This is a genomic window from Streptomyces sp. NPDC046985, assembly GCF_040644415.1.
Taxonomy (GTDB): Bacteria; Actinomycetota; Actinomycetes; order Streptomycetales; family Streptomycetaceae; genus Streptomyces.
In genome coordinates, this window is record NZ_JBEYWK010000003.1 from 286,663 (window position 1) to 344,333 (window position 57,671).

General features: G+C 74.2%; 44 protein-coding genes and 1 tRNA gene (1 of these 45 running past the window's edge). 24 read left to right on the top strand and 21 right to left on the bottom strand.

Features of this window, described 5'->3' with window-relative positions; all coding sequences use genetic code 11:
- The 5 genes from ABZ861_RS05800 to ABZ861_RS05820 form a co-directional block, all read left to right on the top strand.
- Positions 1-126: the end of an ABC transporter permease gene (locus ABZ861_RS05800; protein ID WP_361624226.1), read on the top strand. The gene continues 741 nt to the left of window position 1, outside the view; 126 of the gene's 867 nt are visible here — the last part of the coding sequence; its start codon lies beyond the left edge, outside the window; it ends in the stop codon at positions 124-126.
- 811 nt (positions 127-937) lie between these two features.
- On the top strand, positions 938-1,165 hold the full coding sequence (locus ABZ861_RS05805) for a chaplin (protein ID WP_361624229.1): 228 nt from the start codon (positions 938-940) through the stop codon (positions 1,163-1,165).
- A 136-nt stretch (positions 1,166-1,301) separates the two neighbouring features.
- Positions 1,302-2,156, top strand: coding sequence for a chaplin (locus ABZ861_RS05810; protein ID WP_361624232.1), 855 nt, complete (start codon positions 1,302-1,304; stop codon positions 2,154-2,156).
- 377 nt (positions 2,157-2,533) lie between these two features.
- Entirely contained in the window at positions 2,534-2,773 is a 240-nt protein-coding gene (locus tag ABZ861_RS05815; RefSeq protein ID WP_361624234.1) for a chaplin, read from the top strand.
- Positions 2,774-2,980: 207 nt separating this feature from the next.
- On the top strand, positions 2,981-3,262 hold the full coding sequence (locus tag ABZ861_RS05820) for a hypothetical protein (protein ID WP_361624237.1): 282 nt from the start codon (positions 2,981-2,983) through the stop codon (positions 3,260-3,262).
- A 380-nt stretch (positions 3,263-3,642) separates the two neighbouring features.
- Here the strand turns inward: ABZ861_RS05820 and ABZ861_RS05825 are convergent, their stop codons facing one another.
- Both ABZ861_RS05825 and ABZ861_RS05830 read right to left on the bottom strand, forming a co-directional pair.
- Positions 3,643-3,882, bottom strand: coding sequence for a chaplin (locus ABZ861_RS05825; protein WP_361624240.1), 240 nt, complete (start codon positions 3,880-3,882; stop codon positions 3,643-3,645).
- Between the two features lie 246 nt (positions 3,883-4,128).
- Complete coding sequence (locus ABZ861_RS05830) at positions 4,129-5,193, bottom strand: aldo/keto reductase (RefSeq protein ID WP_361624487.1); 1,065 nt, start codon at positions 5,191-5,193, stop codon at positions 4,129-4,131.
- Positions 5,194-5,312: 119 nt separating this feature from the next.
- On the opposite strand from ABZ861_RS05830, the gene ABZ861_RS05835 reads away from it, so the two are divergent.
- Complete coding sequence (locus ABZ861_RS05835; protein WP_361624243.1) at positions 5,313-6,155, top strand: helix-turn-helix transcriptional regulator; 843 nt, start codon at positions 5,313-5,315, stop codon at positions 6,153-6,155.
- A gap of 190 nt (positions 6,156-6,345) precedes the next feature.
- Here the strand turns inward: ABZ861_RS05835 and ABZ861_RS05840 are convergent.
- Positions 6,346-6,421, bottom strand: a tRNA-Arg gene (locus tag ABZ861_RS05840).
- A gap of 321 nt (positions 6,422-6,742) precedes the next feature.
- On the opposite strand from ABZ861_RS05840, the gene ABZ861_RS05845 reads away from it, so the two are divergent.
- From ABZ861_RS05845 to ABZ861_RS05875, 7 genes are all read left to right on the top strand, one after another.
- On the top strand, positions 6,743-8,377 hold the full coding sequence (locus ABZ861_RS05845; RefSeq protein ID WP_361624246.1) for a dynamin family protein: 1,635 nt from the start codon (positions 6,743-6,745) through the stop codon (positions 8,375-8,377).
- A gap of 705 nt (positions 8,378-9,082) precedes the next feature.
- Positions 9,083-11,026 carry a YfjP family GTPase gene (locus tag ABZ861_RS05850; RefSeq protein WP_361624490.1) on the top strand — a complete coding sequence of 648 codons (1,944 nt, stop codon included), beginning with the start codon at positions 9,083-9,085 and terminating at the stop codon, positions 11,024-11,026.
- A gap of 219 nt (positions 11,027-11,245) precedes the next feature.
- Positions 11,246-11,803, top strand: a complete 558-nt coding sequence (locus ABZ861_RS05855; RefSeq protein WP_361624249.1) for a single-stranded DNA-binding protein — start codon at positions 11,246-11,248, stop codon at positions 11,801-11,803.
- A 387-nt stretch (positions 11,804-12,190) separates the two neighbouring features.
- Entirely contained in the window at positions 12,191-13,612 is a 1,422-nt protein-coding gene (locus ABZ861_RS05860) for a thioester domain-containing protein (RefSeq protein WP_361624252.1), read from the top strand.
- A 334-nt stretch (positions 13,613-13,946) separates the two neighbouring features.
- Positions 13,947-15,611 carry an energy-dependent translational throttle protein EttA gene (gene ettA, locus ABZ861_RS05865; protein ID WP_361624255.1) on the top strand — a complete coding sequence of 555 codons (1,665 nt, stop codon included), beginning with the start codon at positions 13,947-13,949 and terminating at the stop codon, positions 15,609-15,611.
- 6 nt (positions 15,612-15,617) lie between these two features.
- Entirely contained in the window at positions 15,618-16,082 is a 465-nt protein-coding gene (locus ABZ861_RS05870; RefSeq protein ID WP_361624258.1) for a thioesterase family protein, read from the top strand.
- Entirely contained in the window at positions 16,079-16,765 is a 687-nt protein-coding gene (locus ABZ861_RS05875) for a hypothetical protein (protein WP_361624261.1), read from the top strand. Before ABZ861_RS05870 ends, ABZ861_RS05875 begins: the two co-directional genes overlap by 4 nt.
- 61 nt (positions 16,766-16,826) lie before the next feature.
- On the opposite strand, the gene ABZ861_RS05880 is transcribed toward ABZ861_RS05875, so the two are convergent.
- The 12 genes from ABZ861_RS05880 to ABZ861_RS05935 form a co-directional block, all read right to left on the bottom strand.
- Positions 16,827-17,231 (bottom strand): globin, encoded by a 405-nt coding sequence (locus tag ABZ861_RS05880; protein WP_361624264.1) that lies wholly within the window; start codon positions 17,229-17,231, stop codon positions 16,827-16,829.
- Positions 17,232-17,363: 132 nt separating this feature from the next.
- Positions 17,364-18,572, bottom strand: a complete 1,209-nt coding sequence (locus ABZ861_RS05885; protein WP_361624267.1) for an FHA domain-containing protein — start codon at positions 18,570-18,572, stop codon at positions 17,364-17,366.
- 137 nt (positions 18,573-18,709) lie between these two features.
- Complete coding sequence (locus ABZ861_RS05890; RefSeq protein ID WP_361624270.1) at positions 18,710-20,068, bottom strand: VWA domain-containing protein; 1,359 nt, start codon at positions 20,066-20,068, stop codon at positions 18,710-18,712.
- A gap of 196 nt (positions 20,069-20,264) precedes the next feature.
- The gene (locus tag ABZ861_RS05895; protein WP_361624273.1) at positions 20,265-21,668 is read right to left on the bottom strand and encodes a PP2C family serine/threonine-protein phosphatase; all 1,404 of its coding nucleotides are present in this window, start codon (positions 21,666-21,668) and stop codon (positions 20,265-20,267) included.
- A gap of 3 nt (positions 21,669-21,671) precedes the next feature.
- Positions 21,672-24,281 (bottom strand): tetratricopeptide repeat protein, encoded by a 2,610-nt coding sequence (locus tag ABZ861_RS05900; protein ID WP_361624276.1) that lies wholly within the window; start codon positions 24,279-24,281, stop codon positions 21,672-21,674.
- A complete protein-coding gene (locus ABZ861_RS05905; protein WP_361624279.1) occupies positions 24,278-25,633 on the bottom strand; it encodes a hypothetical protein in 1,356 nt (451 codons plus the stop codon). Before ABZ861_RS05905 ends, ABZ861_RS05900 begins: the two co-directional genes overlap by 4 nt.
- Positions 25,634-25,715: 82 nt before the next feature.
- Complete coding sequence (locus ABZ861_RS05910) at positions 25,716-26,732, bottom strand: glutamate ABC transporter substrate-binding protein (protein WP_361624282.1); 1,017 nt, start codon at positions 26,730-26,732, stop codon at positions 25,716-25,718.
- Positions 26,733-26,839: 107 nt separating this feature from the next.
- On the bottom strand, positions 26,840-28,243 hold the full coding sequence (locus ABZ861_RS05915) for a hypothetical protein (RefSeq protein WP_361624493.1): 1,404 nt from the start codon (positions 28,241-28,243) through the stop codon (positions 26,840-26,842).
- Positions 28,244-28,973: 730 nt separating this feature from the next.
- Complete coding sequence (locus ABZ861_RS05920) at positions 28,974-29,945, bottom strand: BadF/BadG/BcrA/BcrD ATPase family protein (protein ID WP_361624285.1); 972 nt, start codon at positions 29,943-29,945, stop codon at positions 28,974-28,976.
- Positions 29,936-31,201, bottom strand: a complete 1,266-nt coding sequence (locus ABZ861_RS05925; RefSeq protein ID WP_361624288.1) for a 6-phospho-beta-glucosidase — start codon at positions 31,199-31,201, stop codon at positions 29,936-29,938. Before ABZ861_RS05925 ends, ABZ861_RS05920 begins: the two co-directional genes overlap by 10 nt.
- Before the next feature lie 159 nt (positions 31,202-31,360).
- Positions 31,361-32,629 (bottom strand): ROK family transcriptional regulator, encoded by a 1,269-nt coding sequence (locus tag ABZ861_RS05930; protein WP_361624291.1) that lies wholly within the window; start codon positions 32,627-32,629, stop codon positions 31,361-31,363.
- A 465-nt stretch (positions 32,630-33,094) separates the two neighbouring features.
- Positions 33,095-34,216, bottom strand: a complete 1,122-nt coding sequence (locus ABZ861_RS05935) for a mechanosensitive ion channel family protein (protein WP_361624294.1) — start codon at positions 34,214-34,216, stop codon at positions 33,095-33,097.
- A 345-nt stretch (positions 34,217-34,561) separates the two neighbouring features.
- On the opposite strand from ABZ861_RS05935, the gene ABZ861_RS05940 reads away from it, so the two are divergent.
- From ABZ861_RS05940 to ABZ861_RS05955, 4 genes are all read left to right on the top strand, one after another.
- On the top strand, positions 34,562-35,098 hold the full coding sequence (locus ABZ861_RS05940; protein ID WP_361624297.1) for an HNH endonuclease: 537 nt from the start codon (positions 34,562-34,564) through the stop codon (positions 35,096-35,098).
- A gap of 277 nt (positions 35,099-35,375) precedes the next feature.
- The gene (locus ABZ861_RS05945; protein WP_361624496.1) at positions 35,376-35,675 is read left to right on the top strand and encodes a hypothetical protein; all 300 of its coding nucleotides are present in this window, start codon (positions 35,376-35,378) and stop codon (positions 35,673-35,675) included.
- Positions 35,676-35,684: 9 nt separating this feature from the next.
- A complete protein-coding gene (gene malQ / locus ABZ861_RS05950; protein WP_361624300.1) occupies positions 35,685-38,252 on the top strand; it encodes a 4-alpha-glucanotransferase in 2,568 nt (855 codons plus the stop codon).
- Positions 38,253-38,590: 338 nt separating this feature from the next.
- The gene (locus tag ABZ861_RS05955; protein ID WP_361624303.1) at positions 38,591-38,863 is read left to right on the top strand and encodes a hypothetical protein; all 273 of its coding nucleotides are present in this window, start codon (positions 38,591-38,593) and stop codon (positions 38,861-38,863) included.
- A gap of 212 nt (positions 38,864-39,075) precedes the next feature.
- Here the strand turns inward: ABZ861_RS05955 and ABZ861_RS05960 are convergent, their stop codons facing one another.
- On the bottom strand, positions 39,076-39,672 hold the full coding sequence (locus ABZ861_RS05960) for a TetR family transcriptional regulator (protein WP_361624306.1): 597 nt from the start codon (positions 39,670-39,672) through the stop codon (positions 39,076-39,078).
- A 396-nt stretch (positions 39,673-40,068) separates the two neighbouring features.
- Between ABZ861_RS05960 and ABZ861_RS05965 the strand changes: the two genes are divergently transcribed.
- Positions 40,069-41,580 carry an FAD-dependent monooxygenase gene (locus tag ABZ861_RS05965; protein WP_361624309.1) on the top strand — a complete coding sequence of 504 codons (1,512 nt, stop codon included), beginning with the start codon at positions 40,069-40,071 and terminating at the stop codon, positions 41,578-41,580.
- A gap of 485 nt (positions 41,581-42,065) precedes the next feature.
- On the opposite strand, the gene pepN (ABZ861_RS05970) is transcribed toward ABZ861_RS05965, so the two are convergent.
- The 4 genes from pepN (ABZ861_RS05970) to pepN (ABZ861_RS05985) all read right to left on the bottom strand — a co-directional run bounded on the left by pepN (ABZ861_RS05970) (position 42,066) and on the right by pepN (ABZ861_RS05985) (position 50,564).
- Positions 42,066-44,654, bottom strand: a complete 2,589-nt coding sequence (gene pepN / locus ABZ861_RS05970) for an aminopeptidase N (RefSeq protein ID WP_361624312.1) — start codon at positions 44,652-44,654, stop codon at positions 42,066-42,068.
- 272 nt (positions 44,655-44,926) lie between these two features.
- On the bottom strand, positions 44,927-45,952 hold the full coding sequence (locus ABZ861_RS05975) for an aspartate-semialdehyde dehydrogenase (protein ID WP_361624315.1): 1,026 nt from the start codon (positions 45,950-45,952) through the stop codon (positions 44,927-44,929).
- 513 nt (positions 45,953-46,465) lie between these two features.
- Entirely contained in the window at positions 46,466-47,533 is a 1,068-nt protein-coding gene (locus ABZ861_RS05980; RefSeq protein WP_361624318.1) for a hypothetical protein, read from the bottom strand.
- A 445-nt stretch (positions 47,534-47,978) separates the two neighbouring features.
- Entirely contained in the window at positions 47,979-50,564 is a 2,586-nt protein-coding gene (gene pepN, locus ABZ861_RS05985) for an aminopeptidase N (protein WP_361624321.1), read from the bottom strand.
- A gap of 236 nt (positions 50,565-50,800) precedes the next feature.
- Between pepN (ABZ861_RS05985) and ABZ861_RS05990 the strand changes: the two genes are divergently transcribed.
- The 4 genes from ABZ861_RS05990 to ABZ861_RS06005 all read left to right on the top strand — a co-directional run bounded on the left by ABZ861_RS05990 (position 50,801) and on the right by ABZ861_RS06005 (position 54,105).
- Positions 50,801-51,472 (top strand): DsbA family protein, encoded by a 672-nt coding sequence (locus tag ABZ861_RS05990; RefSeq protein ID WP_361624324.1) that lies wholly within the window; start codon positions 50,801-50,803, stop codon positions 51,470-51,472.
- A gap of 328 nt (positions 51,473-51,800) precedes the next feature.
- Complete coding sequence (locus tag ABZ861_RS05995) at positions 51,801-52,382, top strand: biotin transporter BioY (RefSeq protein ID WP_361624327.1); 582 nt, start codon at positions 51,801-51,803, stop codon at positions 52,380-52,382.
- A gap of 244 nt (positions 52,383-52,626) precedes the next feature.
- Positions 52,627-53,115, top strand: coding sequence for a ribose-5-phosphate isomerase (locus ABZ861_RS06000; protein WP_361624330.1), 489 nt, complete (start codon positions 52,627-52,629; stop codon positions 53,113-53,115).
- A 180-nt stretch (positions 53,116-53,295) separates the two neighbouring features.
- The gene (locus ABZ861_RS06005; RefSeq protein WP_361624333.1) at positions 53,296-54,105 is read left to right on the top strand and encodes a DNA-formamidopyrimidine glycosylase family protein; all 810 of its coding nucleotides are present in this window, start codon (positions 53,296-53,298) and stop codon (positions 54,103-54,105) included.
- 123 nt (positions 54,106-54,228) lie between these two features.
- On the opposite strand, the gene ABZ861_RS06010 is transcribed toward ABZ861_RS06005, so the two are convergent.
- Positions 54,229-55,470, bottom strand: coding sequence for a GNAT family N-acetyltransferase (locus ABZ861_RS06010; RefSeq protein WP_361624336.1), 1,242 nt, complete (start codon positions 55,468-55,470; stop codon positions 54,229-54,231).
- A gap of 162 nt (positions 55,471-55,632) precedes the next feature.
- On the opposite strand from ABZ861_RS06010, the gene ABZ861_RS06015 reads away from it, so the two are divergent.
- Together ABZ861_RS06015 and ABZ861_RS06020 are read left to right on the top strand one after the other, a co-directional pair.
- A complete protein-coding gene (locus tag ABZ861_RS06015; protein WP_361624339.1) occupies positions 55,633-56,808 on the top strand; it encodes a PP2C family protein-serine/threonine phosphatase in 1,176 nt (391 codons plus the stop codon).
- 79 nt (positions 56,809-56,887) lie between these two features.
- Complete coding sequence (locus ABZ861_RS06020; RefSeq protein ID WP_361624342.1) at positions 56,888-57,403, top strand: HD domain-containing protein; 516 nt, start codon at positions 56,888-56,890, stop codon at positions 57,401-57,403.
- The last annotated feature ends 268 nt before the right edge of the window (positions 57,404-57,671 follow it).

Sequence of the window (57,671 nt, forward strand, 5' to 3'; positions counted from 1 at the left end):
GACGCGGTCCAGCCGCATCCGCAGTGGGCGGGCATGATCCAGGGCACGGCGGTCTCCGTCAGCTACGCCGTCGTCCTCTTCGCCCTGGCCTTCCGCGGCTTCTCCCGCAAGGACGTCGTCTCCTAGCCAGTGCGGTGACCGGAGAGGTTCGCCCGCGCGCGGACCTCTCCTCGGCGTCGAGCCTGTCCGCGAGCGCGTCGTCGAGGTTCGCCCGCGCGCGGACCTCTCCGGCCACCGCACTGGGCGGCCGCGCCCGAGCGCGCCCCCGGCGCGCGGACGAGGCGCGCGGCACGGCGGATCGTTCATCACGACGCGCGGCTTGTCGGACGAATCCTCTTGATCGCCGAGCCGGTTCTTATATGAGAAATCCCCGTCACCGGAGGGCCCTGGGCCACTGCGCCGCCGCGCCCGGGTTTCTTTTCTTCACCCCCACGGCGGAGCCCGCCGAAGTGTTTGTGTGCTTTTTCGGATTCGCGAGATGCGGTGGTCCGGGAATGCCGTGCGGGCCAACCGGGTGAATCCCCGCAACCAAACATCTCCTGCCGTGTTGATGATGCCGTAGGACTCGCGTCGCCACGAGGAAAGGAACGCGCAGTGCTCGGACACCTTCTCGCAGGGCAGGCGGGACGCCGCGCCGTCGCATGTCCTGGAGGGCCTGTCGGTCCTCTCGGCCAACGGCGGGGGCTGAGCCGGACCGGCTCGCCCCGGCCGCCCAGGGCGTGGGCCGCGAGCGACCCGGCCATTTCTCTCGAATTCCCACCCGAGGATTCGAGGGCGAGACGCGTGATGTCCTGGGCATTCGAGTGAATTACCGAGTGAATCGCGTTCCGTGGTTTTCCATTGCGTCTATACCCTCATTCAGTGCGGCGACCGCCCAGGTCGTGCTCACTCGGTTTCTGACCGTCATGGGGAAATGACCCCAAAGAAGGGATCTTTCATGAAGAAGAGCCTCGCTGTCGTGACCGGCGCCATCATGGCCCTGGGCATGGCCGCCCCCGCCTTCGCCGACGCCGGGGCCGACGGCACCGCCACCGGTTCCCCGGGCGTGCTGTCGGGCAACGTCGTCCAGGTTCCCGTGCACATCCCGGTCAACGCGTGCGGCAACACCGTCAACGTCATCGCCCTGCTGAACCCCGCGTTCGGCAACACCTGCGTCAACGGCTGACCTTCCGGGCGCATCAGCCGGCTCGGCTGTGGCAGGGCCGATCTTGGACGTCGTACCTCACGACCCAGGGTCGGCCCTCCCACATCTCACGAACGTCAAGCGGCTTCAAGCGGCTTCGAGCAGGAAGACAACTAGATTGCGACAGACCTTCAGCAGGGGAGTGTTCGCGGCGTTCGCCGCGACGAGCGTGCTTTCCCTGTACGGCAGCGCCGCCTTCGCCGACTCACAGGCGGACGGCGTCAGCAGCGGCTCACCCGGCGTCCTGTCCGGCAACGTCGTTCAGGTGCCCCTCGACGTGCCGGTGAACGCCTGCGGCAACACCGTCAACGTGGTGGCCGTGCTCAACCCGGCGTTCGGCAACACCTGCGTCAACGGCTCGGGAGCGGCGACGCCCGCGCCTCCCGTCACACCGGCTCCCCCCGCCACGCCGACGCCGACGCCGGCGAACCTGCCTGGTCCCCCGACCCCGGTGCCGGTCCCGACCGTGTCGTTCCCGCCGGTGTCGATCCCGCCGGTCCCGCCCGTGTCGATTCCGCCGATCCCGCCGGTCCCCCCGGTGTCGGTCCCACCGGTCCCGCCGGTCTCGATCCCCCCGGTCTCGATTCCGCCGGTGTCGATCCCGCCCTTGCCCACACTGCCCGGCACACCGAAGCCGACGCCGACCCCGACGTCCACGCCGTCCGCCCCGACGAAGCCGGGGGCTACCCCCGCGCCGACGCCGTCCGGTTCCAAGGCGCCCGCCGACGTGCCCGGGGGCGTCCCGTCTGGGACGCCGTCCGGCAGCCCTTCTGGGGCGCCTGGCAGGACCCCTGCCGACCTGCCCGGACAGGTCGGGGCGCCGGCCGCACCGGGCGGCCAGTCCATGCAGATGGCCCAGACCGGCGCCGGGAACACCGAGGCCCTGATCGGCGCCTCGGCGGCCAGCGCCGTGCTGATGGCCGGTGGCACGGTCCTCTACCGCCGCGGCCGGTCCTCCGCCGCCCACCGGTAGGCGAGCCTCGGCAGCCCTGAGAGAGCCCTTGGAAAGCCCTGAGAGGCTTCCGCGCGCTCTGAGCCGCCGCGCCCGACCCCGTACGGGGCTGGACGCGGCGGCTCGCCGTCGTCAGGGGGCTGCGGCCTCACGCGCGGGGCCCGCGCCGACTCCCTTGCGCCGAGCGCGATCTGAGGAGCCTTCACTTAAGGGGGCACGCACCGCGCTCTAGTCGCCGACCGCGCTATATCAGATGAAGGCGGACTAGCGTGTCCCGGCGTCAAGCCGCGCGCATGCGGGATCACCCCTTCGGCGGCACAACCTGGGCCCCGGTCACGCGTTGACAGTGTGCTGGGTGTTCGCCCGGTTGTTTGTGTCAACTCAAGGAGCACTTCTCCATGTCGCGTATCGCCAAGGGCCTGGTCCTTACCTCCGCCGCCGTCGCGGCTGTCGCCGGCGGTGCCGGCATCGCCGCCGCCGACAGTGGTGCGAGCGGCGTCGCCGCCGGCTCCCCGGGTGTCCTCTCGGGCAACGTCGTCCAGGTTCCCGTGCACGTCCCGGTCAACGTCTGCGGCAACACCGTCGACGTCATCGGTGCGCTGAACCCGACGTTCGGCAACACCTGCGCCAACGGCTGACGTTCGCGTCAATCTTTAGTCGGCCGCCTGCCCGGATTCCCCTCCGGGCAGGCGGCCGACGGTCGTTTCCCGCAACGAAAGTACTCATATGAGGACTCGGCGATCTCCCGCACCGGGGTTTCCAGGCCGCCTGGGACTCGTTAGGCACGGCGATCCACCCCGCCCGCGGCGGCGCTCGTCGTCGCGGCGCCGACCGAAAGGCACATCATGAAGTCCCTCAAGGCCGTCGTCGTTCTCGCCGGGTCCCTGGTCGCCGCCGGCGCCGCAGCGCCCGCGTTCGCCGTGGACCACGCCGCCGACCTGACGCCCACCAGCCTCAACGGCGCCGTGCACACCGTCGCCAAGGGCCCCGTCGACGTCATGCCCATCAGGCACCAGTCGGACGCGCTCGACACCGAGAACAAGGGCTCGCTGCTCCACACGGTCAACGGCGCCACCGACAAGCTGAACTCCGCACCGCTGCTCGGCGGCCTGCCGCTCCAGGGCTGAGACCGCCCGTGCGGGCCGGGACGGCGGGCGCCGCCGTCCGTCCGCTCGCCCTGCTCCAGCGGCCTGCCGTACAAAGTCCTTGAAACGGCGCCCCGCGAAACGGCGCCCCGCGACGGAAACGGTGCCCTGCGGCCCGTAGCCCCGACCCACAGTCCCCGACCCACAGTCCCCGACCCACAGTCCGCGACCCGCAGTCTCGGCCCGCCGCACCATAGGCGAGCCTCCCGCCCCGGAACCGTACGTTCCCGTCGGACACTGAGATCGCCGGAAACGGGAAACGGGAAAAACGGAAGAGCCCCGGCGCTCGAGGTGCCGGGGCTCTGTCCTTACGCGCGGACGTTCGGCGTCAGGCGTCAGGCGCCTGAGCCGAGTGCGCCCTCTTAGACGTTGGCGCAGGCGTTGCCGAACGTCGGGTTCAGCGCGCCGATCACGTTGACGCTGTCCCCGCACAGGTTGACCGGCACGTGGATCGGAACCTGGACGGTGTTGCCGGACAGGACGCCGGGGGAATCGGCGGTGCCACCCTGGGCGCCGGCGTCCGCCAGGGCGAGACCAGCCCCGCTGAGCACCACGGCGCCCGTGCCGAGGGCGACGGCGGCTGCCTTCGCGATGCGCGACATCACGTTCTCCTCACTGATTCGGTGAGTGCGGCGGCAGGACGCGCCGCCGCACTCACCGTTCAACGCGGAACGACCGCTGTGGTCACGGCGTATTCCCGTACATCACCCGATGTGCACGGAACCGGCAGGAAACAGGGCGGGAGAGCGAGGCCGGACGGGTGAGCCGGGGAGCAGGAGCGAGGGCGTTCCGAGGGCTGGCGGCGCCTCGAGGGCGGGCGGCACCAGCCCTCGGGGCTCGCTCGGGTGTCAGCGGCGGGGTTCCATCTTCAGATCGCCGCGGGTCACCGCGCGGATGTGGTCGCTGGCGAGCATGTCGTGCGGGAAGCCGAGTGCGATCGCGCCGGCCTGGTCGAGGCGGGCCAGTTGGTCGTCGGTGAGGTCGATTTCCAGGGCGTCGAGGTTGCTCGCCAGTTGCGCGGGGGTGCGGGCGCCGACGACCGGCGCGGTCACGCCCGGGTTCCGCAGGGTCCAGGCCAGCCCCACCTGGGCGGGGGTGCGGCCCAGCTCCGCGGCGACCTCCTTCACGACGTCCACGATGGCGAAGGTGCGCTCGGTGAGCGTGCCGCCCGCGAGAGTGACGCTCCGGCGCGTGCCGTCGCCGGACGCGGCGTTCCCCGCGGCCAGGTCGTCGCGGCTGTACTTGCCGGTGAGCACTCCACCGGCCAGCGGCGACCACGGAACGACTCCCAGCCCCATCTCGCGTGCCATGGGGATCAGGTCGCGTTCCGCGGCGCGCTCGATCAGGTTGTACTCGATCTGTAGCGCGACCAGCGGCGACCACCCGCGCAGGTCGGCGATGGCCTGCATGCGCGACACCTGCCAGGCCGGGGTGTTGGAGATCGCCACGTAGGAGACCTTGCCCTGGCGGACCAGGTCGTCCATGCCGCGCAGGATCTCCTCCACCGGCGTGGAGAAATCCCATACGTGCAGGTAGAGCAGGTCGATGTAGTCCGTGTGGAGCTGGCGCAGACTGGCCTCGACCGAGGCGAACAAGCTCTTGCGGCCACTGCCCGCGGAGTTCGGATCGCCGGGCCGGCGCAGCGTCGTGTACTTCGTCGCCAGCACCAGGCTCTCGCGGTCGCTGCGGGCGAACTCGCCCAGCAGGCGCTCGGAGCTGCCGTCGGTGTAGGTGACGGCGGTGTCGAGGAAGTTGCCGCCGCGCTCGACGTAGAGGTCGAACAGCTTGCGCGCCTCGGCCTTCTCGGCCCCCCAGCCCCAGTCGGCGCCGAAGGTCGCCGTGCCCAGCGCCAGCGGCGAGACCCGCAGCCCGGAGCGGCCCAGCAGGCGGTAGGTGTCCAGGGTGAGCGACATCATGTCCTCCCGTGCTTGTCATCGTCGGTCGAGCACGAGTCTGTGACCGCCGGAATCCACGGGTAAGGGAAAGACGTTCCTGGGAAGGCCAGTCCTACCCTGCTGGAGGATCGAACGGCATGACCCGCACCGTGGACGCCACCGTGGACACCGCACAGGAGCTGGCCGCGTTCCTGCGGACCCGGCGTGAACGCCTGGATCCGCGCGAACTCGGCCTGCCGCCGCGTCGGCGGGCCCGGCGGACCCCGGGACTGCGCCGCGAGGAGGTCGCCGAACTGGCCGGGGTCAGCATCGACTACATCGTGCGGCTGGAACAGGCCCGCGGGCTGCGCCCCTCGGCGGACGTGGTGGAGGCGCTGGCCCGAGCGCTGCGCCTGGCCCCCGACGAACGCGCCTACCTCTTCGACCTGGCCGAGCGGCGACCCCGCCAGGCCGACAAGCTCGCCACCGCCGCGGCCCCGCCGCTGGCCCGGCTGGTCGAGGACCTGTCGCCGCTGCCCGTCATGCTGATGAACCACCGCTACGACATCCTGGCGTGGAACACCGAGATGGCCGGGCTGCTTACGGATTTCGGCGCCTTGCCGCCGGCGCGGCGCAACTCGATGTGGCTGTGCCTGATGCATCCGGAGATCCGTGAGTTCTACGTCGACCGCGAACGCGTCGTCCGGGAGGGCATCGCCCACCTGCGCGCCGCGTGGGCCGCGCATCCGAAGGACCGGGCGCTGATCGACCTCATCGCCGAATTCACCGCTCACGACGAGGACTTCGCGCGCCTGTGGGCCGAGCGGGACGTCAAGGCCCAGGGGCGCGGGCTCAAGGCGATGCGGCACCCCGACCTCGGGGAGATCACCGTGCGGTTCGAGGTGCTGACGCCCCTTCAGGACCCGGACCAGCGGCTGGTGATCTACCGCGCCGGGGACGAGGAGAGCCAGGCGGCGATGGACCGGCTGTCCGCCCGGTGACGCCGAGCCGTCCGGGCGAGCGCCGAGCCGATTCGCCGCGCGCGGAAGGGCGTGTCGGCGCGGTGCGTCCGCGGGCGGGTTCCGGGCAGGGCGCGCGGGGCGGCCCTTACGCCGTACGCGTGGCGATCTCCTGCGAGGTCCTGGGAACCTGGGAAATCCGGGAAAACGTCACCCTGGCGGCGGATGCACGTGGCGCCCCCGGCAGGACTCGAACCTGCGGCCAAGCGCTTAGAAGGCGCCTGCTCTATCCACTGAGCTACGGGGGCCTGGTGTGGTGGCCTCCGTCGTGGCGCCCGGTTGCGGGACGATCCGTGACGGTGCCGGGGACAAGGATAGGGCTCCCGGGTCCCGGTCCCTGCCGCTTCGCCTCCGCGGCTCGATGTGGAGGTTCAGTGAAGCGGTCCCGATAATCGCAGGCGGGTGCGAATCGTGCATCGCTTTTGGCGCACGACGCACCGGGTGTTGTGCACTCGTTATGCCTGGACTGCGCCCTCGCCCCAGTCGTCCCTTCCATCCGATGTGTCCTGTCGGCGCGCAGACACGCTCATATGCTTCAAAATTCCCCTGAAATTGGGCATTCTTCGCATGTGGTGACCTTGGACGTACGGCCTCAGCTACTCGAAGCACTCTCCGCCCTGCGCGACCGTGTCGCCGCCGCACGCTTTCCGCTGCCCCTCGACGGGGCTCCCCGCGCGCGTGCCAACCGCGACGAACTGCTCGCCCAGCTCGACGACTACCTGGTGCCCCGGTTGAGAGACCCCGAGGCGCCCCTGCTGGCCGTCGTGGGCGGATCGACCGGCGCGGGGAAGTCCACGCTCGTCAACTCCCTCGTCGGACAGCGGGTCAGCGAGGCGGGCGTGCTGCGGCCGACCACCAGGACCCCGGTACTGGTGTGCCACCCGCAGGACCGCCACTGGTTCGGCGGCGTGCGCGTCCTGCCCGACCTCGTGCGCGTGGGGATGCCCAAGCTCGGACCCGGGACCGAGAACGGGACCGGGTCCGGCGGCGGCCGGCTGACGCGTCCCGGGAAGGAACCCGCGCGCGTGCTGCGCGTCGAGACCGTCGACACCGTGCCGCCCGGCCTCGCCCTCCTCGACGCCCCCGACATCGACTCCCTCGTCGCCGGCAACCGCGACCTGGCCGCCGAGCTGATCTGCGCCGCCGACGTATGGGTCATGGTCACCACCGCCGCCCGCTACGCCGACGCCGTCCCGTGGCACCTGCTGCGCACCGCCAAGGAGTACGACGCCACGCTCGTGACCGTCCTGGACCGGGTGCCGCACCAGGTCGTCTCCGAGGTGTCCCGGCAGTACGGCGCCCTGCTCACCAAGGCCGGACTGGGCGAGGTGCCCCGGTTCACCGTGCCCGAGCTCCCCGAGTCGGCCTGGGGCGGCGGCCTGCTGCCCGCCTCCGCCGTGGCGCCGCTGCGCACCTGGCTCGTCCACCACGCCCACGACGCCACGGCCCGGCGGCACGTGGTGGCGCGCACCGCCCAAGGCGTCCTGGACTCGCTGAAGGCCCGGCTGCCCGGACTGGCCGGCGCCGCCGCCGCGCAGCACGCGGCCGCGCTGCGGCTCACCTCGGCCGTCGACGGCGCGTACGACGGCGAGTGCGCCCGCGTGCGCGACCGGCTGCAAGGGGGGACGGTGCTCGCCGGGAGCGCCCTCAAGCGCTGGCGCGCCTACCCGCTGGACTGCACCGCGGGCGAACTGCTCGACGCGCTCGTGGAGAGCTTGGCCGCCCTGCTGGTGTGCGCCGTCACCGCGGCCGAGGAGCGCATCGACGACGCCTGGCGGCGCGAGCCGGCCGCGGGCGCCCCGGAGCTGACCGTCCGCGCCCTGTCTCCGGAGAGCCCCGAACACCGGATCGGGCTGGCCGTGCGGCGGTGGCGGCGGGAACTGGAGGAGTACGCCGAGGAGGAGGTGCGGGAGCTGGACCGCAGCCTCGCGCCGGACTCCGAGGCCGTCGTCGCGCTGACCGCCACCGGGCTGCTCGGGGGCCGCCGGGGGCGGTCCGCGGGCGAGGGGCTCGCCGAGCGGATCGGGGCGCACGCGGCGCTGCGGCTGCGCGACCGGGCGGACCGGCTGCTCACTGACTGCCTGGACCGGGTGATGCGCGCCGAGCGGGAGCGCCGGCTGGCCCCGCTGGACGCCCTGGAGGTGCATCCCGAACCCCAGGCCGAACTCATCGCCGCGCTGTCCGTACTGCAGAAGGAGAGGTGACCGGTGACCGCCGTCACTGACCAGGACCGATCGGGACACACCGCTCACACGGAGGGCGCGGTCCCCGCGGGCGGCTTCCGGCCCGCCCACGGGCCGGGGGCCGCCCGCGCACCGGCCCCCTCGGGAACGCCCGGCCAGGTGGGCGGCCTCCCGGACGGCTCCGCCCGTACGCACGGACACGGCGCCGCGGAGACGTACGGGGACGAGAACGCGGGCGGGAACGGCTTCGGCCCCGCGGACGGCTACGGGCGCCCGGACGGACGCGGACCCTCCGGCAGGCGCGCAGCAGCGGACGGATCACCCGGCTTCATGGACGACCACGGCACCACGAACGGTTACGCCGCCACCGGCGGATACGGCACCACGAACGGCTACGCCGCCACCGGCGGATACGGCACCACGAACGGTTACGCCGCCACCGGCGGATACGGCACCACGAACGGTTACGCCGCCACCGGCGGGCATGGCACCACGAACGGCTACGCCGCCCCCAGGGGGTACGGCATCAAGGACGGGCACGGAACCACGGACGCGCACAGGACACAGAACGCCGCCCCGAGCGCCGAGGACGCGGCGCGACCGGCAACCGCACCGAAGCCCGGCGCCGCGTCGCTCCCGGAGGGCGGCGCGCGGCGCGACGCGGGCCGGGGCGCCGACCCGGACGCCCCGCCAGGGCAGGCGGCCACGGCGCAGGAGTGCGAAGGACTGGCGTATCCGGGCCTGGCGTATCCGGAACTGGGGTTCCCCGGGCTGGCGTTTCCGGCGGCGGGCGCCGACGCGGACCCGGAGCGGTCCGGCCTCGCCGAGGCGCCCGCCCGGCACGGCGACCGTCCCGCGCACGGGGAGCATCCCGAGAGCGCCGGCCGCCCCGCGCACGAGGAGCACGCCGAGGACGCCGGCCGTCCCGCGCGCGGGCAGGACGGCGAGGTCCGCGGCCGGACCGAGCCCGACGGCGTCTGGGACGACGGGCTGATCGCCCGCCGTGTCATCGAGAGCGGCTCGATCACGGGCGACTTCGTGCCCCAGGACACCCGCCCGGCCCGGACCCGCCCCGTGCCGCCGCTCGCCTACGACGGAGCGCTGCGGTCGCGGCTGGACGCGCTGCGCGAACTGGTCGGCCTGTCCCGCGCCCGGCTGGAGAGCGACGCGCTCGCCGAGGCGGGCCGCGTCCTCGACGAGGCCGCCGCCCGGCGCAGGCTCTCCGGACAGCACACGGTGGTGGCCCTCGCGGGCGCGACCGGGAGCGGCAAGTCGCAGCTCTTCAACGCCCTCGCCGGTGTGGCGATCTCGGAGAGCGGCGTCCGCCGTCCCACCACCGCCGCGCCCATCGCGTGCAGTTGGAGCGACGGCGCGGCCAGCCTCATCGACCGGCTCGACATCCCGGGCCGGCTGCGCCGGCGCCCTGTGCAGGCGCCGGACGCCGACCCGCGGCTCAGCGGCCTGGTCCTGCTCGATCTGCCCGACCACGACTCCGCCGCCGTGCAGCACCGCGAGCACGTGGACCGCATCCTCGGGCTCGTCGACGCGGTGATCTGGGTCGTCGACCCGGAGAAGTACGCCGACGCCATGCTCCACGAGCGCTACCTGCGGCCCATGGCGGGCCACGCCGAGGTCACGTTCGTCGTCCTCAACCAGGTCGACCGGCTGCCCGGCGAGGCCGCCGAACAGGTCCTGGACGATCTGCGGCGGCTGCTGGACGAGGACGGGATCGCCCTCGGGGAGTACGGCGAGCCGGGCGCGTCAGTGCTCGCCCTGTCCGCCCTCACGGGTGACGGCGTCGGCGAACTGCGTGACTGCCTCGGCAAGTTCGTCGCCGAGCGGGGAGCGGCCGCCCGGCGCGTCGCGGCCGACCTGGACGCGACGGCGGACCGCCTGCGGCCGCTGTACGCGCCCCGGGGGCGGACCGGGCTGAGCGAGGAGGCGCGCGAGGAGTTCGCCGCCCGGCTCGCGGACGCGGTGGGCGCCGTCGCCGCGGGCGAGGCGGCCGAACGCGCTTGGCTGCGCAACGCCAACCGGGCCTGCGGAACGCCCTGGCTGCGGCTGTGGCGCTGGTGCCACGTCCGGCGCGACCCCCCCACCGGCCGGCTGCCGTTGCGCGCGCAGCCCGACGAGGAGGCGACGGCCCGCCAGCGCGTCGAGCAGGCGGTGCGCACGGTGGCCGACCGCGCCTCGGCCGGTCTGCCGGCGCCGTGGGCGCAGGCGGTGCGCGAAGCGGCGGCGCGCGGGGCGCAGGGGCTGCCGGAGGCGCTGGACGAACTGGCCGCACAGGCCGGGCTGCCGCCGGGCCGCCCGCCGCGGCCCCGCTGGTGGCCGCTGGCGGTGCTGGCACAGGCGTCGATGACGATCCTCCAGATCGTCGGGGGGCTGTGGCTGGTCGGTCAGATCGTGGGCGTGACGGCGCCGAACCTGGGCGTGCCGGTCCTGCTGATGATCGCAGGGATCGTCGGCGGCCCGTTCGTGGAGTGGGGCTGCCGCGTCGCCGCGCGCGGCCCGGCCCGGCGGTACGGGCAGAACGCGGAGCGCCGGTTGCGGGAGGCGTCGGCGGGCTGCGGCCGGGCCCGGGTCCTGGATCCAGTGGCGGCCGAGCTGCTGCGCTACCGCGAGGTGAGGGAGCAGTTCGCACGGGTGGCGGGGCCGCGGACGCGGTGAGCCGGGGGAGGGACCGGCGCCGCCGCCACCCGTCCGGGTGACGGAGTTCCGCACAGGCGGGCGGCGGTCCACAGGGCCCAGCGGGCTCGGCCCGACGGAGGCAGTCTGGTTCCGCGCCGATCGCGAAGGACGCGGTCGGCGCGGCAGACGCAGCCGTACGGGACGGGCCCGTACGCGTGTCCGCCCGGCGGCGTTCGCCGGGCACGGGAGGGACTCGCGATGAACGAGACGATGATCTGCGCGGTGGGCAACGTGGCGACGCAGCCGCTGTACCGGGACCCGGCCTCGGGCGCCTCCGCGCGGTTCCGGCTGGCGGTCACCTCGCGCTACTGGGACCGCGAGAAGAGCGCCTGGACGGACGGGCACACCAACTTCTTCACGGTGTGGGCCAATCGCCAGCTCGCCGCCAACGCGATGGCGTCGCTGAACGTGGGCGACCCGGTCATCGTGCAGGGGCGGCTGAAGGTGCGCACGGAGACCCGCGACGGCGCCACCCGGACCTGGGCGGACGTCGACGCGGTCGCCATCGGCCACGATCTGGCGCGCGGCACGGCGGCGTTCCGGCGCTCCAGCCGCGCCGACGCGGGCGCGGCGGCGTCCTTCGCTCCCGCCTCCGCGCCGCCCGAGCCGTCCTGGGAGACACCGCCACCCGGGCGTCCGCCCGCGCGGACGGACGCGGAGGAGGCGAACGACGCGGCGGCCGGGGCGGACGCGGCCGAGCCCGCGGCGGCCGGGACCGGTGCACGGGAGCGTCGGGAGCCGGTCGCGGTGACGTGACCGCGTCGATCAGCGGCTGGCGGCTGCCGACCGGCGGTCCGGGAGCGAGGACCGGCGCTCCGCTGGCCGCCGCTGAAGCCCGGCCGCCGAGACCGGCCGGATTCCTGTTACCGAGCCCGCCCGTCGAGGACCGGCGGCGGCGCCGTCCCGAACTGCGGCTTATCGGTGTGTGCGCCCGGGAACGAGCGGTTGACTTGGCGACATTTCTGGTTCACCTGCCCGTGGCCGCGATAACGATTGCGATTCGGATCCGCCCTGGAGTGATCCCACGGTGAACCCCGGCGCGCACGAGATCTTTAGGATGCCGGACATGGCTCCGTGAGTCTGAAGACTCTGCCGGTGGGACCGCACCCCCACGTCAACGGGTCCTGCTCGAAAGGGAATTCAGTGTGTGCTTCGTATGCCGCGCCGTCCGCGCGCAGGCGGCGGACGGCCCGCGCGGCCGCCGCGACCCTGATGTCCGCGCTCGCCGCCGCCGCTGGTGTGCTGACCGCCGCGGGCCCGGCCGCCGCCGCGGCGCCGCAGAGCCAGAGCGGGGCCACCGCCACCCTGGACGGCCTGAAGACCTACGGCGCCGCGGTCGTCCATGACGGGACCGGGAACCACCAGGTGTCCGCCGGTCTGTTCGAGATGTCGGTGGACGGCGGCGGCACGCTCCAGACCTACTGCGTCGACCTGCGCACCCCCGCGCAACGGGACGCGAGGTACCAGGAGACGGCCTGGAGCGGCACGTCGCTCGGCGCCAATCGCAACGCGGGCAGAATCCGCTGGATCCTCCAGAACTCCTATCCCCAGGTGAACGACCTGGCGGCGCTCGCCGCCAAGGCGGGCGCCGCGAACCTCACCGAGCAGGACGCGGCGGCGGGCACCCAGGTGGCCATCTGGCGCTACTCCGACGGGGCGCACGTCGCCGCCGTCGCCCCGCAGGCCGAGAAGCTGGCGGACTATCTGGACAAGAACGCCCGCTCCCTGGCCGAGCCCGCGGCGTCGCTGGCCCTCGACCCGCCCGCCGTCTCCGGCCACCCCGGCGAGCGGCTGGGCCCGGTGACCGTGCACACCGGCGCCGGCGGCGTGGCGGTCGCGCCCTCGGCGGACGCCGCCGACGACGGCGTGCGGATCGTCGACCGCCGCGGCAAGCCGGTCACCACCGCGACAGACGGCAGCCGCCTGTTCTTCGACGTCCCCCGGAGCGACGGGGACGACGTCTCCAGCGCCTCCGGCACGGCGGAGGTGACCGTGCAGGCGTCCACCACGGTGCCGGTGGGCCGCGCCTTCACCTCCGACAGCCGCGGCCAGACCCAGATCCTGGCCGGTTCCAGCGAGTCGACCGTCTCCGCGACCGCGAGCGCGACCTGGGGGGAGCAGGGTGCGATACCCGCGCTGTCGGCGGCGAAGGACTGCGCCCAGGGCGGACTGGACATCACGGTCGACAACAAGGGCGAGAAGCCGTTCTTCTTCGCCCTGATGGGCGCCGAGCACTCCCTCGCGGCCCGCACGAGAGGGACGGTCACGATCCCGCTCCAGGAGGACCAGGCCTACGACTTCACGATCACGGTCCCCGGCGGACCGGGCCCGCGCTTCACCGGCGTCCTGGACTGCCGGACGCAGGGCGCCGCCACCGGTCCCAGCGCCCAGACCCTCAGCGAGCCCAGCCCCGCCACGGTCGGCGCGCTGCCCGCCGGCACCGACCTCGCCGACACCGGCGGCGCAGGCGCCACCCCGCTGATCGCCGCCCTCGGCCTCAGCCTCCTCGTCCTGGGCGGCACCGTCCTGAGCATCGTCCACAAGAAGAGGACGACCCAGCACTGAGGACGACCCAGCGCTGACGTCGACCGCTGTGCCACGCCGCCCCGGCGGCTGGGGGCGGAGACCGGGACCGTATCCCTCCCGGGACTGCGACCGCTCGCGCCGGCGCGCCTGAACGTCGTCCGTTCCCCGCTCCCCGCTCGCCGGGTCCTGACCGCCCTCACGAGCGCGGTCCAGGGCCTCTCCACCGCGAAAGACTCCCGATACACCGCGCGCGGGCCGGTGAAAGGCGAGGTCAGAGACCCCGGACGCGACGGGTTTCCGCCCAGGACCGCCCGTACGGCAAGATGGGGTGTATCTGCCCACTGCCTGATTTCAAGCTGCCGGACGGTTTCTCTTGGCTGAGTTCATTTACACCATGCGCAAGGCGCGCAAGGCGCACGGCGACAAGGTGATTCTCGACGACGTCACCCTGAGCTTCCTGCCGGGTGCCAAGATCGGCGTCGTCGGTCCGAACGGCGCCGGCAAGTCGACCGTGCTGAAGATCATGGCGGGGCTGGAGCATCCCTCCAACGGCGACGCGTTCCTCTCGCCCGGCTACAGCGTCGGCATCCTGCTCCAGGAGCCCTCGCTGGACGAGGCGAAGACGGTCCTGGAGAACGTCCAGGAGGGCGTCGCCGAGACCAAGGGCAAGCTCGACCGGTTCAACGAGATCGCCGAGCAGATGGCGACCGACTACTCGGACGCGCTGCTGGAGGAGATGGGCAAGCTCCAGGAGGACCTGGACCACGCCAACGCCTGGGATCTCGACGCCCAGCTCGAGCAGGCCATGGACGCCCTGGGCTGCCCGCCCGGCGACTGGTCGGTCACCAAGCTCTCCGGCGGTGAGAAGCGCCGCGTCGCGCTGTGCAAGCTGCTGCTGGAGCAGCCCGACCTGCTGCTCCTGGACGAGCCCACCAACCACCTCGACGCCGAGTCGGTGAACTGGCTGGAGCAGCACCTGGCCAAGTACCCGGGCACCGTCGTGGCGATCACCCACGACCGGTACTTCCTGGACAACGTCGCCGAGTGGATCCTGGAGCTGGACCGCGGCCGCGCCTACCCCTACGAGGGCAACTACTCCACCTACCTCGACACCAAGGCCACCCGCCTCAAGGTCGAGGGCCAGAAGGACGCCAAGCGGGCGAAGCGGCTCAAGGAAGAGCTGGAGTGGGTCCGCTCCAACGCCAAGGGGCGGCAGGCCAAGTCCAAGGCGCGACTGGCCCGCTACGAGGAGATGGCGGCCGAGGCCGACAAGATGCGGAAGCTGGACTTCGAGGAGATCCAGATCCCGCCGGGCCCCCGCCTGGGCAGCGTGGTCGTCGAGATCGACGACCTGCGCAAGGCGTTCGGGGAGAAGATCCTCGTGGACGGCCTGTCCTTCACGCTGCCGCGCAACGGCATCGTCGGCGTCATCGGCCCGAACGGCGCCGGCAAGACCACGCTGTTCAAGATGATCCAGGGCCTGGAGACCCCGGACTCCGGCGACATCAAGGTCGGCGAGACCGTCAAGATCTCCTACGTCGACCAGAACCGCGCCAACATCGACCCCAAGAAGACGCTGTGGGAGGTCGTGTCCGACGGGCTCGACTACATCAACGTCGGCCAGGTCGAGATGCCGTCCCGTGCCTACGTGTCGGCGTTCGGGTTCAAGGGGCCGGACCAGCAGAAGGCGGCCGGCGTGCTCTCCGGCGGCGAGCGCAACCGGCTGAACCTGGCGCTCACCCTGAAGCAGGGCGGCAACCTGCTGCTCCTGGACGAGCCCACCAACGACCTCGACGTCGAGACCCTCTCCAGCCTGGAGAACGCGCTGCTGGAGTTCCCCGGCTGCGCCGTGGTCGTGTCCCACGACCGCTGGTTCCTCGACCGCGTGGCCACCCACATCCTCGCCTACGAGGGCGACTCCAAGTGGTTCTGGTTCGAGGGCAACTTCGAGTCGTACGAGAAGAACAAGATCGACCGGCTCGGCGCCGACGCCGCCCGTCCGCACCGCGCCACCTACAAGAAGCTGACCCGGGGCTGATCGGTCTTGCGCCACCTCTACCGCTGCCCGCTGCGCTGGGCGGACATGGACTCCTACGGCCACGTCAACAACGTCGTGTTCCTCCGCTACCTGGAGGAGGCCCGTATCGACTTCCTGTTCCGCCCGGACAAGGATTTCCAGCAGGGATCGGTGGTGGCGCGCCACGAGATCGACTACAAGCGGCAGCTCGTCCACCGGCACGAACCGGTGGACGTCGAAATGTGGGTCACGCGGATCCGGGCTGCCTCCTTCACCCTCGGCTACGAGGTGAGGGACGGCGACCTGGTCTACGTGAGGGCCTCGACGGTGGTCGTGCCGTTCGACTTCGAGGCCCAGCGCCCCCGCCGGATCACCGCGGAGGAACGCGCGTTCCTGGAGCAGTACCGCGACGAGGAGCGGGACGACACCCCGGAGGGCGACGCGGGGAACGCCGGGGACGACGAGGCCGAGGAGGAGGCCGTCGCCGCATGACGGTGCTCCACCTCGCCGACGAGCGGGAGGGAGCGGACCTGTCCGCCTTCCTCTCCCGGCTGATCCATTACGACCGCGCGGCCGCGGTGCGGTTGCAGGCGGCGGGAACGGCGCTTGCCGTCTTCGGGCGCCCGGCGCCCTTCGAGGTGCTCGCGGTCCGCGCGGTGCGCCTGGCCAAGCCGTACGAGAACGGGCTGGACGCCGTCCTGGACACGACCGTCTCGGCGGGCGAACTCCTGGAGTCCGTCGACCCGTCCGCGGCCACCGCCTGCGTGCCGGACCCGGTGACCGGGCCGCCGTGGGCGGGCGTGCTGCCGCCGCGCGGCGGCTGGAGACCGGAGCGGGGACTGCCCGGACGGGACGCGCTGCGCGCCTTGGTGGCCGCCGCCGTCGCCGAATTCCGTTCCCTCACGCAGACCTTGGCGCCCGAGCGGCGCACCCGCGGGGAACTCGACCGGATCGGCCGGGAGATCTGGTCGCGGACGGTCGGCCGGACCCCGCTGCCGGTGCGCGCCGTGCACGCGGCCCAGTCCCTGGGCTTCCTGCGGTCCGCCCCGGAAGAAGAGGACCGGGAAGGACTCGCGCTGCTCTCCTCGGGCGCCTGGCTCCGGCTGCGCACGCCCTACGGCTCGATCGCCGTGCGGCGGGCGGGACTCGGGGCGCTGGACGTCAGCGTCCGCTGAGGCCGCCGCCCTGGCCGTGCCGCTCGGCCCTCCCGCCCGCCCGGATGCTCTGCCCGCCCCGTCACTCCGGGGTGTTGACCATCGACGCCGCCGCGTAGGTCAGGTAGTTCCACAGCGTCCGCTCGTGCTCCTCGGGCAGGTTCAGCTCGTCCACGGCGACGCGCATGTGCCGCAGCCAGGCGTCGTGCGCCGCCCGGTTCACCGTGAACGGCACGTGCCGCATCCGCAGCCGCGGGTGCCCGCGCCGCTCGCTGTACGTCGTCGGGCCGCCCCAGTACTGGATCAGGAACAGCCTGAGCCGCTCCTCCGCCGGGCCCAGATCCTCTTCCGGGTACATCGCCCGCAGCGCGGGATCGCCGGCCACACCCTCGTAGAAACGGTGCACGAGCCGGCGGAACGTGTCCTCCCCGCCGACCTGCTCGTAGAAGGTCTGCTCCTGAAGCGTGCCGCGCCGAATCTCTTTCACCCGTCCATGGTCTCAGACCGGGAGGCCCAGGACCCGGGGCCTAGGACCTGCCGTCCCCTTCCCGTCCGCGCGGAAGGCCCGGAACCGCCCCTTCGCGCAGGCCCGGTCGGGAAGGGGCGGCCGGTCACGGCGCTAGCCGCGCCGGATGGTGATCGTCGTCCACGCGCCCACGTGCACGCGGTCGCCGTCGCGCAGCGGCACCGGCACGAAGGGCTGGATCGGCTCGTCGGAGCCGTTGACCGTGGTGCCGTTGGTCGAGTTCTGGTCGACGACGGCCCAACTGCCGTCGGGCTGCTGCACCAGCACCGCGTGCTGGTGCGAGACGCCCGGGTCCTCCGGCGGCACCGACAGGTCGATGTCGGGGGTGTCGCCGGTGGAGTGGCGGCGGCGGCCGATGGTGACCTGGTTGCCGCCGAGCGTGCGCTGCTGCTCGGGCGAGTAGGCGGGCAGGTTCAGGCCCGTCGCCTCCGGGCCGGAGCGCTGCATCATCGCCAGGAAGTACTCGCGGTCCGGGCCGATCGTGGCCGTCCAGGTCGCCGCCTGCTGCCGCGGCTGCTGCGGGAACGGGGGGCCGGGCGGGGCCTGTGCGACGCCGGTCTGCGGGTAGCCGTAGCCGCCCTGACCGCCGGGATGGCCGGGCGACTGAGCCGAGGGCGGGGAGATCACCCAGTCGTCGTCACCGCCGCCGAAGGACGGGCCGCCGGGCTGCGGCGGCCGCCTCTCCTGGGGGTACGGCGGCGCCGCGGACCCCGGGAAGGACTGCGCGGCGCCGCCCGGGGCGCCGGGTCCGCCGTGCGGCGGCGGGCCGGGCGGCGGCGGAACCGGCCGCCCGGGGTCCGAGCCGAAGCCCGACGGGCCGGGACCGCCCGCCCGGCCCGAGGGGTCGGCGCCGAACGGCTGGTGCGGCGGTATCGGCTCGGCGGGCCGGTTCACCTGGGAGGGCCGGGAGCCCCGGTACTCGAAGGGGTCGCCGCCGAACGACGGGCCGGGCGGCGGCGGGAAGCGGTCGCCGGGGGCACCGCCGGGGCCCGCGCCCGGACCGGCGCCGGGCATCGGCGTGCGCGGCGCCGCCGGGGTGTAGGAGGTGGCCGTGTTGGTCAGGAAGTTCCACCGGCACTCCTCGCAGAACGGCGCGCCGCCCTCGCGGGGCGTGCGGCACTGCGGGCACAGCTCCGGCTGGGCGCCGTGGGCGCCGGGACCGCCGTGGGACGGCGCGGGCGGGAAGCCGTAGCCGCCCGGGGGCGGCGGGGGAGGGGGCGGGACGGCACCGGCCATGCGGTGACCGCAGACCTCGCACCAGTCGTCGGAACCCGACTGGTGTCCGTTCGGGCAGGTCGGCATGTCGGCGCTTCCCCCTCTCCTCTCCGGCCGCTTCGACCGGTGTTCTCCGGACCCCGCGGGCCGGGCTCGCTGTCTGTGGCTGTCGTCCGCAGCGGTCCGCGGCGGCGCCGCCGCGGACCCGCTCGGTCAGTTCTCGGTCACTTCTTCACGCGAACGGTCTTGGTGGACCGCGTTTCGAGAGTCATCTCGTCCGCCTCCGCGACCTTCGTCTTCAGTCGCACAGTACCTGTCGCGGCGTCGACCACGTCCACCACCTTCGAAAGCAGTTTCGCAGTATCCGCGTTCCCCGAGGCGCCGGCGAGCTGGACCGCGCGGCCCAGCTTGGCGGTCGCCCCGTCGATATCGCCCGCTTTGCGGAGGTCGAGTCCCTGCTGGATGGCCTGGGCCAGTTCGGCCTGCCCGGTGTAGTGCGCGACCTGGGGGTTGAGGGAGGTGGAGGCGGCCATGTCGTCGGTCCACACGGCCCGCACCAGGCCCTGGGGGCCCAGGGTCTGCGCCGTCCCGTCCGGTCGCGGCGCCGCCAGGGAGACCCGCGCGGCCAGCATCTCCTGGCCGACGGCGGCCGCGGGCACCTGCACGCAGAGGTGGTAGTCGCGCGACTCGTCGCCCCAGGAGCCGGTGGGGTAGTCCCCGGCGCGCGGGCCCGCCTCGCTGCGGCGGTCGGTCAGATCCTCGACGTGCGGCGCGACTTGCTTGACGAACGCGATGGTCGCGCCCACCGGGGTCCACACCCGCAGGGCGACGTCGGCGACCTCCTTGCCCATCGCCTTCTCCATCATCCGCGTGAAGTCGGCGGCCAGGGCGCCGGGGTCGGCGACGATGTCGGCGCTGCCCAGGAGCGCCGAGGCGATCCCTGTGACTTCTTTCACGTCCCAGTCGGTGCCCACCCCGCGGGCGTCGCAGGTGAACCGGCCGCCGCACTCCTCCAGGGTCCGCTTCAGGTCCTCCGGCGCCTCGTGCTCGTTGCGGCCGTCGGTGAGCAGGATGCCGTGCCGGATGGCTGCGTCGGCGGAGGACAGCAGCCGGTCGGCCAGCCGCAGCCAGGTGCCGATGGCCGTGCCGCCGCCCGCGCCGAGCTTGCGCAGCGCCGTCTTGGCCTGCTCGCGGGTGCTGGCGTCGGCGACGGCGGTGCGGCCGCCGCCCGGGTAGACCTCCTTGGCGACGTGTGTGCCGCCGATCACCGCGAAGTGGGTGCCGTCGCGCAGCGCGTCGAGCGCGGCGGCCGTGGCCTCCCGGGCGTTGCGCATCTTGGCGGGCGGGTAGTCCATCGACCCCGAGCAGTCGACCATGAGGGCCACCGCCGCGGACGGCGCCCGGCCCGGCGCGTACTCCTGCGGGGCCGTGACCGGGCCGCCTGCGCCACCGCCGCCGCTACTGCCACCGGCGGCGGTCACCGTGACGATGGCGTTGACCTCGCGGCCCCCCTCGGGCAGGTACTCGTTCTGGTACACGTCCACCGAGAACCGCGGCACGTCGGACTTCGAGAAATTGGCCATGCTGTACCAGCTCCCCCTCCCGGACCCCGCGAACGGGGCGAACAATGGTGCGGCTGCGCGCGGGCCGGTCCCCTCCGGCCCTCCCGACCCCCCGTGACTCCCCGAGCCTGCCCGTGCCGCTCCCGGCGCCCCGCGCTCCCGGTGCCGCTCCGGGGACCCCGTTCCCCCGGATCCGCGCTGCGGGCGCGCGGGCCCGTCAGGCCGATCCTGCCCCGTGCGGCGGGGCCGGGAACGGCACGACGGCCACTGTTACGTTGTCGTGGCCCCCGCCGTCCAGCGCGTGGCCGACCAGCACCCGCGCGCTGTGCAGCGGCCGTTCGGCGGCGTCCGGCGGCAGGATCTCGGCCATCTCCGCGGCCGACTCGGCGTAGTTCCACAGTCCGTCCGTGCACACCACGACCACGCCCGCGCGGTCCGGTTTGAACGAGGCGGTGTGCGGCTCCAGTTCGTAGGCGTCCGCGCCGAGCCAGCCGGTGATCGCGTGGGCGCGCTCGTCGGCGTACGCCTCCGCCTCGCTCATCAGGCCCGCGGCGACCATCTGCGCCGCCCACGAGTCGTCCTCGGTGAGCCGGGCCGGGGGCGCCGAGCGGTCGGAGGGCGCCCAGTAGGCGCGGCTGTCCCCGACCCAGCCGACGACCAGCAGACCGGCGGCGACCACGGCGCCGACCAGCGTGCAGGCCGGCGCGTTCTGCTGCGGGGCACGCTCGCGGGCCGGGGCGGGCTCGTCGGCCAGCGCGTCGACCGCCTGCGCGGCGGCGACGATCGCCTCGTGCAGGGCCTGCTGCGGGTGCGTGCCCAGAGGCAGGGCGGCCCGCAGGCACTCGACGGCGGCCCGGGAGGCGGCCAGGGACGCCTCGTCGGGGCGGGTCGCGGAGGACACGCCGTCGCAGACGATCGCCAGGGCGACGGGCGTTCCGTCGGGCAGCGCGCTCTGGCCGACGGCGAAGGCGTCCTCGTTGCGGTGGTGGCGCAGACCCCGGTCGCTGACCGCCGCGACGGGGCCCGACTCCTGCTCCATGCGGTCGCGTTCGCGCGGCTGGGCGTGCCCGCAGTTCTCGCAGTAGCCGTCGCCGTCGACCCGGCCCGCGCGGCAGGCCACGCACACCGCCGCGGACTCCTCCGGGGCGCCGTCGTGCGCGCCGGTCCGGGGGGCGGGCGCCGGGAGCGGGTACTCCTCGGGCTCGGCCGGGCGGTCGAAGCGCACGCCCGCGCCGCCGCCCGGGTGCGGCACGTGCGGCGGCTGCGGGGCGTGCGGCGCCTGCGCGGGCAGCGGGACGCCGGCCGAGTCGGTGCCCGGCAGATCGGTGGACAGGTGCGTCCGCGCGGGGGCGCCGACGTCGTCCGGCCGGGGCGCGTGCGGCCATACGTCCTGCCCGGCGCCCTCCCCGGCGGCGCCGGGACCGGGGGCGGAGGCGGGGCCGGGGGCGGGGGGCCCGGGGGCCGCACCGGGCCGCATGGTGAGCGTGGGCGTGTCGGAGGACGGCGCGGCGACCGCGGACAGGTCGTGTCCGCAGGCGCCGCAGAAACGGTCACCCGGCTCCAGCGGCTCCGCGCAGCTCGGGCAGTTCGACAGGGCGGCCTGCTGGGGCATCTGCGACATCAACTACACCCACGTTCGGGGGCGGTAACGGTTGGCACGTTCCACCAGGTCGATCCTCTCCTCGCCGCCGGGCGCCAGTCGGGCCAGCGTGCGGTACGAACGCTCCAGGCCGAAGCGGAGTCCCCGCTCGTCCAGGCCGCTGCCGAGCAGCACCCGCCGGGAGGCCGGGTCGGAGTCCCGGCCTCCGGAGAGTACCCAGTCCAGCGCGCAGCCGAGGACCTCCGCCGACAGCAACTCCCGCCGGGCCGGGTCCAGGCCGTACGCCTGGAGCGCCTCCACCTGCCCGGCCGCGGCGGCCAGGTCCTCCACGAACGGCGTGTCGGACGCGGCCGCCGTGCGGTGCCGCAGCCGCGCCCGGACGGCGGCCACCCGCGCCGCGGTGTAGTGGATGGAGGACTCGGGGACGGACTCCAGGGTCCGCACCGCCGCCTCCCGGTCGCCCGCGGCGAGCTGGACCCGGGCCAGACCGAACGCCGCGCCGACATGGCTGGGATCGGTGGACCACACCAGCCCGTAGTACTCCGCCGCGTTGTCGAGCTGGCCGAGGACCTCGGCGCACAGGCCGAGCGCCAGCTTCGGCGCGGTCTCGCCGGGGAAGGCGTCGTAGACCGCGTCGAAGGCGAGGGCCGCCTCCTCGTGGTCGGCGCCGACCAGGGAGACCACGCCCCGGTACCAGATCACCCGCCAGTCGTCGGGCCGCCGCTCCGCCAGGGCGCGCAGCGCCTGCCGCGCGGTGGCCGGGTCGCCGGTCTGGAGCTGGGCGCGGATCTGGCGCAGCCGGGTCTCGGCGGACGGCGCGGGCGCGGCGGCGAGGGCCTGCACCAGCTCGCCCGGGGCGGACGTCAGCAGACCGGCGAGGAAACCGGCGTTGGGGTCGGCGGGGTCCACGTGCGGCACGGGCAGCGCGAGGGCCGCGGCCTGCACGTCGACCGGCCGGACGAGCACCGGGGCGGCCGGGGGGACGGGGGCGGGGGCGCCGGAGGCGTACGCCGCGGGGGTCGGTGCGGTCGGTGCGGTGACCGCTGCTGGAGCGGCCGGGGCGCCGGGCGCGGTGGCCGGGCTGGGCGGGAGCGCCGGGCCGGGCGGGAGCACCGAGGAGGGGGACCGGCGCGGGCGCGGCGCCCGTCCGCCCAGGCGGGAGACGTCCCCGTCCAGAGTCGGGAACAACTCCGTGTCCGTGACCTTCGGTTCGGGGCCGAACAGGGTCGACAGGGCGGGCCGGGCCTGGCCCGTCTGGAGCGAGACGACCTCTCGCAGCACCCCCGTCAACTGCTCGGCCATCTCCTGCGCCGAGGCGAACCGGCGGGCCGGGTCCGGGTCGGTGGCGCGCACCAGCAGCCGGTAGAAGGACTCGTACCGGCGCAGGACCTCGACGCTGTCCGGGTCGGGCAGGGAGTCGGCGTAGAGGCCGGTGTAGCCCTGGAAGTCGAAGGTGAGGACCGCGAGCGTACGGCCCACCGTGTACAGGTCGCTGGCCACCGACGGGCCGACCTCGGCCACCTCCGGCGCCTGGTAGCCGACCGTGCCGTAGATCGCGGACTCGTCGTCGTCCATCCGGCGCACCGCGCCCATGTCGATCAGCTTGAGCTGGTCCTCGGTCTGGAGGGCGTTGTCCACCTTGAAGTCGCAGTACAGCAGGTTGCGGCTGTGCAGGTGGCCGAGCGCCTCCAGGGCCTCGATGCCGTACGCGCACGCCTGCTCCACCGGCAGCGGGTCGCGTCTGCCGTCCGGCGTGCGGCGGGAGTTGGCGATCTCCTTGAGCGACTTGCCGCCGACGTACTCCATCACGATGTAGCCGTCGAGGGAGCCGGTGCGCTGGTCCAGGTGCTCCACGAAGTTGTAGATGCGCACGATGTTGGCGTGCTCGATCTCCGCGAGGAAGCGCCGCTCGGAGATGGCCGCCGCCATCGCGTCCTGGTCCCCGGTGTCCAGCAGGCCCTTGAGGACCACCCAGCGGTCGGACACGGCACGGTCCACGGCGAGGTAGATCCAGCCCAGGCCGCCGTGCGCCAGGCAGCCCGCCACCTCGTACTGGCCGTGCACGACGTCCCCGGCCTTCAGCTTGGGCACGAACGAGTAGGGGTGCCCGCACTTGGTGCAGAACCCCTCGGTGCGGCCCGGCCGGTCGCCGCGCGAGCGGCCCACCGGCGCCCCGCAGTCGGAGCGGGAGCAGAACCGCTTGCGCTCGGGGACCTCCGGGTCCTCCAGCACCATCGCCCGCGGATCGGGCCGGGGCACCTGCGGCACCCGCACCAGCCCGGCGCCCAGCCGGCCGCGCCCGGCCGACCCGGCCGCCGACCCGGAGCTGCGCACCGACACCGGACGGCTGGTCGCCCGGCCCGACACCGCGCGGGAGAGCCGCCCCGACACCGAGCGGCGGGACTTCGAGGAACCGGTCGACCGCGTCGACTGCGACGAGGTCCGCGCGCTGCCGCCGCGCGCACCGGAGGCGGAACCGGCGCCGGTCACCCCGGTGGGCGGCGACTCCAGCTCGCCGCTCGGCGACACCACGGGCGCCAGGCCGCAGGTGTCGCAGTACAGCTCGCCGCCGCCCACGTCCTCATACGCGCCGCCGCAGTCCGGCCGCTGGCAGCTCTGCTCCGGCTGACTCATGCATCCCCCCGCCCGTCCGCCCGTCCGCCGTGCCCTTCGGCCCGTCCGCCGGGGTCCTGCCGCCCGCCCCGCTCCGGCGGCCGTGGGCCGCTCAGCGCCTCGGCGGCCGCCTGCTGGTAGCGCAGCACGGCCTGCTCGGCGACCCGCAGGTCGCAGGGCGCGCTCCACAGCATCCGGCGGGCCGCGTCGTAGCGCTCGATCAGCAGCCTGTCCTCCGCCAGGCCGCTGCGGGCCACCTTGGCCCGGTAGGCGTCCAGCCGGCCGCGCAGCTCGGCGCGCACCGCCAGCGGGGCGGTGACCGCCGTCAACGACTCGCGGGCGCGCAGCAGCTCGTCCTCCGCCTTCTGCTCCAGGGACTCCAGCAGCGGCGACAGCCGGTGCCATCGCCCCTGCCTGCGGTACTCGGCGGCCGCCGCCAACTGCTCCTGGAGCACCGTCGGCGGGCCGCTGACCACCGGCACCTCCGTGGCGGCGATCTTCGCCAGCACCTCGCCGCGCGCGGTGCGGGCCTCGGCGAGCGTGCGGTCCGCGCGGGAGAGCACGTCGCGCAGCTTGATCAGCCGCTGCTCGGCGTCCTGGCGCACCCCGAGGACCGCGTCGATCTCCCGGCGCACCTCGTCCAGGGCCTGCGCCTCGCGGTCGTAGACCGCGGTGTCGGGACGGCCGCCGCCGGGCGCCGAACTGCCCTTCGCGGGAAGCCAGAAGGCCAGCGGGTCGCAGACCACGCGCTCGCGCAGCCCTGTCAGGGAGCGGGTGATCCGCTCCAGGTCGTCGCCCGCCGGGTGCTCGCCGGGGCGCACGCCCACGGAGTGCGCGAGTGCGCGCGTGCGCTGGAGCTCCGCGGCGAGTAAATCGATCCGGGCGGGCAGCGCCGACCACACCGCGTCGGCGGCGACCACCGTGTCCAGACCGGTCGCGTACAGCTCGTTCATGCGGTCCACCAGGCCCGCCAGCGAGAAACTGTGGCTTAGCCGGCCCGGACCGGTCAGCGCGGACGCGGCCGCCGCGGCGTCGCCGACCGTGACGGACGTCCCGCGCAGCAGTTCGGTCAGCTCCGCCAGATCCTCGCGGCTGGACCAGCGGCGGCGGCCGCGGATCTCCCGGGCGCTGCGCAGCGCGGCCGTGTAGGCGTCGAAGTACGTCCACAGCAGCGTGATCGACGCCTCCGCGGCCGTCCAGCGCTCCCGGGTGACGCCGGTCAGCTCGGCGCCCTCCAGCAGCCTGCGGCCCGCGTGGTCCTGAAGGGCGAGGAGCGAGGTCTCGATCGCCTCGTGCTCCTGGCCGAGCCGCGCCAGCGCACGGTCCACCTCGTCCCGGTCCAGCACCGGCCCGGCGGGGTCCGCGCCGCCCATCGATCACCTCTCGCTGCTCTCGGTGTTCCGTCGGTCCCGCGTCGGCCCGCGCCGCCCCCGCCCGGGGCCCCGCGGGCGCCGGTCACCTGTAGCTCGGCGCCGGCGCGGTGGCCGACGGGGAGTCCTTACCCAGCGTGGGGGAGAGCCACTTGTCGTACGACGCCTTCCAGCCCCCGTCCTTGCGGTAGTCCTCCAGTATCCGGTTGACCCGGCGCACCAGGTCGTCGGCGCCCCGTCTCATCGCCACGCCGTAATACTCCTTGGTGAAGGCGCCGCCCTTCAGCTCCACCGTGGGGTCCTGGGCGGCCTGGCTCGCGGCGAGCGCGCCGTCGGTCACCACCGCGTCCGCCTCGCCCAGTTGCAGCCGCACCAGGCAGTCCAACTGGTTGGGGACGGTGGCGGAGATGTCGGTGGAGGCGGGCAGCGCGCCGCTCTCGCGGTCGGCGGCCAGGTGGTCGTAGGCCGTGGAGCCGGTCGCCGAGCACACCCTCTTCCCGGCGAGCGAGGCGTCGTAGCCGGTGATCGACGACGTCCTCGGGGCGAGGACCTGCTGGCCGGTCTGGAAGTACGGGGCGGAGAACGCCACCTGCTTGAGCCGGTCGCAGGTGACGGTCATGGTGCGCACCACCATGTCCACCCGGCCGCTCTGCACCGCGGGCACCCGCTCGTTGGTCGGGATGGCCCGGAACTGGACCTTGTCCGGGTCGCCGAGGACGTCCCGGGCGATCCGGTGGGCGAGGTCGATGTCGAAGCCCTCCAGCGCGCCGGAGGAGTCGTTGGGGTTGCGGTAGCCCCAGCGGTAGCTGTTCTGGTCGACGCCGACCGACAGGTACCCGCGCGCCTTGACGGCGTCCACGGCGGGGCCGCCGCCGTCCGACGGGGGCGGGCTCTGGTTCTGCGCGTCGGCGTCCGTGCAGGACCCGGCCGCGGTCTTCAGGCCCCGCGCCGGTCCCCGGCCGCCCGACGCCCCCGCCTCCGCGCCGCGCGACTGGGCGTGCGGCAGCAGCAGGACGAACGCCAGCGCCAGGGCGCAGACCGCCGCCATCGCGCCCACACCGCCCCAGCCCCGCAGGCCGGTGCGCAGTCGCCCCACGCGCATCCTCACGCCTCCTCCCATCCCGCTCACGCTCCCTCTCACGGGTCTCACGGGTCTCGCCGGTCTCGCCGGTCTCACGGGTCTCGCCGGTCTCACGGGTCTCGCCGGTCTCACCGGTACTCCGACAGCCGGCGGCCGACGCCCAGCAGGGCGCCGGCCGCGCCCAGGACCGCCAGCGCCGCCGATCCGGCCGGCAGGCCGGTCATCGCGTCGCGCCCGTCCTGCGCGGCCTTCCTGAACTCGTCCGTCTCGTGGGTGAGCGCCGAGGCCAGCGAGGCGTCGACGTCGTCGAAGCACGCCCCCGTCGATGCCGCCGCGTCTCCGGCCCGCGCGCCGACGACCTTGTCGCGGGCCTTCTGGTAGTCGCCCGAGTCGTTGGCCGCGCGGGCCTCGGCGTGCCGCGCCTTCCACACCTTCATCGACCGGTCCGCCGCCCGCAGCGGCGTGCGGCCCGCCGCGTCGTCGGCGAGCGCGTCCGCGCGGGCCAGCGTCGCGCCGAGCGCGCCGATCTCCTGGTCGTAGCCGAAGTCGTAGGCGTCCATGACCGTGCCGTCCTTCAGCGTCTTGGTCTCGGCGCCGCGGCTGACCAGCGTCAGGTTCTCGTCGCTGCGGGCCTTCAGGGAGGCGATCCGGGCGTCGTGCAGCACGTTCAGCGAGCGGACGCCGTGCGCGTAGGAGCCGTCCAGGCCCGCCCGCGCGACGCTGTGCCCGACGACCAGCCACAGCAGGACGACGGCGGTGGCGGCGGTGGCGGCGACCAGGCCGTGGTTGAGCACCCGGTTGGTGCGGCGGTAGGTGCGGTGCTGGGCCCAGGCGAGCGCCGCCAGCGCGAGGACGCCGAGGACGATCGCCGCCCACGGGTACGGTGTCGCGTCCCCGTAGTCCGCGCGCAGGCGCTGGTTCTCCTTCTGGTACAGGTCCTCGGCGGCCGGGAGCATCTGGCCCTGCATCGCGTCGTTGGCCGTGCGCAGATACGCGCCGCCTACCGGGAAGCCCAGGCGGTTGTTGGCGCGGGCCGACTCCACCAGGCCCTTGTAGCGCGGCAGCAGCTCGTTGAGCCGGGCGACGGTGGCCGCGGACGGGGACCCGGGGGCGGAGCTGGCGGCCGCGGTGACCAGCTTGGCGGCGGCGGTGCGCACGTCCGACTCGTAGCGCGCGCGGGTGGCCGCGCTCTCCTGAAGACCCGCCAGGTACCCGCTCGCCGCCATGGTGTTCGCGTCCGCCAGGGAACGGTAGATGTCGGCGGCGTCGGAGCTGAGGGGCTGGCTGCTGTGCAGCACGTCGTCCGCCGCCGAGGCGCGGTCGGTGGTCTGCCACGCGGCGACGGCGCCGAAGGCGACGACCAGCAGAGCGAGCACCGCGCCGATCGCGCGCAGGCGACCCGGCTCGGTGGTGGCCGCCGTGCGCAGGCGGTCGGCGCCCTCGGCGAACGCGGTGCGGCGCGGGGGTGCGGGGGCGCGGGGCGGTGTCGCGGGGGGTGGGGGCGCGGGCGGCGTCGAGTGCGCTGGTGGCAGCGGTTGCGCGGGTGGCGCGGTCGGCGCGGGTGGTGTGGTGCTGCTCGTCGGCGGCTGTGTCACTCCTGACCTCCCCCGTGGTCATCCGTCGACGCAAGTATCCCCGGTGGGACTGACATTCGCACCGGCCTTCGCCGGATCTTGATCGTGGGTGGTGTGCGGGCGTGCGTGGCGGTGCGGTGGCGGTGCGTGGTCGTGCGTGGACGGGGCGCGTTCTTTCCCTGCTCATGAATACGTCGGGGAGGGCGGTTCGGTTCCCTTGGAGCGTGCGGGGGGTGTGGTGCGCGGGGGTGCGGGTGTTGTGCCTGCGGGTGCGGGTGCGGGTGCGGGTGCTGTGTTCGGGGGTGCGCGGGCCGTGGGTGCGCGGGTGCTGTGGTCCGGGGTGCGCGGGCCGTGGGGGCGCGTCCGGTCCGCCGCACACGGACATACTGCTCTGAGTTTCATCGGCTTGACTGGGCTGAGACCGCAGTACGCGGCGGACCTTGGACGCGCCCCCACGGCCCGCTCCCGTCCGCTGCCGGCTTTCCCGCCGTGGGGGCTTCTGCGGTTGGGTCGGCTGTCGGCTCTCCCGCCGTGGGGGCTTCTGCGGTTGGGTTGGCTGTCGGCTCTCCCGCCGTGGGGGGCTTCTTCTCGGATTTTCCGACCTTGGTCGGCTGTCGGCTCTCCCGTTGTGGGGGGCTTCTGCTGGTTGGGTCGGCTGTCGGACTTTCCGGCGTGGGGTGTGGTTTTTTTACGGGGTGAAGTGGGATCTCAGGCGTTTGTGGGCCGTCTGGGGGGCGTTTGTGTGGTCCAGGCCCAGGAGGGCTGCGCCCAGGACTGGGCTGGCCGTTATCACCTGGGGGGTTGCCCTGGGGGCTCGTGTGGCGAGTATGTCGCTGATCTTGGCGTGCAGTCGGGGGTGGGGGGCTGCCAGCACGCTGCCGCCCAGCAGGACCGGCGTCTCCTCGTCCAGGAGGTCCAGGCGGGTCAGGGCTACGGCGGCCATGGCGACGACTTCGTGGGCCAGGCGGTCGACGAGCGTGCGGGCGGTGGGGTCGCCCCCGGCCGCCGTGGCGAACAGGACCGGTGTCAGTTCCTGACGGCGGCTCGGGTCGATGCGGTGCAGGTGCAGCGCCTCGACGAGGGCGTACATCGAGTCCAGGCCGAAGTGCGCCGGGAGCGTGTGCGCCAGTGCCGTCGGGCCGCCCCGGCCGTCCTCGGCGCGTGCCGCGTGCCACAGGGCCTCCTCGGTCAGGCCCCAACCGCCGCCCCAGTCACCGGAGATGCGGCCGAGCGCCGGGAAGCGGGCCGTGCGGCCGTCGGGGCGCATGCCCACGCAGTTGATGCCGGCGCCGCACACCACCGCCACGCCGCGCGGCTCGGCCGTCCCCGCGCGCAGGATCGCGAAGGCGTCGTTGCGGACCTCTGCCGTCGCTCCCCACGCGCGTGCCGCGACGGCCGCCGTCAACTCCTGCTCTTCCACGGGGAGATCGGCGTTGGCCAGGCAGGCGGAGACATGGCCGACCGAGGTGACCCCGGCCGCCTCGTATGCTGCGGCCACCGTGCGGGCGAGGGTGTCGAGCGCGGCCTCGACGCCCACGACCGGCGGCCGGAAGCCGCCGCCGCGGGCCGTGGCGAGGACGCTCCCGTCGGCCGCCACGACCGCGACGTCCGTCTTGCTGTTGCCCGCGTCGACGGCGAGGACGCTCGCGGTCAAGCCCATGCCAGGTGCTCCCGGTTGTGCGCGATGAGCTGGTCGGCGAGCGTCTCGGCGTACGCGTGCTGGCCGATGAGCGGGTGGGCCAGCAGGGCGCGGAAGACCCGCTGCCGGCCGCCGTGCAGGGCCGCCTCCAGGGCCAGTTCCTCGTACGCCGTCACGCTCGCCGTCAGGCCCGCGTACAGGCGGTCCATGGGGGCGACGGGCAGCGGGACCGCGCCCTCGCGGCCCACGGCCGCCTGCACCTCGATCACCGCGTCGTCCGGCAGGAACGGCAGGGTTCCCCCGTTGCGGGTGTTGACCACCTGGTGGGGGCTGCCCCCGCCGCCGAGCAGGGCCGCCGCCAGGTCCACCGCGGCCTCCGAGTAGTACGCGCCGCCGCGCCGTTCGAGCAGCGCGGGCTTCTGGTCCAGGGCCGGGTCGGCGTACATCCGCAGCAGCTCCCTTTCCAGGGCGGCCACTTCGGCGGCGCGTGAGGGCTTCGTGCGCAGCTCCTCCACCACTTGGTCGTGCGCGTAGTAGTAGCGCAGGTAGTACGAGGGGACGACGCCGAGGCGGTCCAGGAGGGGGCGGGGCAGGCGCAGGTCCGCGGCGACGGCGTCGCCGTGCTCGGCCAGCAGGCGGGGCAGCACGTCCTCGCCGCCGGGGCCGCCCAGGCGTACGCCCGTCTCCCAGGTGAGGTGGTTCAGGCCCACGTGGTCCAGATGGACGTCGGCCGGGGCGACGCCCAGCAGCGCGGCGAACTTCCGCTGGAGCCCGATCGCCACGTTGCACAGGCCGACCGCCCGGTGGCCCGCCTGGAGCAGAGCGCGGGTGACGATGCCGACCGGGTTGGTGAAGTCGATGATCCAGGCGTCCGGGTTGGCGCGGCGCACCCGTTCCGCGATGTCCAGGACCACCGGCACCGTGCGCAGGGCCTTGGCGAGGCCGCCCGCGCCGGTGGTCTCCTGGCCGACGCAGCCGCACTCCAGGGGCCACGTCTCGTCCTGCTGCCGGGCCGCCTGACCGCCCACGCGGAGCTGGAGCAGGACCGCGTCGGCGCCGTCCACCGCCTTGTCCAGGTCCGAGGCAGTGGTGATGCGGCCCTCGTGCTCCTGGCGGGCGAAGATGCGCCGGGCCAGGCCGCCGACCAGCTCCAGGCGGTCCGCCGCCGGGTCGGTCAGCACCAGTTCCTCGACGGGCAGCGTGCCCCGCAGGCGGGCGAAACCGTCCACGAGTTCGGGGGTGTAGGTCGAACCGCCGCCGACCACCGCGAGCTTCATGTCGTCAGCCCTTCTCTCCGGGACGCTGCGGACCGGGACGCTACGGGCATGGCTGGATCTCCCTGAACGGACGCGGGCGGACGGGGTGGTCGTCGGGTGGTCGGGGTCGAGGGGCGGGGTGGTTGGGGTAGCTGAGGTGGTCCGACGCTGGTACGAGGTTCAGCGCGCGGTGTCGAAGACCTCGTCGCGGGCAGCCGTCAGCGCGCTCTCCAACGCGCCGCGCAGCACAGGGTGTTCGCGCACCTCGCTGATCACCAGGTGCGGCCGGGAGGCGGCCAGTTCCGCCAGCTCGGCCTGGACTTGGGCGCGCAGTACCTCGCCGCCCGCGGTGAGCACCGCGCCGCTGAGGACGACCAGTTCGGGGTCGAGGACCGAGACCAGCGCGGCCAGGCCGGTGGCCAGCCGGGTCGCGTACGTCGTCAGCAGGGTGCGCTGGGGACCGGTGGCGTGGCTGGCCGCATGGGCGAGGAGCGCGGCGGCGGCCTCGGCGGGGGAGGGGGACGGCGAGGTACCGGTGTGCGGGGGGTTCGCGGCGTGCGGGGTGCGCTCGAGGTTCGCAGCGTGCCGAGTGTCTGCGGCAATGGCGGCGTGCTCCGTGTGCTCCGTGTGTTCGATGCCGAGGTCGTGGGCCAGCTCCAGTACGGCCTGTGCGCCGGCGAGTTCCTGGAAGCCGCCGCTCCCGGTGCTTGCGACCCCGCGGGCCAGTGCGGCGCCGGGCACCGGCAGGAAACCGACCTCGCCCGCGCCGCCGGTCCAGCCGCGGTGCAGCCGACCGCCCAGGACCAGGGCGGCGCCCAGGCCCGTCTCGTTCCACAGCAGCACGAAGTCCCGGCGCCCGCGGGCCGCGCCGAGGCGCTGCTCGGCGAGGGCGACCAGGTTGACGTCGTTCTCGTACTCCACCGGCATGGGCAGCGCGGCGGCGAGGTCTTCGAGGATCGTGGGGGAGTGCCAGCCGGGCAGGTGGGTGGCGTAGCGCAGCCGCCCGGTGGTGGGGTCGAAGGCGCCGGGGGTGGCGACGACCAGCCGGCGGACGTCCGCGCGTGCCAGCCCGGCCGCCTCCAGCGCGCCGTCCAGGGCGCCGGTCACCTGGCGCACCACGCGCTCGGGCCCGTCGGCGCCGCGGCCGGGTGTGGGCAGCTCGTACGCGCCGACCGTACGGCCGGTGATGTCCGCGACGGCGGCGCGGACGCGGTGCGGGGCCACGTCGAGCCCGGCGGCGTGTCCGGCGGCCGGACGGACGGCGTAGAGCCGGGCGTTCGGACCGGGGCGACCCTCGCTGGCGCCCGTGGCGTGCACCAGTCCCGCGGCCTCCAGGCGGGCCAGCAGTTGGGAGGCGGTCGGCTTGGACAGGCCGGTCAGCTCGCCGACGCGGGGGCGGGAGAGGGGGCCGTGCTCCAGCAGCAGGTCGAGTGCCGCCCGGTCGTTCATGGCGCGCAGGACGCGGGGGGTGCCGGGCGTACCGGGTGGACCGGGCTTCCCGAGTGGGCCGGGCGTGCCCGGTGGGTGGTGCTGGGGGGTCGGCGGACTCGGTGGGCTCGGTGGGCTCGGTGGATTCGGGGGGTGCGGTGGGTCCGTAGGGCTCGGTGTTCCGGCGGGTTCTGCCATGCGTCTCGCCACCCGTTCCCCGACGTAGCTGTTAGGAAGGTTTCCTATTCGCTTGCCCGGAACCTAGGTCCGGACGGAGGGGGCGTCAAGGGGGGGCAGGGTGCTTTTCGGGTGCCTGGAGTTGCTGAGGGTGCGTGACGTCGCCGGGGAGGCGTGAGGTCGCTGGGTGTGTCCGGGGCGACCGGGGCACGCGCAAGCGCCCCCGACGGACGGCGGAGTCGTCGTCTGCGGGGGCGCTTGCGCGCGGCGGGTGCGTGTCAGCGGGCGGTCGGGACGGCTACTTCCCGTTCACTTCCCGGTCGAGCGCCGCTGCGAGGTGACCGGCTGCTGCGAGGTGATCGGCTGGGCAGCCGTGGTCTGGGAGGACGTCGCGTCGGAGAAGGCCGACGGCGCCGCGACCGCCGCCATCGGGTCGGGCGCGCTCTCCTCGTCCACCACGGCCGTGTCCCCGCCCACGATGCGGATGTCGGCCTCGTCGAACGCGCGCTTGATGCGCCAGCGCAGCTCGCGTTCGACCCCCACCGACTTGCCCGGCATGGTCTTGGCCGAGACCCGGACCACCATCGAGTCGATCAGCACGCTGTCCAGGCCCAGCACCTCGATCGGGCCCCACAGCATCTCGTTCCAGGGATCGTCCTTGCTCATCCGCTCGGCGACCTCGTCCAGAGTGGTCCGGACGTGGTCCAGGTCCTCGGCCGCCCGGACGGTCACGTCCACCCCGGCCGTCGCCCAGCCCTGGGAGAGGTTGCCGATCCGCTTGACCTCGCCGTTGCGGACGTACCAGATCTCGCCGTTGGCGCCGCGCAGCTTCGTCACGCGCAGGCCGACCTCTATCACCTCGCCGGAGGCCACGCCCGCGTCGACCGTGTCGCCGACGCCGTACTGGTCCTCCAGGATCATGAAGACGCCGGAGAGGAAGTCCGTGACCAGGTTGCGGGCGCCGAAGCCGACGGCGACGCCCGCCACTCCGGCGGACGCCAGCAGCGGCGCCAGGTTGATCTGGAACGCGGACATCACCATCAGCGCGGCGGTCCCCAGGATGACGAAGCTCGCCACCGAGCGCAGCACCGAGCCGATCGCCGAGGAGCGCTGCCGGCGCCGCTCGGCGTTGACCAGCAGGCCGCCCAGCGCCATGCCGCCCGACTGATGCGCGGACGTGCGGTTCATCCGGTCGATGAGCTTGGTGATCGCCCGCCGGACCACCGCGCGCAGCACGCCGGCGATCACCAGGATGAGCACGACGCGCAGACCGATCGCCAGCCACGTCGACCAGTTCTGCTCGACCCAGCTCGCGGCCTGGTCGGCGCCCTGCTGGGCGTCCTGGAGCGTGGGGACCGTCGAGGCCGGTGACTGCGAAGGCGCCGGGGACGGCGACGCTCCGGCGGCCGAGAGGACGGCGGACAGGGACACGGCAGGAACCTCCAGTTGCGTCCGCCCTCCGGCGCAACGGTCAATGCGGTGGTCAGTATCGTCTAGGTCACGACGAGGTCACCGGACGGGCAGACCCACCACACTAACGGGGCATGGTCGGCGGCTCGCGGAGACCCCGGAGGAGGGGCCGCGGCGAAAGGGCGCCCACCCGCCTCTGAACAGGCCGTGTGAACGTGCCGTGATACGGGGGACGCGGCAGGTGTGGTCGAAAACACTCCCAGCCCGTTACCGGGACATGGTGGCGCGCCCACCAGGCATGAGGGGAGACTGGCGTCAGATCGTCCCGGCGCGAGCCACGCGTCGCCGGCGTACAAGGAGGCCCCCGTGCCGCATGTCCTGGTCCTCAACGCGTCGTACGAGCCCCTCGGCGTCGTACCGCTCCGCCGCGCGCTCGTCCTCGTGCTGGAGAACAAGGCGGTCTGCCTCGAGGAGTCCGGCGCCCATCTGCACAGCGCGACCGTCACCGTCCCCGCACCCAGCGTGGTCCGGCTCAAGCGTTTCGTCCGGGTCCCGTACCGGGGCCCCGTGCCCCTGACGAGGCGGGCGCTGTTCGCCCGCGACGGCGGCCGCTGCATGTACTGCGGCGGCGTCGCGACCAGCGTCGACCACGTCATCCCGCGCTCGCGCGGCGGCCAGCACGTCTGGGACAACGTGGTCGCGTCCTGCCGCCGCTGCAACCACGTCAAGGCCGACCGGCACCTGGTCGAGCTGGGTTGGCGGCTGCGCCATAAACCGGCGCCGCCCACCGGTCTGGCCTGGCGCATCATCGGCACCGGCCACCGCGATCCGCGCTGGCTGCCCTACCTCCAGCCGTACGGCGCGGACGACGCCGTGGCCCGGATCGACGGCATCTCCGCCTGACGCACCCCTCCCCCTATCGGGGGACAGGCGTCGGCCTTTCGGGGGACAGGCGTCGGCGCGCGCTGACGGGAGTGGCCGCCGCGCCGTGTGTGCCCCACCCTGCAGGGATCGTCATGTGACCAGGAGCACCCAGAGTGTCCTGGGTTCGCTCTCGGACGTCTGCCGCCGCGTGCACTGGGTAGGGCTGCGGTAACCCGCTCGTCGCCGCCACCCGACAAGGAGGCCCTTCGTGGCCGCACCGGCATATCTTCTGCTCCCGGCCCTGGCCGACACCGCCCTGTCCAAACGCTCGCCGGACCCGGACCCGGACCCGGACCCGGACCCGGTCCAGTTCCCCGACCCGGCCGCCGATGAGCCGCACCAGGACGTGTTCAGCGCGGAGGGCGCTCACGCCGAGCCCCCGCTCACCAGCGAGCCGCCGCTGCCCGACGCCGAACCGCTCACCAGCGAGCCGCCGCTCGCCGAGGCCGCGCCGCTGACCAGCGAGTCCGCGTTCTCCTACGACGACGACGCCTTCCCGGAGCCGGGGACCACCCCGGCCGACCCCGACGCCGACCCCGCCCGCGCGGAGTCCTAGGAGTCCCCGATGACAGCGCCCCGGCCGGCCGAACCGCTCGACGACGACCCCTCGAAGGGCGAGCTGTCCCGGCTCGCCGCGCTGCACGGCGTCGCCACCTCCTACAGCCCCTCCCCGAGCACGATCGTGGCCGCGTCCGCCACCGCGGTCGTCGCGGCTCTGGCCGCCCTGGACGTCGACGCGCGCACTCCCGAGGCCGTCCGCACCGCGCTCGCCGCCCGCGAGGCGGAACTGGCGCACCGGCTGCTCCCGCCCACGGTTGTGGACTGGAGCGGCGACGACGCCGCCCACGCCCTTACGCCCTCGGCCCTCGCCTCCGCCGCCCAGGCCCCGTCCACGGCCCTCGCCGCCGTCCTCGACGCGCTGCCGCCCGGCACCCGGCTGAGCGTCGAGACCGAGCGGGGCGGGACCGCGCAGGGGGAGATCGGAGCGGACGAGGTCGCGGAGGGGACCTTGTACGTGGGGGCCGGGCGTCCTGCGACCGGCGACGGCGCGACGTGGCACGGCGGATCCGGGCACGGCGGCACCGGGCACGGCGGCACCGGGCATGACGGACCTGGGCGGAACGGCGCCGGGCCCTACGGCACCGGACGCGACGACGCCGGACCCTTCGGCACCGGACGGGTCGCCGCAGGACAGCCCGACGCGGGGCAGACTGGCGCAGGGCAGACCGGCGGAGGCCAGGCAGGCGCAGCACAGACCGGCGCAGGGCAGCCCGGCGCCGCACCGGACGCGCTCGGTCAGGACGGCGGGATCCGCGCCGTCCTGGAGCGTCTGCCGCCGGGCGTCCACCGGCTGACCGCCGTAGCCCCCGACGGCCGCACCGCCGACGCCTGCCTGGTCGTCGCCCCGCCCCGGCTGCCCACTCCGCCGGGGCGGTCCTACGGACTGCTCGTCCAGCTCTACTCGCTCTTCTCGCGCCGCTCCTGGGGCATGGGCGACCTCGGAGACCTCGCCGAGCTGGGCGCCTGGGCCGGACGGTCGCTCGGCGCCGGATTCGTGCAGGTCAACCCGCTGCACGCGGCCGTGCCCGGGACGCCCACCGACCCCTCTCCGTACCGGCCCTCCTCGCGCCGCTTCCCCGACCCCGTGTACCTGCGCGTCGAGGAGGTCCCCGAATACGCCTACGTCGCGCAGGGGCCGGACCGCGACCGCCTGCGGACCCTGCTGGAGCAGGCCGGACGGCTGCGCGCCGCCGTGCTCGACGAGGGCGCCCTGATCGACCGCGACGCCGTGTGGGAGCTGAAGCGCGAGGCGCTGGAACTGGTCTGCCGGGCGCCGCTCGGCCCCGGCCGCCGCGCCGCCTACGCCGACTTCCTCGCCCGCGAGGGCCAGGCCCTGGAGGACCATGCCACCTGGTACGCCCTCGCCGAGGTGCACGGCGCCGACTGGAGCCGCTGGCCCGCCGCACTGCGCGACCCGCGCTCGGCCGACACCGCCCGCGCCCGCGCTGAACTGGCCGACCGCGTCGACTTCCACTCCCGTCTCGCCTGGCTCACCGATGCGCAGCTCACCGCCGCCCAGCGCGTCGCGCGGGAGGCCGGCATGCCGATCGGGATCGTGCACGACCTCGCCGTGGGCGTGCATCCCGGCGGCGCCGACGCCTGGGCGCAGCAGGACTGCTTCGCGGCCGGCATGTCGGTCGGCGCCCCGCCGGACGCCTTCAACGCCCGCGGCCAGGACTGGGGACTGCCGCCCTGGCGCCCCGACCGGCTCGCCGCCTCCGGATACGCGCCCTTCCGCCGCCTGCTGAGCGCCCTGTTCCGCTCCGCGGGCGCCCTGCGCATCGACCACGTCATGGGCCTGTTCCGGCTCTGGTGGGTCCCCCAGGGCTGCCCGCCCACCGAGGGCGCCTACGTCCGCTACGACGCCGAGGCCATGCTCGCCGTCCTGGTCCTGGAGGCGTCGCGGGCCGGGGCCATCGTCATCGGTGAGGATCTGGGCACCGTGGAGCCCGGGGTGCGCGAGGCCCTGGACCGGCGCGGCGTGCTCGGCACCTCGGTGCTGTGGTTCGAACGCGACTGGGCCGGCGACGGCCGCCCGCTGTCCCCCGAACGCTGGCGGGCCGACTGCCTGGCCACCGCCACCACCCACGACCTGCCGCCCACCGCCGCCCGCCTCACCGGCGAGCACGTGGCCCTGCGCCACCGCCTCGGGCTGCTCACCCGCCCGCTGGAGGAGGAGAGCGCGGAGGACGCGGCGGACACCGGCGAGTGGCTCACGCTGCTGACGGAGACGGGGCTGCTGGAGTCCCCGACCGTCAGCCGCGGCGCCTCCGCCGAGCAGGCCGCCGAGGAGGCCGGGATCCAGGCCGTCCACCGCTACCTGCTGCGCACCCCGGCCCGGATGGTCGGCCTCTGGCTCCCGGACGCCGTCGGCGACCGGCGCCCGCAGAACCTCCCCGGCACCTGGGACCAGTACCCGAACTGGCGGCTGCCCGTCGCCGACGCCGAAGGCCGCCCGGTCACCCTGGAGGACCTCGCCGCCTCCCCCCGCCTGCACGCCCTGACGGACGTCCTCCGCGCGGGCGCGCGAACCCCTAGGGAGGCGGGCCCGGACCTCGGGGCACAGGCGTGAGGTCCACGTCGGCGTCGGTGTCGGCCGAGGGCCGCTCCGCGCAGGGGGAGGCGGGGGGCCGCTCCGCGCAGGGGGAGGCGGGGGGCCGCTCCGCGCAGGGGGAGGCGGGGGGCCGCGCGGGCGGGGGGCCATGAGGGGGCGCAGGCGGAGGAGCGCGCGGAAGGGGGCGCAGGCGCGCGGAGACGGCGTGGCGCGCGAAGGGGCGCGCTGGCGCCCGGAGGTGGAGAGGCGCGCGGGCGGAGGTCTGGAAGGGGTGTGGGCGGGGGCCAGGCGTACGGGCCGGTCCCCTACGGCGCCCCGGACGCGCGGGTCCCCAGGCCGTTCGCTACTTTTACAGCGTGGACAAAAAGAACGCCCTGCGCGCCGGCGCCCTGGCTGCCGGTACGACGCTGATGATGCTGCTCATGTCGTCCCCCGCGCTCGCGCTGACCCGCGACGACGGCGACGACCCCGGCCCGGGGCTGGGCGTCGGTGCGACGCTGGGGCTCTATGTCGGCATCCCGCTCCTGCTGTTCCTGGTCATCACGGGCCTGGTCATGGTGCTGGCCCGCTCCAACGGGCCGCAGGACACCAGCCGGAACGTGAGAACGAAGGACGAGATCGAGGCCTGAGCGAGGCCCCGCCGGTCCCGTCGGGGCCGAGGCTGAAGGCCGCGGCCACCGCTTCAGAGCGCCTGTCCCGCGCCGCGTACGCATCGTCGTACGCGACGCGGCACAGGCGCTTTTCGCTTGCCCGCGTCCACGCTCGCCGGTCGTGGGCGGCCGGTCGCGTGGCCCCGGTCGCCGGTTCGAGCCGGGCTGGGCTGGCCGTGCGCCGGTTCCGGTCAGGGGTGGGGCGCCGTCAGGTAGCGCTGCACGGCGGGGGCGAGCCACGCGAGAGCTTCCTCGCGGGTCAGGTCGACGGCCGGGGGAAACCGCAGAACGTAGCGGGTGAGCGCGAGCCCCAGCAGTTGCGCGGAGCACAGCGCGGCCCGCGCGGGCACCTGCTCGGGATCCGGGCACACCGCCTGGGCGACGGGCAGCACCTGCTCGCGGAACACCTGCTGCATCCGCTCGGCGGCGGCCGGGTCGGTGACGCCGACCCGCAGGATCGCCGTGAGCTCGCCGTTCTCCTCCCACAAGGTGAGGAAGTGCGCCACGAGTGCCCGCCCAACCTCCTCGCGGGGCAGCTCGGACATGTCCGGCAGATGCAGGTCGAGGGCGACGGCCGCCGCGAACAGGCGCTCCTTGTTCCCGTAGTACCGCATGACCATCGAGGGGTCGATGTCCGCGTCCCGGGCGATGGCGCGGATGGTGGCCCGCTCGTAGCCGTCGGCCGCGAAGCGCTTACGGGCGGAGGTGAGGATGGCGGCGCGGGTGGCGTCGGAGCGGCGGGCCGCGGTGCTGGGGGCGTCGGAGGTCTGGGAAGCGCTGTTTTGCATGCCAACAACCGTAGGCCAACACGTGTTGACAAGTCTAGGGGTGGGGATTAGTGTTGCCAACAAGTGTTGACCTACGAGTGTTGTCCTACGGGTGCTGACTCGCGAGCGTGGGCCCCCGGTTTGACCTACAGGCGTTGGCCAACACGGGTAGGGCAACGCGAGTGGGCAAACAGCCGTTGGCCCACATGTGTTGGCTAACGGGCGCTGGCCGGGGAGCGTAGGTCAACGAGCGCAAGTCAACGAACGTTGGCCAACGGACGTAGGTCAACGAATGTGGACCCATCAGCGTAGGCCGACGATCGGGGGCCAACGAACGTAGGCCAACAGGCGTGGGCCAACGAACGTATGGCAACAAACGTTGACCGGAACAGTCGGCTCGGTTCCGAGGAGGCTCCCATGTCCGGCAGCACCGACCGCACAGGCACCGCACCCACCCCGGACGCCCCCGGCGACTCCTCCGCCGCCTCCACCCCCTCCGCCGCCTCCGTGATCGTCGTCGGCGCCGGCCCCACCGGACTTCTCCTGGCCGGAGACCTCGCCGCCGCAGGCATCCGCACCACCCTCGTCGAGAAGCGCCCCCACCGGATCAGCAACCTCTCGCGCGCCTTCGGCCTGCACGCCCGCACCCTGGAGATGCTCGACGCGCGCGGCCTCGCCGACGAGTTGGAGGCCGTCGGGTGCCCGCTCGCCCAGTTGCTGTTCTTCGGCGCGCTCGACATCGACCTGTCCACGCTGCCCTCGCGGTTCGGCCACCTGCTCGTCCTGCCGCAGTACGAGGTGGAGCGGGTGCTGGAGCGCCGGGCGGCGCGGGCCGGGGCGGAGTTCCGCTTCGAGACGGAGACGACCGGTCTGTCGCAGGACGCGGACGGGGTGACCGTCGAGGTCCGCGGGCCGGGCGGCCGCGCCGAGACGCTGCGGGCCGCGTACGTCGTCGGCACGGACGGGATGCACAGCACGGTGCGGAAGGCGGTGGGGCTGCCGTTCCCCGGGCGTTCGGTGATCCGTTCCATGGTGCTCGCGGACGTGCGGCTGACCGAGCCGCCCGAGGCGCCGATGACCGTCAACGCCGTGCGGGGCGCCTTCGCCCTCGTCGTGCCCTTCGGCGACGGCTACCACCGGATCGTCGGCTGGCAGTGCGAACGGGAGGCGGCCGACGACGTGCCGGTCGGCCTCGACGAGGTCCGGGAGCTGACCCGGCTCTCCCTCGGCAGCGACTTCGGCATGCACGACCCGCGCTGGCTGTCCCGCTTCCACTGCGACGAGCGCCAGGTCCCCGCCTACCGGGTCGGCCGGGTCTTCCTCGCCGGGGACGCCGCCCACGTGCACAGTCCGGCCGGCGGCCAGGGCATGAACACCGGCCTCCAGGACGCGGCCAACCTGAGCTGGAAACTCGTCCGGGTCCTCACCGGCCTGGCGCCTCAGACGCTCCTGGACACCTACCAGGCCGAGCGGCACCCGGTCGGCAAGACCGTGGTCCGCAGCAGCGGCCGCCTCATCCGCCTCGCCATGGCGCGGCGCCCCTGGACCCGGGCCCTGCGCACCGCGCTCGCCGCCTTCGTGGACGTCTACGGCCCGGTCCGCCGCATGACCGCCGGGCAGGTCACCGGCATCGGCGTCCGCTACGCCGCCCCCCGGGGCGCCCACCGCCTCGTCGGCGCGCGAGTCCCTGACGTGGCCTTCGACGGCGGCGGGCGGCTCTACGAGGCGCTGCGCGGCGGCCGGTTCGTCCTCGTGGCGCCGTGGGCGTACGAGGTCGGGCGGGAGCGCGCGGACCGGCTGGCCGCGGCGCGCTGGGCGAGCGACCGCCCCACCGCCGTGCTGGTCCGCCCCGACGGCTACGTGGCCTGGGCGGCGGACACGGCCGACCCGGGCGCCGTCGACGCCGCGCTCGCCGCCCACGTGGGCTGAACCCGGGGGCCGCGCGCTCGATCGCCCGGCCCGCGCCGTTCCGCCCGCGCGTGGCGCGAGACGGCGAGGGACGCCCGGTACGCATCCGGGCGCCCCTCACACTGCGGACCCGCCGCGGGCCGGGCGGTCAGTTCGGCCGCCGGACCCGGCAGACCAGTTCCCCGACCAGCCGGGTCACTCGGCCCGCCGACCAGCGGCCCGGACAACCGGCCCGCCGGACTTGCCTGGGCAACCGGACCCGGCGGCCCATCCTGGGCAATCGGGCTGGCGGCCCGGCCTAGACAACTGGGCCGGGCCGGTGGCCCAACCCAGGCCACCGGCCCGCTGGCCAGCCCGGTCAAGCGGCCCGCCAGGCTGGCCTAGACAACCGGGCCCGGTGGCCCAGCCTGGGTAACCGGCCCAGCCTGGGCAATCGGGCTGGCGGCCCGGCCTAGAACAACCGGCCCGGTGGCCCAACCCAGGCCACCGGCCCGCTGGCCGTCCCCTCAGCTCGCTGCCGCGTCCGCCGCCTGGGCCCTGAGCGCGCGTTCCACGCCCGAGCGGGACTCCGAGACCAGCCGGCGCAGGGCCGCGCTCGGCTCGGCGGACGCCAGCCACGCGTCCGTCAGCTCCAGCGTGTCCTCGGACACCTGCTCCGACGGGTACAGGCCGATCGCGATCTGCTGGGCCATCTCGTGCGAACGGGCGTCCCAGACGCCTTTCAGCACCTCGAAATACCGCTCGGCGTACGGTGCCAGCAGCTCGCGCTGGTCGGTCTGGGCGAAGCCCGAGATGACCGCCTCCTGGAGGGCGTTCGGGAGCTTGTCGGAGTCGACGACCGACGCCCACGCCTCGGCCTTGGCCTCCTCGGTCGGGCGGGACGCACGGGCGCTGGCCGCGTGCCGCTCGCCCGCCGCGGTCCGGTCCCGCTCGTACTCGCTGTCGATCTCCGACTCGTCGTACCGGCCGACCGCCGCGAGCCGCTGCACGAACGCCCAGCGCAGCTCGGTGTCCACGGTCAGGCCCTCGACCGTCTGGGCGCCTTCGAGCAGCGCGTTCAGCAGGTCGAGCTGTTCCGGCGTGCGGGCCGTCGCGGCGAAGGCGCGGGCCCAGGCGAGCTGGTGGTCGCTGCCCGCCTCGGCGGCGCGCAGATGCGCCAGCGTGGCGTCGGTCCAGCGGGTCAGCAGGGTGTCGCGGGCGGCCGGGGCGGCGTACTGGTCGAGGGCCAGCTTCACCTGGCGGTGCAGCGACTGCACCACGCCGATGTCGGACTCCTTGCCGATCCCGGACAGCACCAGCGCGAGGTAGTCGCGGGTGGCCAGCTCCCCGTCGCGGGTCATGTCCCAGGCGGACGCCCAGCACAGCGCGCGCGGCAGCGAGGCCGCGAAGTCGCCCAGGTGCTCGGTGACGAACGCCAGCGACCGCTCGTCCAGGCGCACCTTGGCGTAGGACAGGTCGTCGTCGTTGAGCAGGATCACCGCGGGGCGGGGGCGGCCGGTCAGCTCCGGCACGGCGGTCAGCTCGCCGTCCACGTCCAGCTCGATCCGCCCGTCCTCGGCGCGCACCAGAGCGCCGGTCGCCTCGTCCAGGTCGTACAGGCCGATCGCGATGCGGTGCGGGCGCAGCGTGGGCTCGCCCTTCGCGCCGGCCGGCAGGGCGGGCGCCTCCTGGCGGACGGCGAACGACGTGACCGTCCCGGTCCCGTCCGGGCCGTCCGTCTCGATCTCCGGGCGCAGGACGTTGATGCCGGCCGTCTGAAGCCACTTCTCCGACCAGGTCTGGAGGTCGCGCCCGGAGGTCTCCTCCAGTGCTCCCAGCAGGTCGGACAGGCGCGTGTTGCCGAAGGCGTGCCGCTTGAAGTACGCCTGCACGCCCCGGAAGAACTCGTCCATGCCGACGTACGCCACGAGCTGCTTGAGCACGCTGGCGCCCTTGGCGTAGGTGATGCCGTCGAAGTTGACGAGCACGTCGTCCAGGTCGTTGATGTCCGCCATGATCGGGTGGGTGGAGGGCAGTTGGTCCTGCCGGTACGCCCACGTCTTCATGGAGTTGGCGAAGGTGGTCCACGAGTGCGGCCAGCGCGAGCCGGGGGCGTGCGCCTGGCAGGCGATGGAGGTGTACGTGGCGAACGACTCGTTCAGCCACAGGTCGTTCCACCACTCCATGGTGACCAGGTCGCCGAACCACATGTGGGCCAGCTCGTGCAGGATCGTCTCCGCGCGCAGCTCGTAGGCGGCGTCGGTCACCTTGGACCGGAAGACGTACTGGTCGCGGATGGTCACCGCGCCCGCGTTCTCCATCGCGCCCGCGTTGAACTCCGGCACGAAGAGCTGGTCGTACTTCTCGAACGGGTACGCGTGGTCGAACTTCTCCTGGAACCAGTCGAAGCCCTGCCGGGTGACGTCGAAGACGGCGTCCGCGTCGAGGAACTCGGCGAGGGAGGGCCGGCAGTAGACGCCGAGCGGCACGGACTGCCCGTCCTTCTCGTACACGCTGTGCACGGAGTGGTACGGGCCGACGATCAGCGCCGTGACGTACGTCGAGATGCGCGGCGTCGGCGCGAACTCCCAGACGTCGCCCTGGGGTTCGGGGCTGGGCGAGTTGGACACGACGGTCCAGCCCTCGGGGGCCTTCACGGTGAACTGGAAGGCGGCCTTCAGATCGGGCTGTTCGAAGGAGGCGAAGACGCGGCGGGCGTCGGGCACCTCGAACTGGGTGTAGAGGTACGCCTGTTCGTCGACCGGGTCGACGAAGCGGTGCAGGCCCTCGCCGCTGTTGGTGTACGCGCAGTCGGCGACCACCCGCAGGACGTTGCGGCCCTGGAGCAGTCCGGGCAGGGCGATCCGCGAGTCCGCGAACGACTCGGCGGCGTCGAGCGCGTCGCCGTTCAGGGTCACCTCGTGCACGGCGGGGGCGACCAGGTCGATGAAGGACGAGGCGCCGTCCTCGGCGACGTCGAAGCGGACCGTGGTCACGGACCGGAAGACGCCGCCCTCCTGCGCGCCGGACAGGTCGAGAGCGATCTCGTACGAGTCGACGCTGAGCAGCTTCGCCCGCTGCCGCGCCTCTTCGCGAGTCAGGTTTGTGCCAGGCACGCGGTCATCTCCTCGTGGTGTGTCGGTGACGTCATCCTTCCACGCGATCCGCGCCGGACGCGATCTCCGCAATCCGCCGGTGCGGGGGCCGTGGCGGGGGCGCGGCGAGGAGGCCGCCGAGGTGCCCCCGGGCGGGCCGGGAGTGCGACGCCGGGGCCTGGCCCGGGGCGTCCCGGGGGAGACGCCGACCGGGCCCGCGGCCGGATGCCGCCGGGCCGCGGGCCGGCGGCGGGGTCCCTGGGCTACCGGGCTGAGGGCTACTGGGCCGGGGGCTACTGGGCCTGGCTCCGCAGTTCCGCCGCGACCAGCTCCACGAGCTGCACCGCGTTCAGCGCGGCGCCCTTGCGGAGGTTGTCGTTGGAGACGAACAGGGCCAGACCGTTGTCCACCGTCTCGTCGCGGCGGATGCGGCCCACGTAGGACGGGTCCTGACCGGCCGCCTGGAGCGGGGTCGGGATGTCGGAGAGCGCGACGCCCGGGGCGCCGGCCAGCAGCTCGGTCGCGCGCTCGACGCTGAGCGGCCGCGCGAAACGGGCGTTGATCTGGAGGGAGTGGCCGGAGAAGACCGGCACGCGGACGCAGGTGCCGGAGACCTTCAGCTCGGGGATCTCCAGGATCTTGCGCGACTCGTTGCGCAGCTTCTGCTCCTCGTCGGTCTCGTGCAGACCGTCGTCGACGATGTTCCCGGCCAGCGGCACCACGTTGAAGGCGATGGGGCGCTGGTAGACGGACGGCTCGGGGAAGTCCACCGCCGCGCCGTCGTGGGTGAGCCGGTCGGCCTCGGCGACCACCTTCTGCGCCTGCCCGTGCAGCTCCGCCACGCCCGCCATGCCCGAGCCGGACACCGCCTGGTAGGTGGCGACGACCAGCGCTTGGAGGCCGGCCTCCTCGTGCAGCGGCTTCAGGACGGGCATCGCGGCCATCGTCGTGCAGTTCGGGTTGGCGATGATGCCCTTGGGACGGTTCGCGACGGCGTGCGGGTTCACCTCGGCGACCACCAGCGGCACGTCGGGGTCGCGGCGCCAGGCGGAGGAGTTGTCGATCACCACGGCGCCCTGGGCGACGACCTTCTCGGCCAGCGCCCTGGAGGTCGCGCCGCCCGCGGAGAACAGCACGACGTCGAGGCCGGAGTAGTCGGCGGCGGAGGCGTCCTCCACGGTCACGCCGTCCAGCACCGTGCCCGCCGAGCGGGCCGAGGCGAACAGGCGCAGCTCGGTCACCGGGACGTCGCGCTCGGTGAGGATCCTGCGCATGACCGTGCCGACCTGACCGGTGGCTCCGACGATTCCGACCCTCACGGCGACTCCCTCGCGTTGCTGAACGTGCGTATGCGTCTACGGGTGTGTAGCACGCGTGCGTCCCAGGCGCCCCCACCATCATGGGGCCGCCCCGGGTCCGCGTGTCCAATTCTCAGCGTCGGCCGTCCCCGCGCGCGTCGCCCGGGGACGGGGACCCGCCCCGAACAGGCCCCCGGGGGCTGCGACCGGGCCCTCGGGGGCTGCGACCGACCTCGGCGAAGGCGCGGTCGCCAGGGCTCGCGCGTCGGCCGCGTGCTGCTGCGTACCTGCCCGGCCGCCGTGGGCGCATACGGCGATGTGACGCACGCCTCCGCGCCTCTGCGTCCTCATCTCCGGGCCTCACCTCCGCGCCCCGTCTCCGGGCTCCCGCATCCGCGCCCCGCCTCATGCGCCCGCGCCGCCGGGCACGCCTGCGCCGCCGGGCACGCCTGCGCCGCCGGGCACGCCTGCGCCGCCGGGCACGCCTGCGCCGCCGGGCACGCCCGCGCCTGCGCTGGCGGGGCGGCGCCGTCGCTAGCGGGGCAGCGCCACCACGTACGCGGCCGGTTCGCGGTCGGCGGCCGCCATCAGGGCGGTGCGGACCACCGTCGCCTGCTGCGCCAGGGACTCCCGCAGCTTTCTGGGGGTGAGGTGCACGAGCGTGATGCCCAGCCGCTCCAGGTCCTCGCGCTTGCGGGCGTGCTCCGACCTCAGCGCGTCCTCGTCCTGGCGGGCGCCCCGGCGGGCCGCCCGGGTGTCCAGCTCCACGGCGACCGCCTGCTCCGGCCAGTACGCGTCCGCACCGCCCAGGTGCGGGCCGCCCGGCAGGCGCAGGTCGACGTTCCACACCGGGTCGGGCAGGCCGTGCTCGCGCACCATCCGGTACAGCCGGTCCTCGGCGGCCGCCCGGCCGTCGGTCGCCAGCGCGTCCACCGCGTCCGCCACGTGCGGGCGGGACAGCAGCCGGGCCGCGGTCAGCTCTCGCACCACCGCCACGGGCTCGCAGTGCCCACAGCGAACCGCCTCCGTCAGCAGGGAGCGCACCGCGGCGGCGTCGGCCAGGCCGGCCACCGCGTCCGCCAGGGCGCGCGGCGCCGGGGCCACCGGCAGCCCGGCGACCGCGTCCGGGGCGGGCAGTTCGGCCGTGCGCACGATCCGCGCGCAGCCGGTCGAGCGCAGCCGGCGCGTCCGCGGCACCAGGACGTCGATCTGCTCCAGCGCGCACAGCGGCGGCGCGGCGGCGAAGCCGTGCAGGACGAGGGCGGCCAGGCCGGTGATCACCGCCTCCGGGAAGACCGGGCGGTGCGGCTGCCGGGCGGTCGGCTGGGCGGGCACCCCGGCCGCCGCCCGAGGCGCGGCGGTGCGCGCCGCGTACCGGAGCACCGCGTGCAGCCGCTCCTCGTCGGTGGGCGGGCCCGGGTGGAGCAGGTAGACGCCCGGCAGGAACTGCTGCCAGGGGCCGCCGGACCGGCAGTGCTCTTTCGTCTCGGCCGCCGACACGCCGTGGGCGCGCAGCCCGGCGGAGGTCATGACCCGGTGCTGTGCCTCGGCGAGGTGGCTCAGGGGGCGGGGGGAGAGGGGCGCGGGGGTGTCGTGGCTCATGCCCGGCAATTTCCCGCGCCCGCCGCGCCCTGTAACCGCTGTTACACGTCCGTCGACGAATCCGGACAACCCCGCCCTAAAGGACGGGTGTTCGGATGCCGAAAAGCCCTGGTCCGCTCCGGGCGGACCAGGGGGTTACGGCCTCCTGTGCGCGCGTCCTGTAACGATCACACCGCGCCTGATCTTTGGCCAGAGGTCGCCGCCCCCGAACCGCACGAGAGGCCGGAGAACCGGCCCGGCTCAAGAGGCGGTGGCCAGGCTTAGGAAGCGGCAGCCAGCCTCAAGAGGCCGCGGCCGGGTTCAAGTGGCCGCAGCCCGGTTCAGGAAGCGGCGCCCGGTTTCAAGAAGCGGCGGCCACGCTTAGAAAGCGGCGCGGCTCAGGAGACGGCGGAGCTCAGGAGACGGCGCGGCTCAGGAGAGGCCGGGACTCAGGAGAGGCCGGGGCTCAGGAGACGGCCGCCGCGTCGCACGCCTGCCCGCGCAGCGCCCGCGCCAGGTCGTCGCGCGACTCCAGCACCAGCCGGCGCAGCGCGGGAGCGGCGTCCGTGTGCGCCGCGAGCCACGCGTCCGCCGCCTCCAGGGTCTCGGGCGAGTCCTGCCACGCCGGGAACAGGCCCTTGACCACGTGCATGGCGATCTGGATGGACCGCTGCGCCCACACCCGCTCGATGACCTCGAAGTACTTCGGCGCGAACGGCGCCAGCAGCTCCCGCTGCGCGGGCCGGTCGAAGCCCGCGATCGTCGCCTCCACCAGCGCGTTGGACAGCGTGTCGGACTCCACCGCCTGCGCCCACGCCTGCGCCTTCACCGCGGCCGACGGACGCGCGGCCAGGCAGCGCACCTGGTGGCGCTTGCCGGAGGCGGTGTCGTCCCGGGCCAGCTCGTCGGCGAGCGCCTTCTCGTCCGCCGCGCCGTGCGCCGCCAGCGGCTCCAGGAACGCCCAGCGCAGCTCCTGGTCCACCTCCAGGCCCGCGATCTCCTCGGCGCCGTCCAGCAGCCCCTTCAGCATCTCCAGATCGGCCGGCGCCGACGCCGTCGACGCGTAGAAGCGGGCCCAGGCGAGCTGGTGCTCGCTGCCCGGCTCGGCCTGCCGCAGCTCGGCCAGCGCGCCCTGGGCGAGCGCCCGCGCGGCCTCCGCGCGCCGGTCCGGGGCCACGTAGTGCACCAGCGCCGAGTCCGCCCACGCGTGCAGCATCTGGAGCACGCCGATGTCGGACTCGCCGTCCGCGAACCGCAGCACCAGGTCGATGAAGTCCCGGGCCGGCAGCAGCGCGTCCCGGGTCAGGTTCCACAGCGCCGACCAGCACAGCGCGCGGGCCAGCGGGTCGGTGAGCGCGCCCAGGTGCGCGTGCAGCGTCGCCAGCGAGTTCTCGTCGAAGCGGATCTTGCAGTAGGTGAGGTCGTCGTCGTTGACCAGCACCAGGTCCGGGGCGTCCTGGCCGGCCAGCTCCGCGATCACCGTCCGGGCGCCCTGTACGTCCGCCTCGGCGCGCGCGTACCGCTCCAGCGCGCCGACCTGGGACCGCTGGTACAGGCCCACCGCCACCCGGTGCGGGCGCAGCTCGGGGTGGGACTCGGCGGCCTCCTGCACCACGGCCAGCTCGGCGATCCGGCCCTCGGCGTCCAGCAGCACCTGCGGGGTCAGCGCGTTCACGCCCGCCGTCTGGAGCCAGGACCGCGCCCACGCGCCCATGTCCCGGCCGCTGGTCTCCTCCAGCACCGCGAGCAGGTCGCCCAGCCGGGTGTTGCCGTAGGCGTGCCGCTTGAAGTAGCGGCGCGCGCCCTCCAGGAACGCGTCCTGGCCGACGTAGGCCACGAGCTGCTTCAGGACGGAGGCGCCCTTGGCGTAGGTGATGCCGTCGAAGTTCAGCTTGGCGTCCTGGAGGTCGCGGATGTCCGCGGTGACCGGATGCGTGGACGGGAGCTGGTCGGCGCGGTAGGCCCACGCCTTGCGGCGGTTGGCGAAGGTGATCCAGCCGTCGGTGAAGCGGGTCGCGCCGACCAGGGAGAAGGCGCCCATGAAGTCCGCGAAGGACTCCTTGAGCCACAGGTCGTCCCACCACCGCATGGTGACCAGGTCGCCGAACCACATGTGCGCCATCTCGTGCAGGACGGTGTTGGCCCGCGCCTCGTAGGACGCCTGGGTCACCTTGCCGCGGAAGATGTACTCCTCGCGGAAGGTCACCAGACCCGGGTTCTCCATCGCGCCCAGGTTGTACTCGGGCACGAACGCCTGGTCGTACTTGCCGAACGGGTACGGGTAGTCGAAGCGGTCGTGGAAGAAGTCCAGGCCCTGCTTGGTGACCAGGAAGACGTCGTCGGCGTCGAAGTGCTTGGCCAGCCCCTTGCGGCACAGGGCGCCCAGCGGGATCTCCAGCCGCGTGCCGTCCGCGAACTCCCGCTCGTAGGAGTCGGTGACGTAGTGGTAGGGGCCCGCCACGACGCATGTGATGTACGTCGAGATCGGCTTCGTCTCCGCGAACCGCCACACCCCGTCGTGCCGCTCGCCGGCCCCGTTGCTCCACACCGTCCAGTCCTCCGGCGCGCGCACCTCGAAGCGGAACGGGGCCTTGAGGTCGGGCTGTTCGAAGCCGGCGAAGACCCGGCGGGCGTCGGCCGGCTCGTACTGGGTGTAGAGGTAGACCTCGCCGTCCTCCGGGTCGACGAAGCGGTGCAGGCCCTCGCCGGTGCGCGAGTAGGCGCACTGGGCGTCGACCACCAGCTCGTTGTCGGCGGCCAGGTCCTCCAGGGCGATCCGGGCGCCGTCGAAGACCTCGCCGGGGTCGAGGTCCCGGCCGTTGAGCGAGACCGCGGTGACGCTCGGCGCGATCAGGTCCGCGAAGGCGGAGGCGCCCGGCTCGTTGCAGCGGAACCGGATCGTCGTGACGGACCGGAACGTGCGCGGCCCCTCGCCCTCGCCCGGCCCCTCGCCGACCGCGGAGCGCACGTCGAGGGACACCTCGTACCCGTCGACCGACAGCAGTGCGGCCCGCTCCCGGGCTTCGTCGCGGGACAGATTCTCACCGGGCACGGGGGTGACTCCCTAGGGTCGTGGTCAGGGCGCGGACGGGATGATCCTCCCATGCGGCTCTGACGTGCGGCAGCGGGAATGCGGCGGGAGAGGAGCGATGTTGGCCGTTCAGAGGGCTCGCGTCCGCGGGGACCGCGCGCCGCGGCACGCCGGTTCCCGCGGACGGGCCGTCCCCCGACGGTTCCCCCTGCCGCACACCGATCCTGTACCGAGAAGACTTCGTCCCGAGGAGCGCCATGTCCGAGACCGCCCCGACCGCCCCTGCCACCGGCAAGACGCCGGTCGACTTCTGGTTCGACCCGCTGTGCCCCTGGGCTTGGATGACCTCCCGCTGGGTGCTGGAGGTGGAGAAGATGCGCGACATCGAGATCCGCTGGCACATCATGAGCCTGGCCGTGCTGAACGAGCCCAGGCTGGACGAGCTGCCCGAGGAGTACCGGGAGCTGCTGACCACCCAGGCGTGGGCCCCGATCCGCGTGGTGACCGCGGCCTGGCAGAAGCACGGGCAGGACGTCCTCGGCCCCCTCTACACCGCGCTCGGCACCCGCTTCCACAACCGTGGCGAGGGCGCGACCCGTGAGGCCATCGCCGGCGCGCTGGAGGAGGCCGGCCTGCCCGCCGACCTGATCGAGTACGCCGACCAGGAGGACTTCGAGTTCGACGCCGAGCTGCGCGCCTCCCACAAGGAGGGCATCGACAAGGTGGGCCAGGACGTCGGCACCCCGGTCATCGCGCTCCCCGGCCCCGACGGCGAGCAGGTCGCCTTCTTCGGCCCGGTCGTCACCCCCGCTCCCCAGGGCGAGCACGCGGCCCGTCTGTGGGACGGCGCCGTGGCGGTCGCCTCGGTCCCCGGCTTCTACGAGATCAAGCGCAGCCGCACGGTGGGCCCGGACTTCAGCAACCTGTAGCAGCGGTCCGGAGCGCTAGAGGCGCGGAGGCCCCCCACGTGCTGCGTGGGGGGCCTCCGCGTCGCGTGGGCCTCCGGGGACGTGTGTCAGCGCCACGCGGCCCGCTTCTTTGGCGGGTTCCGACAGACGGCCCGCGCGCCGCGTCTCCCGCCCAGTTCACATGACCTCAGTGACCAGGCTCACGCCCGGCGGCGCGTCCCCCGCATCCTTTGTGCGGAGCCGACCAAGAGCGTGATCACGCCTTTGTCGAGCGCTGACGGTGATCTCCGGGAGGCGGCCGGTATAGCGTCGCGGTGTTCCCCTGTGCCCACACCCCCGCGGAGTCCCCATGAGCACCGCCACCGCCCCGGCTCGGCCCGGCGCCGTCCTCGCCGACCTCCTTCCGTCGTCCCGCGTGCGCGACGCCGCCCTCGTGGCCGGCGGCGCCGTGCTCACCGGCCTCGCGGCCCAGCTCACCGTCCCGGTGCCCGGCTCCCCGGTGCCGGTGACCGGCCAGACCTTCGCCGCCCTGCTGGTGGGCACCGCGCTCGGCGCCCGCCGCGGCTTCCTCTCCCTCGCCCTGTACGCGCTCGCCGGGGTGGCCGGTGTGCCGTGGTTCGCGGACGGCGGCGCCGGCTCGGGCGCCGTCTCCTTCGGCTACGTGCTCGGCATGCTGCTCGCCTCCGCCCTCGTCGGCGCGCTGGCGCGGCGCGGCGCCGACCGCTCCCCGCTGCGCATGGCGGGCACGATGCTCCTCGGCGAGGCGGTCATCTACGCCGTCGGCGTGCCCTACCTCGCCCTGGCCGCCCACCTGTCCGCCTCCGCCGCCATAGCCGCGGGTCTCACCCCCTTCCTGATCGGCGACGCCGTCAAGGCCGCCCTCGCGATGGGCGCGGTGCCCGCCGCGTGGAAGCTGCTCGGCCGCCGGTGAGCGCCTGGTCGCGCACCGCGCGACGTACGTAAGGCCGAGCGAAGCGCGAGGCAGACGAAGCGTGCGGCAGTAAGCGAAGGAGGGAGGGCGCCCGGCCGGGCGGCCTCCCTCCTTCGCGTCGCGGTGTCCGCCCGAGCGCGCGGTCGGCGTGCGCGGAGAAGGAACCGGAGGTCGGGTCGGCGGCGGACATCTCGCCGAAGCACCTGGCGAGCTCGCTCGGCAGGGGCCGTGTCACACTCGGACCATGCGCGTGTATCTCGGCTCGGACCATGCCGGCTTCGAACTCAAGAACCACCTCGTCGAGTGGCTCAAGGAGGCGGGACACGAGCCCGTCGACTGCGGGCCGCACGTCTACGACGCCCAGGACGACTACCCGCCCTTCTGCCTGCGCGCCGCCGAGCGCACCGCCGGCGACTCGGACTCCCTCGGCATCGTGATCGGCGGTTCCGGCAACGGCGAGCAGATCGCGGCGAACAAGGTCAAGGGCGTCCGGGCGGCGCTCGCCTGGAGCGAGGAGACCGCGTCGCTCGGCCGGCAGCACAACGACGCCAACGTCGTCGCGGTGGGCGCCCGCATGCACACGACGGAGCAGGCCACCAAGTTCGTCGAGACCTTCCTCGCCACGCCGTTCTCCGGCGACGAGCGCCATGTCCGCCGCATCGACATGCTCACCGACTACGAGACGACGGGCGACCTCCCGCCGGTCCCGGCCCACCACCCGCAGCAGGACTGACCTGCCTCCCCGCCGCGTCCCGTCCGGTCCGTACGGGCGGGACCGCGGCGGACGGCGGACCGGGCGCCGATCCGACGAGGCGGCCGGCGGGCCGCGACGGTCGTTTCCGGGGCCAGGACCAAGGCCAGGACTGAGGCCAGGACCAAGACAAGGATCAGGATCAGGAAGGGGCAGGTCGCCGTGCCAGAGGGGCACACCATCCACCGGCTCGCGCAGGACTACGCCGCCCGCTTCTCGGGCACGGCGCCGCGCGTGACGAGCCCCCAGGGCAAGTTCTCCGACGCCGCCGCGCTCCTGGACGGCTCGGAGCTGACCCGCACCGAGGCCCACGGCAAGCACCTGTTCCTGGGCTTCCGCGACGGCGAGTGGGTGCACGTCCACCTCGGCCTGTTCGGCAGAGTGGCCTTCGGCGCCGCCCCGGCGCCGCCGCCCGCGGACACCGTCCGGCTGCGTCTGGCGAACGCGGCGTCGTACGTCGACCTGCGCGGCCCCGCCCTCTGCGCGCTGATCACCGACGACGAGAAGGCGGCCGTGCACGACCGCCTCGGCCCCGACCCGCTGCGCGCCGACGCCGACCCGGCCGCCGCCTACGCCCGGGTGCGCCGCAGCCGTACGACCATCGCAGCCCTCCTGATGGACCAGAAGGTCATCGCCGGCGTCGGCAACGTCTACCGCGCCGAGGTCCTCTTCCGGCACGGCGTGGACCCCTACCGCGCGGGCAGGGACGTCGCCCCCGCCGAGTGGGACGCGCTCTGGAGCGATCTCGTCGCCCTTATGCGCGACGGCGTCCGCGACAACCGCATCGACACCGTCCGCCCCGAGCACACGCCCGAAGGGATGGGCCGCGCGCCGCGCGTGGACGACCACGGCGGCGAGGTCTACGTCTACCGCCGGGCGACCCTGCCCTGCCACGTCTGCGGCGCCGAGATCCGCACCGCCGAGCTGGCCGCCCGCAACCTCTTCTGGTGCCCGACCTGCCAGAGACCCTGACGACGAGCCCGGGGCTGGGCCCTAGCCCGAGCCCTGGCCCGCGGTCCGCGCCCGTGGGGCCGCCCGGCGCCTGGACCCAGGCCGCGAGGTCCGCGGCGCCCCGGTCGTGCCGCGCCCGACGCGTCAGAACCCGTACGGCAGCCAGGGGGCCACCGCCGAGCCGAAGGCGACCGACGCCTCCGCCAGCGCGCCGGGGCTCAGCTCCCGCACCCGTCCGGCCGCCGCCAGCGCCGTCAGCGCCACCCCGCCGAGGTAGGCCGCCCCCAACTCCCGCACAGACAGCGCCAGATCGGCCGGGTCACGGGTCCGCTCGCACGACGCCCCCTTCGCGTCCCCGCACAGCCGCCACCGTCCGGCGTTCCAGCCGCAGAACGCGTCCTCCACCTCGAACACCACGTCCACCGGCGTCAGATACGTCCGCGCCGCCAGCGCCGCCCCCACGTCGACCAGGCGCACGTACAGCGCGTCCTGCCACCGCGGCCGGCACCGCCGGATGTCCGAGACCAGGTACTGCCAGGCGTCGTCGACGGGCCGCCTGCGCATCGACAGGGTCGTCGTCAGGTCGACGCCGAACAGGAACCGCCACAGCGCCGCGTCGGTCGCCGGATCGAGCGCGGCCAGATCCTCCAGCCGCACCGTGCCGTCATGACCGGCGACCCCCCAGCCGAGTTTGGTGCGGAACCGGGCGAACCCCGTGACCTCGCCGTCCCGTTCGGCGACCACGCACAGCAGCGGCGACGCCCCGTCCCGCTCGTTCTCCGGGTCCAGCAGCCCGGCCCGCTCCCAGCCCGGCTGCCGGGCGAGCATGCCGGGCCGGCGCGGCACCGTGCGCGCGTACACCGCCTCGCAGGCGCCGAGCGCCTCGGCGCAGTCCGCGTAGCGCAGCCGTACGCCGTCGGCGCCGGGCGGCGCGATCAGCGCGGCCCGGCTCGTGTCGATCTCCGCGTCGAGCTGGAACGTCGCCGCGCCGTACCCGAACCGCCCGTAGATCGCGGGCTCGGAGGCGGTCAGCGCCGCCAGCGGCTCGCCCCAGTCCCGCACGTCGTCCAACTGCCGGCGCATCATCGACGTCAGCACGCCGCGCCGCCGGTGGGTCGCGGCCACGGTGACCATGGTGATCCCGGCGGTGGCCGCCTGCGCGCCGCCGGGCAGGGTCATCCGGAAGCGGTACGCCCCCGCCGTGCCCACGCACGCGTCCTCGTCCCAGACGCCCAGCGAACGGTCGAACTCGGTCAGCGAACGGCTCAGCTCCCGCTCCTCGGGCGCCGCCAGGCGACCTCCGAAGGCACGGTCGACCTGGTCGTACCAAGAATCGAACTCGCCACGTCGCAGCACCCTCGGACCCGTCTCGCGATCAGTCGCCATGAGACATGCCTACCAAAGGGCCGTCGACGGGGCGACGCCTTTTCCGCCAGACGCGAGCGCGACGGCCGCCTTCCGACCCGTCCGCGGCCCTGCGCCCCAGACGAGGGATAAGTCGGACCTCCCGTGCCAAGGAGCGGGTCCGATGGATAAGGTCCCGAACTGATGGCAGTACTCAGACGGCGCGCGGAAGCCGAGACGTTCACGGCCCGGTTGAAGGTGCAGTGGCACCGGGTCCGCGTCGGCGTGCGCCGGGCCGCCGTCGACTACTTCCGGGGGGACGGCTCGGACTGGATCGCGCTCGGCGGTCTGCTGCTCACCATTCCGCTGCTCGCGGCGCTCACCCTGCTCGACCCGGTGTGGTTCTCGCCGGTCGCCCTGGTGCTGCCCATCGTCGCCGGCGGCCTGCTGCTGCGCCCGGCGAGCCTGCTCGGTCTGTACGCGACGGCGGCCACCGCGCTGATCGTGGAGTCCGTGCGGCTCGGCCCGTACACCGAGGGCCCCTCCAGGGTCACCCCCGGGGTGGTGCTGGTGGTCGCCGCGTGCGGCCTGTTCGGCCTGCTGATCGCGCAGTTCCGCAGCCGGGTGGGCGTGCCCTGGCGGCGCGGCGGCACCATGCTCTTCGACCTGCGCGAGCGCATCCGCGTGCAGAGCAAGCTGCCGCAACTGCCCGGCGGCTGGCACCGCGAGATGGCGCTGCGCCCGGCCGGCGGCCAGTCCTTCTCCGGCGACTTCGTGGTCGCGGCCCGCACCAACGGCGGACGCACTATGGAGGTCGTCCTCACCGACGTGTCGGGCAAGGGCATGGACGCGGGCTCCCGGGCGCTGCTGCTGTCCGGTGCGTTCGGCGGCCTGCTCGGCAGCCTTCCGCCGCACGCCTTCCTGCCCGCGGCCAACGGCTACCTGCTGCGCCAGGACTGGGAGGAGGGCTTCGCCACGTCCATCCACCTGGTCCTCGACTTGGACTCCGGCGACTACGAGCTGTACTCCGCCGGACATCCGCCCGGCCTCCAGCTCAACGCGGGCGGCGGCCGCTGGGAGGAGAAGGCGGCCGAGGGCCCGCTCCTCGGGGTGTACGACGGCGCCCAGTTCGACCCGGTGAAGGGCTCCCTGCGTCCCGGCGACGTCCTGATGCTGTTCACCGACGGTCTGGTGGAGACGGCCGAGCGGGACATCGCCGAGGGCCTGGACCGCCTCACCGGGGAGGCCGACCGCTACGTGGCCGGCGGCTTCCACGGCGCCGCCTGGCATCTGATCGAGGCGGTGGCCAAGGACGTCAACGACGACCGCGCGCTGCTGCTGATCTGCCGCGAGGGCGCCACCGCCCAGGCCCTGCGCTGACGCCGTTCGCGCCCCCTACGGGACGGACGGCCCTTCACCTGGACGGGTGACTCCCGCCCCGGACCCGCACACTGGACGGGTGACCCCTGACCCGGACCCCGACCCTCACCTGCACCCGCACCCGCTCCTCACCCTGGCCGAGGTCGAGGCCCTGGCCCGCGCCGCCCACGCCGGTCAGACCGACAAGGCCGGCCGCCCCTACGCCGAGCACCTGCACGCCGTCGCCGAGGGCGTGCGCGCCCGGGGCGGCGACGCAGACCAGATCGCGGCGGCCTGGCTGCACGACGCCGTCGAGGACGGCGCACTGGCCGGACAGTGGCTGAACGAGGCGCCGTTGAGCCGCCGTACGAAGGACGTCGTGCGCGCGGTCACCAAGCGGGCGGGGGAGGGGCCCCGGGAGTACGCCCGGCGGATCCTCGCCACGCCCGGCGCGGCGCTGGTCAAGCAGGCGGACCTGGCGCACAACGCGGACCCGGCCCGCCTGGCCGTCCTCGACGAGGCCACCCGCGTCCGGCTGACCGAGAAGTACGCGCGGATGCGCGCACTCCTCGGACTCACGGACGGCGCGGCGGGGGAAGAGCGCCGAGGGGACTGAGCGGGCCGACTGGGCAGGGAGGGCTGAGCGGACGCCCGGGACATGGCGACGTTCGTGTGATCGAGAAGGTGACGGCTGACACGTCGTGCACGCCGTTCCCGCACACTTTCCCGCCCCCGACGTCCGGTTCGTCACGACGAGTTGCGCGAGGGAGGCCGTATCTCCGTGCGATATGCGCGTCACGTGCGAACGCGATGCGTGGACATGGAAAAGGCCCGCCGAACGCGGCGTCGACGTAGGCTGTTGGGCGCGACGGAGCGGCGGCCGG

Excerpts from the sequence above, each read along its gene's own strand:
- ABZ861_RS05855 (WP_361624249.1), top strand. The coding sequence starts at position 11,246 with ATGAACGAGACGATGATCTGCGCGGTGGGCAACGTGGCGACGCAGCCG.
- ABZ861_RS05820 (WP_361624237.1), top strand. The coding sequence starts at position 2,981 with ATGAAGTCCCTCAAGGCCGTCGTCGTTCTCGCCGGGTCCCTGGTCGCC.
- ABZ861_RS05990 (WP_361624324.1), top strand. The coding sequence starts at position 50,801 with ATGTCCGAGACCGCCCCGACCGCCCCTGCCACCGGCAAGACGCCGGTC.
- ABZ861_RS05965 (WP_361624309.1), top strand. The coding sequence starts at position 40,069 with ATGTCCGGCAGCACCGACCGCACAGGCACCGCACCCACCCCGGACGCC.
- ABZ861_RS06000 (WP_361624330.1), top strand. The coding sequence starts at position 52,627 with ATGCGCGTGTATCTCGGCTCGGACCATGCCGGCTTCGAACTCAAGAAC.
- ABZ861_RS05890 (WP_361624270.1), bottom strand. The coding sequence starts at position 20,068 with ATGGCCAATTTCTCGAAGTCCGACGTGCCGCGGTTCTCGGTGGACGTG.
- ABZ861_RS05980 (WP_361624318.1), bottom strand. The coding sequence starts at position 47,533 with ATGAGCCACGACACCCCCGCGCCCCTCTCCCCCCGCCCCCTGAGCCAC.
- ABZ861_RS05825 (WP_361624240.1), bottom strand. The coding sequence starts at position 3,882 with ATGTCGCGCATCGCGAAGGCAGCCGCCGTCGCCCTCGGCACGGGCGCC.
- ABZ861_RS06010 (WP_361624336.1), bottom strand. The coding sequence starts at position 55,470 with ATGGCGACTGATCGCGAGACGGGTCCGAGGGTGCTGCGACGTGGCGAG.
- ABZ861_RS05905 (WP_361624279.1), bottom strand. The coding sequence starts at position 25,633 with ATGGGCGGCGCGGACCCCGCCGGGCCGGTGCTGGACCGGGACGAGGTG.
- ABZ861_RS05900 (WP_361624276.1), bottom strand. The coding sequence starts at position 24,281 with ATGAGTCAGCCGGAGCAGAGCTGCCAGCGGCCGGACTGCGGCGGCGCG.
- ABZ861_RS05835 (WP_361624243.1), top strand. The coding sequence starts at position 5,313 with ATGACCCGCACCGTGGACGCCACCGTGGACACCGCACAGGAGCTGGCC.
- ABZ861_RS05805 (WP_361624229.1), top strand. The coding sequence starts at position 938 with ATGAAGAAGAGCCTCGCTGTCGTGACCGGCGCCATCATGGCCCTGGGC.
- ABZ861_RS06015 (WP_361624339.1), top strand. The coding sequence starts at position 55,633 with ATGGCAGTACTCAGACGGCGCGCGGAAGCCGAGACGTTCACGGCCCGG.
- ABZ861_RS05910 (WP_361624282.1), bottom strand. The coding sequence starts at position 26,732 with ATGCGCGTGGGGCGACTGCGCACCGGCCTGCGGGGCTGGGGCGGTGTG.
- ABZ861_RS05925 (WP_361624288.1), bottom strand. The coding sequence starts at position 31,201 with ATGAAGCTCGCGGTGGTCGGCGGCGGTTCGACCTACACCCCCGAACTC.
- malQ (WP_361624300.1), top strand. The coding sequence starts at position 35,685 with ATGACAGCGCCCCGGCCGGCCGAACCGCTCGACGACGACCCCTCGAAG.
- ABZ861_RS05920 (WP_361624285.1), bottom strand. The coding sequence starts at position 29,945 with ATGGGCTTGACCGCGAGCGTCCTCGCCGTCGACGCGGGCAACAGCAAG.
- ABZ861_RS05895 (WP_361624273.1), bottom strand. The coding sequence starts at position 21,668 with ATGTCGCAGATGCCCCAGCAGGCCGCCCTGTCGAACTGCCCGAGCTGC.
- ABZ861_RS05830 (WP_361624487.1), bottom strand. The coding sequence starts at position 5,193 with ATGTCGCTCACCCTGGACACCTACCGCCTGCTGGGCCGCTCCGGGCTG.
- ABZ861_RS05930 (WP_361624291.1), bottom strand. The coding sequence starts at position 32,629 with ATGAACGACCGGGCGGCACTCGACCTGCTGCTGGAGCACGGCCCCCTC.
- ABZ861_RS05960 (WP_361624306.1), bottom strand. The coding sequence starts at position 39,672 with ATGCAAAACAGCGCTTCCCAGACCTCCGACGCCCCCAGCACCGCGGCC.
- ABZ861_RS05815 (WP_361624234.1), top strand. The coding sequence starts at position 2,534 with ATGTCGCGTATCGCCAAGGGCCTGGTCCTTACCTCCGCCGCCGTCGCG.
- ABZ861_RS05995 (WP_361624327.1), top strand. The coding sequence starts at position 51,801 with ATGAGCACCGCCACCGCCCCGGCTCGGCCCGGCGCCGTCCTCGCCGAC.
- ABZ861_RS05875 (WP_361624261.1), top strand. The coding sequence starts at position 16,079 with ATGACGGTGCTCCACCTCGCCGACGAGCGGGAGGGAGCGGACCTGTCC.
- ABZ861_RS05885 (WP_361624267.1), bottom strand. The coding sequence starts at position 18,572 with ATGCCGACCTGCCCGAACGGACACCAGTCGGGTTCCGACGACTGGTGC.